Annotated in this window: 59 protein-coding genes (2 of these 59 cut by a window edge); 40 read left to right on the top strand and 19 right to left on the bottom strand. The window is 69.8% G+C overall.

Annotated features, from left to right (window positions below; genetic code table 11):
* A protein-coding gene (locus tag H4W81_RS45310) for a hypothetical protein (protein WP_192780431.1) crosses the window boundary here: on the bottom strand, positions 1-782 show its 5' portion. Its footprint begins 388 nt before the window's first position; the window shows 782 of its 1,170 coding nt (coding positions 1-782); its start codon is at positions 780-782; the stop codon falls past the left edge of the window.
* A gap of 300 nt (positions 783-1,082) precedes the next feature.
* Between H4W81_RS45310 and rpsP the strand changes: the two genes are divergently transcribed.
* The 9 genes from rpsP (at position 1,083) to H4W81_RS45355 (ending at position 6,151) form a co-directional block, all read left to right on the top strand.
* Positions 1,083-1,532, top strand: coding sequence for a 30S ribosomal protein S16 (gene rpsP, locus H4W81_RS45315; protein WP_192780432.1), 450 nt, complete (start codon positions 1,083-1,085; stop codon positions 1,530-1,532).
* Position 1,533: 1 nt separating this feature from the next.
* Positions 1,534-1,779: an RNA-binding protein gene (locus H4W81_RS45320; protein ID WP_192780433.1), complete on the top strand. Its 246-nt coding sequence runs from the start codon at positions 1,534-1,536 to the stop codon at positions 1,777-1,779.
* Positions 1,780-1,851: 72 nt separating this feature from the next.
* A complete protein-coding gene (gene rimM, locus H4W81_RS45325; protein WP_192780434.1) occupies positions 1,852-2,346 on the top strand; it encodes a ribosome maturation factor RimM in 495 nt (164 codons plus the stop codon).
* Positions 2,343-3,116 (top strand): tRNA (guanosine(37)-N1)-methyltransferase TrmD, encoded by a 774-nt coding sequence (gene trmD, locus H4W81_RS45330; RefSeq protein ID WP_192780435.1) that lies wholly within the window; start codon positions 2,343-2,345, stop codon positions 3,114-3,116. The genes rimM and trmD overlap by 4 nt, the downstream gene beginning before the upstream one ends.
* A gap of 127 nt (positions 3,117-3,243) precedes the next feature.
* The gene (gene rplS, locus H4W81_RS45335) at positions 3,244-3,609 is read left to right on the top strand and encodes a 50S ribosomal protein L19 (RefSeq protein ID WP_192780436.1); all 366 of its coding nucleotides are present in this window, start codon (positions 3,244-3,246) and stop codon (positions 3,607-3,609) included.
* A 210-nt stretch (positions 3,610-3,819) separates the two neighbouring features.
* On the top strand, positions 3,820-4,536 hold the full coding sequence (lepB, locus tag H4W81_RS45340) for a signal peptidase I (RefSeq protein WP_397128868.1): 717 nt from the start codon (positions 3,820-3,822) through the stop codon (positions 4,534-4,536).
* Between the two features lie 10 nt (positions 4,537-4,546).
* Positions 4,547-5,116: a signal peptidase I gene (lepB, locus tag H4W81_RS45345; RefSeq protein WP_192780438.1), complete on the top strand. Its 570-nt coding sequence runs from the start codon at positions 4,547-4,549 to the stop codon at positions 5,114-5,116.
* 30 nt (positions 5,117-5,146) lie between these two features.
* A complete protein-coding gene (locus tag H4W81_RS45350; protein ID WP_192780439.1) occupies positions 5,147-5,809 on the top strand; it encodes a ribonuclease HII in 663 nt (220 codons plus the stop codon).
* An 18-nt stretch (positions 5,810-5,827) separates the two neighbouring features.
* Entirely contained in the window at positions 5,828-6,151 is a 324-nt protein-coding gene (locus H4W81_RS45355) for a DUF2469 domain-containing protein (RefSeq protein ID WP_067184127.1), read from the top strand.
* 3 nt (positions 6,152-6,154) lie between these two features.
* Here H4W81_RS45355 and H4W81_RS49700 read toward each other — a convergent pair whose 3' ends face one another.
* Positions 6,155-6,310 carry a hypothetical protein gene (locus tag H4W81_RS49700; protein ID WP_318782476.1) on the bottom strand — a complete coding sequence of 52 codons (156 nt, stop codon included), beginning with the start codon at positions 6,308-6,310 and terminating at the stop codon, positions 6,155-6,157.
* Between the two features lie 27 nt (positions 6,311-6,337).
* On the opposite strand from H4W81_RS49700, the gene H4W81_RS49705 reads away from it, so the two are divergent.
* The 5 genes from H4W81_RS49705 (at position 6,338) to H4W81_RS45380 (ending at position 11,826) form a co-directional block, all read left to right on the top strand.
* Positions 6,338-6,553, top strand: coding sequence for a hypothetical protein (locus tag H4W81_RS49705; RefSeq protein ID WP_318782477.1), 216 nt, complete (start codon positions 6,338-6,340; stop codon positions 6,551-6,553).
* Positions 6,554-6,725: 172 nt separating this feature from the next.
* The gene (locus tag H4W81_RS45365) at positions 6,726-7,079 is read left to right on the top strand and encodes a YraN family protein (protein ID WP_192780440.1); all 354 of its coding nucleotides are present in this window, start codon (positions 6,726-6,728) and stop codon (positions 7,077-7,079) included.
* Positions 7,080-8,735 (top strand): YifB family Mg chelatase-like AAA ATPase, encoded by a 1,656-nt coding sequence (locus tag H4W81_RS45370; RefSeq protein WP_192780441.1) that lies wholly within the window; start codon positions 7,080-7,082, stop codon positions 8,733-8,735.
* A 959-nt stretch (positions 8,736-9,694) separates the two neighbouring features.
* Positions 9,695-10,798, top strand: a complete 1,104-nt coding sequence (dprA, locus tag H4W81_RS45375; RefSeq protein WP_225959097.1) for a DNA-processing protein DprA — start codon at positions 9,695-9,697, stop codon at positions 10,796-10,798.
* Positions 10,799-10,941: 143 nt separating this feature from the next.
* Positions 10,942-11,826: a tyrosine recombinase XerC gene (locus tag H4W81_RS45380; RefSeq protein ID WP_192780443.1), complete on the top strand. Its 885-nt coding sequence runs from the start codon at positions 10,942-10,944 to the stop codon at positions 11,824-11,826.
* A gap of 88 nt (positions 11,827-11,914) precedes the next feature.
* Here the strand turns inward: H4W81_RS45380 and H4W81_RS45385 are convergent, their stop codons facing one another.
* The 3 genes from H4W81_RS45385 to H4W81_RS45395 form a co-directional block, all read right to left on the bottom strand.
* A complete protein-coding gene (locus tag H4W81_RS45385) occupies positions 11,915-12,136 on the bottom strand; it encodes a helix-turn-helix domain-containing protein (protein WP_192780444.1) in 222 nt (73 codons plus the stop codon).
* Positions 12,136-12,633 carry a DUF2975 domain-containing protein gene (locus H4W81_RS45390; RefSeq protein WP_192780445.1) on the bottom strand — a complete coding sequence of 166 codons (498 nt, stop codon included), beginning with the start codon at positions 12,631-12,633 and terminating at the stop codon, positions 12,136-12,138. The genes H4W81_RS45385 and H4W81_RS45390 overlap by 1 nt, the downstream gene beginning before the upstream one ends.
* Before the next feature lie 201 nt (positions 12,634-12,834).
* The gene (locus tag H4W81_RS45395) at positions 12,835-13,455 is read right to left on the bottom strand and encodes a murein hydrolase activator EnvC family protein (protein ID WP_192780446.1); all 621 of its coding nucleotides are present in this window, start codon (positions 13,453-13,455) and stop codon (positions 12,835-12,837) included.
* A 308-nt stretch (positions 13,456-13,763) separates the two neighbouring features.
* Here H4W81_RS45395 and H4W81_RS45400 point away from each other — a divergent pair, with 308 nt between their 5' ends.
* Positions 13,764-14,237 carry a GNAT family N-acetyltransferase gene (locus tag H4W81_RS45400; protein ID WP_192780447.1) on the top strand — a complete coding sequence of 158 codons (474 nt, stop codon included), beginning with the start codon at positions 13,764-13,766 and terminating at the stop codon, positions 14,235-14,237.
* Between the two features lie 2 nt (positions 14,238-14,239).
* Complete coding sequence (locus H4W81_RS45405; RefSeq protein WP_318782478.1) at positions 14,240-15,682, top strand: CoA transferase; 1,443 nt, start codon at positions 14,240-14,242, stop codon at positions 15,680-15,682.
* Positions 15,683-15,869: 187 nt separating this feature from the next.
* Here the strand turns inward: H4W81_RS45405 and H4W81_RS45410 are convergent, their stop codons facing one another.
* Positions 15,870-17,210, bottom strand: a complete 1,341-nt coding sequence (locus H4W81_RS45410; RefSeq protein WP_192780448.1) for an MFS transporter — start codon at positions 17,208-17,210, stop codon at positions 15,870-15,872.
* 36 nt (positions 17,211-17,246) lie between these two features.
* Between H4W81_RS45410 and H4W81_RS45415 the strand changes: the two genes are divergently transcribed.
* The 6 genes from H4W81_RS45415 to H4W81_RS45440 all read left to right on the top strand — a co-directional run bounded on the left by H4W81_RS45415 (position 17,247) and on the right by H4W81_RS45440 (position 22,461).
* Positions 17,247-17,858, top strand: a complete 612-nt coding sequence (locus H4W81_RS45415; protein WP_318782479.1) for a helix-turn-helix domain-containing protein — start codon at positions 17,247-17,249, stop codon at positions 17,856-17,858.
* 232 nt (positions 17,859-18,090) lie between these two features.
* The gene (rpsB, locus tag H4W81_RS45420) at positions 18,091-19,029 is read left to right on the top strand and encodes a 30S ribosomal protein S2 (RefSeq protein WP_192780449.1); all 939 of its coding nucleotides are present in this window, start codon (positions 18,091-18,093) and stop codon (positions 19,027-19,029) included.
* A gap of 129 nt (positions 19,030-19,158) precedes the next feature.
* Positions 19,159-19,992 carry a translation elongation factor Ts gene (tsf, locus tag H4W81_RS45425; protein WP_192780450.1) on the top strand — a complete coding sequence of 278 codons (834 nt, stop codon included), beginning with the start codon at positions 19,159-19,161 and terminating at the stop codon, positions 19,990-19,992.
* A 132-nt stretch (positions 19,993-20,124) separates the two neighbouring features.
* Positions 20,125-20,823 carry a UMP kinase gene (gene pyrH, locus H4W81_RS45430; RefSeq protein WP_225960903.1) on the top strand — a complete coding sequence of 233 codons (699 nt, stop codon included), beginning with the start codon at positions 20,125-20,127 and terminating at the stop codon, positions 20,821-20,823.
* 95 nt (positions 20,824-20,918) lie between these two features.
* Positions 20,919-21,476, top strand: coding sequence for a ribosome recycling factor (gene frr, locus H4W81_RS45435; protein ID WP_192780451.1), 558 nt, complete (start codon positions 20,919-20,921; stop codon positions 21,474-21,476).
* Positions 21,477-21,639: 163 nt separating this feature from the next.
* Positions 21,640-22,461, top strand: a complete 822-nt coding sequence (locus tag H4W81_RS45440; protein WP_192780452.1) for a phosphatidate cytidylyltransferase — start codon at positions 21,640-21,642, stop codon at positions 22,459-22,461.
* A 15-nt stretch (positions 22,462-22,476) separates the two neighbouring features.
* Here the strand turns inward: H4W81_RS45440 and H4W81_RS45445 are convergent, their stop codons facing one another.
* Entirely contained in the window at positions 22,477-23,397 is a 921-nt protein-coding gene (locus H4W81_RS45445; protein ID WP_318782480.1) for a suppressor of fused domain protein, read from the bottom strand.
* Between the two features lie 112 nt (positions 23,398-23,509).
* Between H4W81_RS45445 and rlmN the strand changes: the two genes are divergently transcribed.
* A complete protein-coding gene (gene rlmN, locus H4W81_RS45450; protein WP_192780454.1) occupies positions 23,510-24,619 on the top strand; it encodes a dual-specificity RNA methyltransferase RlmN in 1,110 nt (369 codons plus the stop codon).
* A 122-nt stretch (positions 24,620-24,741) separates the two neighbouring features.
* Here rlmN and H4W81_RS45455 read toward each other — a convergent pair whose 3' ends face one another.
* Genes H4W81_RS45455 through H4W81_RS45465 form a run of 3 tightly spaced genes read right to left on the bottom strand, consistent with a single transcriptional unit; the run spans position 24,742 to position 27,631 of the window.
* The gene (locus tag H4W81_RS45455; RefSeq protein WP_192780455.1) at positions 24,742-25,413 is read right to left on the bottom strand and encodes a hypothetical protein; all 672 of its coding nucleotides are present in this window, start codon (positions 25,411-25,413) and stop codon (positions 24,742-24,744) included.
* Complete coding sequence (locus tag H4W81_RS45460; protein WP_192780456.1) at positions 25,410-26,132, bottom strand: ABC transporter ATP-binding protein; 723 nt, start codon at positions 26,130-26,132, stop codon at positions 25,410-25,412. Before H4W81_RS45460 ends, H4W81_RS45455 begins: the two co-directional genes overlap by 4 nt.
* A 50-nt stretch (positions 26,133-26,182) precedes the next feature.
* A complete protein-coding gene (locus H4W81_RS45465) occupies positions 26,183-27,631 on the bottom strand; it encodes a PucR family transcriptional regulator (protein ID WP_318782481.1) in 1,449 nt (482 codons plus the stop codon).
* A 72-nt stretch (positions 27,632-27,703) separates the two neighbouring features.
* On the opposite strand from H4W81_RS45465, the gene speB reads away from it, so the two are divergent.
* A complete protein-coding gene (gene speB, locus H4W81_RS45470; RefSeq protein WP_192780457.1) occupies positions 27,704-28,645 on the top strand; it encodes an agmatinase in 942 nt (313 codons plus the stop codon).
* Positions 28,642-30,135, top strand: a complete 1,494-nt coding sequence (locus H4W81_RS45475) for a purine-cytosine permease family protein (protein WP_192780458.1) — start codon at positions 28,642-28,644, stop codon at positions 30,133-30,135. The genes speB and H4W81_RS45475 overlap by 4 nt, the downstream gene beginning before the upstream one ends.
* 15 nt (positions 30,136-30,150) lie before the next feature.
* On the opposite strand, the gene H4W81_RS45480 is transcribed toward H4W81_RS45475, so the two are convergent.
* Positions 30,151-31,161 (bottom strand): AI-2E family transporter, encoded by a 1,011-nt coding sequence (locus H4W81_RS45480; RefSeq protein WP_192780459.1) that lies wholly within the window; start codon positions 31,159-31,161, stop codon positions 30,151-30,153.
* A 157-nt stretch (positions 31,162-31,318) separates the two neighbouring features.
* Between H4W81_RS45480 and H4W81_RS45485 the strand changes: the two genes are divergently transcribed.
* Genes H4W81_RS45485 through H4W81_RS49710 form a run of 6 tightly spaced genes read left to right on the top strand, consistent with a single transcriptional unit; the run spans position 31,319 to position 39,277 of the window.
* Positions 31,319-32,695 (top strand): extracellular solute-binding protein, encoded by a 1,377-nt coding sequence (locus H4W81_RS45485; RefSeq protein WP_318782482.1) that lies wholly within the window; start codon positions 31,319-31,321, stop codon positions 32,693-32,695.
* A complete protein-coding gene (locus H4W81_RS45490) occupies positions 32,670-33,575 on the top strand; it encodes a carbohydrate ABC transporter permease (RefSeq protein ID WP_192780460.1) in 906 nt (301 codons plus the stop codon). The genes H4W81_RS45485 and H4W81_RS45490 overlap by 26 nt, the downstream gene beginning before the upstream one ends.
* Entirely contained in the window at positions 33,572-34,390 is an 819-nt protein-coding gene (locus H4W81_RS45495; RefSeq protein WP_192780461.1) for a carbohydrate ABC transporter permease, read from the top strand. The genes H4W81_RS45490 and H4W81_RS45495 overlap by 4 nt, the downstream gene beginning before the upstream one ends.
* The gene (locus H4W81_RS45500) at positions 34,390-35,454 is read left to right on the top strand and encodes an ABC transporter ATP-binding protein (protein WP_192780462.1); all 1,065 of its coding nucleotides are present in this window, start codon (positions 34,390-34,392) and stop codon (positions 35,452-35,454) included. Before H4W81_RS45495 ends, H4W81_RS45500 begins: the two co-directional genes overlap by 1 nt.
* Entirely contained in the window at positions 35,451-36,620 is a 1,170-nt protein-coding gene (locus tag H4W81_RS45505) for a CehA/McbA family metallohydrolase (protein WP_192780463.1), read from the top strand. The genes H4W81_RS45500 and H4W81_RS45505 overlap by 4 nt, the downstream gene beginning before the upstream one ends.
* Positions 36,611-39,277: a glycoside hydrolase family 38 N-terminal domain-containing protein gene (locus H4W81_RS49710; RefSeq protein ID WP_318782483.1), complete on the top strand. Its 2,667-nt coding sequence runs from the start codon at positions 36,611-36,613 to the stop codon at positions 39,275-39,277. The genes H4W81_RS45505 and H4W81_RS49710 overlap by 10 nt, the downstream gene beginning before the upstream one ends.
* A gap of 225 nt (positions 39,278-39,502) precedes the next feature.
* Here H4W81_RS49710 and H4W81_RS45515 read toward each other — a convergent pair whose 3' ends face one another.
* Complete coding sequence (locus H4W81_RS45515) at positions 39,503-39,907, bottom strand: MarR family winged helix-turn-helix transcriptional regulator (protein WP_192781448.1); 405 nt, start codon at positions 39,905-39,907, stop codon at positions 39,503-39,505.
* Positions 39,908-39,971: 64 nt separating this feature from the next.
* Between H4W81_RS45515 and H4W81_RS45520 the strand changes: the two genes are divergently transcribed.
* From H4W81_RS45520 to H4W81_RS49715, 5 genes are all read left to right on the top strand, one after another.
* Positions 39,972-40,391 carry a MarR family winged helix-turn-helix transcriptional regulator gene (locus H4W81_RS45520; RefSeq protein ID WP_192780464.1) on the top strand — a complete coding sequence of 140 codons (420 nt, stop codon included), beginning with the start codon at positions 39,972-39,974 and terminating at the stop codon, positions 40,389-40,391.
* A gap of 278 nt (positions 40,392-40,669) precedes the next feature.
* Entirely contained in the window at positions 40,670-41,584 is a 915-nt protein-coding gene (locus tag H4W81_RS45525; RefSeq protein ID WP_192780465.1) for a hypothetical protein, read from the top strand.
* 13 nt (positions 41,585-41,597) lie between these two features.
* Positions 41,598-41,897: a hypothetical protein gene (locus H4W81_RS45530; protein ID WP_192780466.1), complete on the top strand. Its 300-nt coding sequence runs from the start codon at positions 41,598-41,600 to the stop codon at positions 41,895-41,897.
* 47 nt (positions 41,898-41,944) lie between these two features.
* Positions 41,945-42,163 (top strand): hypothetical protein, encoded by a 219-nt coding sequence (locus H4W81_RS45535; protein WP_192780467.1) that lies wholly within the window; start codon positions 41,945-41,947, stop codon positions 42,161-42,163.
* A 117-nt stretch (positions 42,164-42,280) separates the two neighbouring features.
* Positions 42,281-44,053, top strand: coding sequence for a S8 family serine peptidase (locus tag H4W81_RS49715; RefSeq protein ID WP_192780468.1), 1,773 nt, complete (start codon positions 42,281-42,283; stop codon positions 44,051-44,053).
* Between the two features lie 154 nt (positions 44,054-44,207).
* Here the strand turns inward: H4W81_RS49715 and H4W81_RS45545 are convergent, their stop codons facing one another.
* The 6 genes from H4W81_RS45545 to H4W81_RS45570 all read right to left on the bottom strand — a co-directional run bounded on the left by H4W81_RS45545 (position 44,208) and on the right by H4W81_RS45570 (position 51,313).
* Positions 44,208-45,602: an NAD(P)/FAD-dependent oxidoreductase gene (locus tag H4W81_RS45545; protein WP_192780469.1), complete on the bottom strand. Its 1,395-nt coding sequence runs from the start codon at positions 45,600-45,602 to the stop codon at positions 44,208-44,210.
* Positions 45,603-45,909: 307 nt separating this feature from the next.
* Positions 45,910-46,695: an ABC transporter permease gene (locus tag H4W81_RS45550; protein WP_192780470.1), complete on the bottom strand. Its 786-nt coding sequence runs from the start codon at positions 46,693-46,695 to the stop codon at positions 45,910-45,912.
* The gene (locus tag H4W81_RS45555) at positions 46,692-47,543 is read right to left on the bottom strand and encodes an ABC transporter permease (RefSeq protein WP_192780471.1); all 852 of its coding nucleotides are present in this window, start codon (positions 47,541-47,543) and stop codon (positions 46,692-46,694) included. The genes H4W81_RS45550 and H4W81_RS45555 overlap by 4 nt, the downstream gene beginning before the upstream one ends.
* A gap of 4 nt (positions 47,544-47,547) precedes the next feature.
* Positions 47,548-48,777 carry a polyamine ABC transporter substrate-binding protein gene (locus H4W81_RS45560; RefSeq protein WP_192780472.1) on the bottom strand — a complete coding sequence of 410 codons (1,230 nt, stop codon included), beginning with the start codon at positions 48,775-48,777 and terminating at the stop codon, positions 47,548-47,550.
* Between the two features lie 10 nt (positions 48,778-48,787).
* On the bottom strand, positions 48,788-49,852 hold the full coding sequence (locus H4W81_RS45565; RefSeq protein ID WP_192780473.1) for an ABC transporter ATP-binding protein: 1,065 nt from the start codon (positions 49,850-49,852) through the stop codon (positions 48,788-48,790).
* A gap of 27 nt (positions 49,853-49,879) precedes the next feature.
* Complete coding sequence (locus H4W81_RS45570; RefSeq protein ID WP_192780474.1) at positions 49,880-51,313, bottom strand: gamma-aminobutyraldehyde dehydrogenase; 1,434 nt, start codon at positions 51,311-51,313, stop codon at positions 49,880-49,882.
* Positions 51,314-51,496: 183 nt separating this feature from the next.
* Between H4W81_RS45570 and H4W81_RS45575 the strand changes: the two genes are divergently transcribed.
* The 4 genes from H4W81_RS45575 to H4W81_RS45590 all read left to right on the top strand — a co-directional run bounded on the left by H4W81_RS45575 (position 51,497) and on the right by H4W81_RS45590 (position 55,611).
* Positions 51,497-51,991, top strand: coding sequence for an Lrp/AsnC family transcriptional regulator (locus tag H4W81_RS45575; RefSeq protein ID WP_192780475.1), 495 nt, complete (start codon positions 51,497-51,499; stop codon positions 51,989-51,991).
* 185 nt (positions 51,992-52,176) lie between these two features.
* A complete protein-coding gene (locus H4W81_RS45580; RefSeq protein ID WP_192780476.1) occupies positions 52,177-53,031 on the top strand; it encodes an alpha/beta hydrolase in 855 nt (284 codons plus the stop codon).
* 73 nt (positions 53,032-53,104) lie between these two features.
* A complete protein-coding gene (locus tag H4W81_RS45585; RefSeq protein ID WP_192780477.1) occupies positions 53,105-54,013 on the top strand; it encodes a serine hydrolase in 909 nt (302 codons plus the stop codon).
* Between the two features lie 380 nt (positions 54,014-54,393).
* A complete protein-coding gene (locus tag H4W81_RS45590) occupies positions 54,394-55,611 on the top strand; it encodes an MFS transporter (RefSeq protein WP_192780478.1) in 1,218 nt (405 codons plus the stop codon).
* Between the two features lie 32 nt (positions 55,612-55,643).
* Here H4W81_RS45590 and H4W81_RS45595 read toward each other — a convergent pair whose 3' ends face one another.
* Positions 55,644-55,732: the final stretch of an MFS transporter gene (locus H4W81_RS45595; RefSeq protein WP_192780479.1), read on the bottom strand. The gene runs 1,399 nt beyond the window's last position; only the last 89 of its 1,488 coding nucleotides appear in the window; its start codon lies off the right edge, out of view — the gene reads right to left on this strand; its stop codon occupies positions 55,644-55,646.

Here is a 55,732-nt window from a genome sequence, read left to right on the forward strand (position 1 = left end):
TTGGTCGGCTTCGGCCTCTCCGTCGGCCGCCACGTCGGCTCCGTCGTCGGCTCCGGCATCGGCCGGTACATCGGCTCGGATGTGGGCCGCTGCAGCCGCTCCGCCCCCGCGCAGGCCACCTCCACCCGGCCGAGCGTCGTCCTGGCCAGCGGGCCGTCGTAGACCACGGTGCCCTGGGCGTCACGCAGCCTGGCGTTGACGACGATCGTCATGGCCGCGTGCGCCGTGCTGGCGCCCATGACGGTGGAGTCCGTCCGCGTCACGGTCAGCGTGCCGGTCGTCACGCCTCGGTAGCCGAGCTGGGCTCCCGTGGCCGGCACCGTCGTGGTGCCGGGCCCGACCGGCCTGCCGAGCACGGTGACGGTGCCCGGCGCGGCCAGCACGGAGGCGCGCGCCGGGGACGGCGGGCCGCACGTGACGCTGGTCTGGATCTTCCCCGTGACCAGCAGCGGCTGCGTCGCCTGATCGTTGAGCCTGAGGGTGCGGACGGCGACGTTCGCCTTGGCCACGCCCGAGAGGGGACTGCTGGACGTGCTCGCCTCGAGCTGGTTGCTCGCCAGCGTCGCATAGCGCCGCACGCCCTGCGGGTCGCCCCAGCCAGTGTTGTCGGCGCCCGCGGTGTCCGAGGTGACACCCAAGGTGCCGGTGAAGGCGGACTGCCCCAGCGCGGGCACCGCCGTGATCGTCAGCTCCATGCCGTTGCCGCGGGCGGAGTGGCCCACGGAGGCGGTGGCGGTCAGCGCGAAGAGGGCCCCCACCAGGCCCGTCGCCAGGCCTGTCATGAGGATGCTCCTCGAGGCCAACCTGCTATTTCGTGTGATGCTCACGCGCTCATTGACCAGGAACGCGGGGTATGGACCGTAGAGGGACACGCCGCGATTACTGACACTTTGCGGTGACCTGCCGTACCAGGTCGAAGGCAGTCCCGCGGGTCTGGCACAATGACATGTTGGAACACCGTGACCAGGTGGGTGCCCTCTCACCTCCCGCCGGCCACGCCTGTCCCTCGAACCGGTGCCGCGCCGTGCCCCACTCGGCGAGGCGAGGTTCACCCACGCTCTAATGCAGGAGAGACCACACCAGTGGCAGTCAAGATCAAGCTCAAGCGGCTCGGCATGATCCGCAACCCGCAGTACCGCATCGTCGTCGCCGACAGCCGCACCAAGCGTGACGGCAGGGCGATCGAGGAGATCGGTCTGTACCACCCGAAGGAGAACCCCTCCTTCATCAAGATCGACGCTGAGCGCGCCGCGTACTGGCTGGGTGTCGGCGCGCAGCCGACCGAGCCGGTCCTCAAGCTGCTCAAGCTCACCGGCGACTGGCAGAAGTTCAAGGGCGAGGCCGCCCCTGAGCCGATGAAGGTCGCCGAGCCCAAGGCTGACCGTCACGCCATCTACGAGGCCGCGGCCAAGGAGGCGCTGTCCGGTGGCGACACCGGCTCGACCGCCACCACGCCGAAGAAGGCCAAGAAGAAGGAAGAGAGCGCGGAGCCCGCCGCTGAGGCTGCCGCCGAGACTCCGGCCGAGGCCTGACATGCTCGAGGAGGCCCTTGAGCACCTCGTCAAGGGCATCGTCGAGAATCCCGACGATGTCCGGGTCCGCGCACGCCGCATTCGCAGCGGGCGCGTCCTCGAGGTCCGGGTCCACCCCGAGGACCTCGGCAAGGTCATCGGTCGCGGCGGCCGCACGGCCAAGGCGTTGCGCACAGTGATCAACGCCTTGTCCGACGGCAAGTACGTGCGGGTCGATCTGCTCGACCTGCACGAGGCCGTCCGCTAGAACGCGGTTCCATAGGGCGCCCCCATCGGCTCGGTCCGGTGGGGGCTGCTTTTCGTATCAGTGGAGGATGAGGTGCAGCTAGTCGTCGGCAGGATCGGCCGTCCGCACGGGGTGCGCGGCGAGGTGACCGTCGAGGTCAGGACCGACGAGCCCGCGCTGCGCTTCGCCGCGGGGGCGACGCTCGACACCGCGCGCGGCCCCCTGACGATCGAGGGCCACCGCTGGAACAAGGGCGTGCTGCTGGTGCGCTTCGAGGGCGTGCTGTCCAGGGAGGCCGCCGAGGAACTGCGCGACACGCTGCTGCTCATCGACTCCGACGACCTGCCCCTTTCCGACGACCCCGACGAGTTCCACGACCATCAGCTGATCGGGCTGACCGTCGTGACCGTCGAGGGGGAGCGGGTGGGCGAGGTCACCGACGTGCTCCACCACGGCCAGGACCTGCTGGTCGTCGGGCGCGCGGGCGGGGACGACGCGCTCATCCCGTTCGTGAAGGCGCTGGTCCCCGAGGTCGACGTGGCAGGCGGCATGCTGGTGGTCGATCCCCCCGAGGGCCTGCTGTCATGAGACTCGACATCATCTCGATCTTCCCCGAGTACTTCTCGCCGCTCGACGTGTCGCTGATCGGCAAGGCGCGCCGGCGCGGCACTCTCGACGTGCGGATCCACCAGCTGCGCGACTGGGCGCACGACGTGCACAAGACCGTCGACGACACCCCGTACGGCGGCGGCCCCGGCATGGTCATGAAGCCCGAGATCTGGGGCGCGGCGATCGACGAGGTAACCGAGGGCGGGACGCCCCGCATGATCGTCACCACCCCCAGCGGGCGCCCCTTCACCCAGGCCATGGCCCAGGAGCTGGCCCAGGAGCCGTGGCTGCTGTTCTGCTGCGGCCGCTACGAGGGCATCGACTCCCGTGTCATGGCCGAGTACGGCAAGCGCATGCGCGTCGACGAGGTCAGCATCGGCGACTACGTCCTGGCCGGTGGCGAGGTGGCGGTCCTGGTGATGGTCGAGGCGATCGGCCGCCTGCTGCCCGGTGTGCTCGGCAACGTCCACTCGGCCGTCGACGACTCGTTCGCGCCGGGGGCGATGCAGAACCTGCTGGAGGGGCCCGTCTACACCAAGCCGCCGGTCTGGCGAGGCCGGGAGGTGCCCGAGGTGTTGCTGTCCGGACACCACGGCAAGGTGGCGAGGTGGCGCAGGGACGAGGCGCTGCGCCGTACCATGAAGAACCGGCCCGACCTGCTCGAGGCGCTCGACGCCGCGACGCTTGACAAGCGCGACAGGGAGCTGCTGCTCTCGTTTCGCGCTGAGCCGGAAGATATGGCAGACTGAATCGCTGGTGTGCCCGTCGTAGGCCACCTGATTCATCCAAACCAGCAGGCGTGTCCCCCTCGTCGCGGCGTCAAGGCGCTGCCGGGTGGACCTCCGCATGCTCGCTAAACGTTGAGGATACGCTCTCATGCACACGAAGATCCAGGAGCTCGAGAAGGCCACCCTTCGCAGCGACGTCCCGGCCTTCCGCCCCGGTGACACGCTCGAGGTGCACGTCCGAGTCGTCGAAGGCAACCGCTCCCGCGTCCAGGTCTTCAAGGGCTTCGTGCTCCGCCGCCAGGGCAGTGGCGCCCGCGAGACCTTCACGGTCCGCAAGGTCAGCTACGGTGTCGGCGTCGAGCGCACCTTCCCGGTGCACAGCCCGATCATCGAGAAGATCGCGCTGCTGACCCGCGGTGACGTCCGTCGCGCCAAGCTCTACTACATGCGCGACCTGCGCGGCAAGGCCGCCCGCATCCGCGAGAAGCGCGAGGCGCTGCCCGCCGGCAAGTAAGGCTTCCCACCGACGACCCCGTGACCCACAGGTCATGGGGTCGTTTGGCTTTGCAGCGACATTTCCTTTATGTGGAGCGACGCTGGGACACGTGTAGCCTCCCTCGGGCAGGGCCTTCATCTAGGCTCGTCAGCGATGAGAAGCGAGAGCCGGGACCAGGTGGACGCAGTTGCCTCCAAGAGGAAAGGGTCGTTCTGGAAAGAGCTTCCCGTGCTCGTGGTCGTGGCCCTGCTGCTCGCTCTGGTCGTGAAGACGTTCGTGCTCCAGGCGTTCTACATCCCGTCGGAGTCGATGGAGAACACCCTGCTGACCAACGACAGGGTCCTGGTGAACAAGCTCGTCTACCACACGCGTGACGTCGAGCGCGGCGACGTGGTCGTCTTCTCCGGCACCGACTCGTGGGACGGGCGCGACACCCCCGAGGAGCCCGCCAACCCCGTCGCCGCCTTCTTCCGCTGGGTGGGCACCGCCTTCGGCGTCGTGCCCGGCCAGAAGGACTACATCAAGCGCGTCATCGGAGTCGGCGGCGACACGGTCACGTGCTGCGACGCCAAGGGACGCGTCACGGTCAACGGGACAGCGCTGGACGAATCGTCTTACCTCTATCCTGGCAACGTGCCCTCCCAGACCTTCTTCGCGGCCAAGGTGCCCCAGGGGCGGCTCTGGGTGATGGGCGACCATCGGCAGGTGTCGCTCGACTCCCGCGAGCACACCGCCGACCCCGGCGGCGGCACGATCCCTGTCGACCAGGTCGTCGGCCGCGCCTTCCTCATCGTCTGGCCCTTCTCCCGGGCCACGACCCTGTCCATCCCCGAGACGTTCGCGCAGCCCGCCGCCGCTCTGGCAGGGGCGGCTCCGGCCATGGCCGGGTTCGCCGGTGCCCTGCCGCTGGTGTGGCTGCGTCGACGCTGGCTTGCGAGGCGGTAGCCGTACCCCCATGGCAGTTGAAGAGAGCAAGAAGCGAAAAGGCGGGCTCAAGGAGACGTTCTTCCTGATCGCCCTGGGCGTGGGTGTGGCGCTGCTGCTGCAGGCCTTCGTCGTCAGATCCTTCTCGATCCCCTCGGAGTCGATGGAGAACACGCTCCGCATCGGCGACAGGGTGAGCGTCAACAAGCTCCACGGCGCCAGCGAGCGCGGCGACATCGTGGTGTTCAGGGGCTGGAACAACGAGGACACCATCAAGCGGGTCATCGCCGTCGGCGGCGACAAGGTCGCCTGCTGCGACGCCAAGAAACGCGTCACGGTCAACGGCATCCCGCTGGACGAGGACTACCTCTTCCCTGACGACTACCCGTCGGGGGAGGAGTTCTCCTACACCGTGCCGAAGGGAAGGCTCTGGCTCATGGGCGACCACCGCTCCGCCTCGGTCGACTCCAGGAGCCACGTGCGCGAGGCGAGCAACTGGATCTCCGAGGACCAGGTGATCGGCAGGGCCTGGGCGATCTACTGGCCGCTCTCCCACGCCACGATCCTGTCGCGTCCGGAGATCTTCGACAAGGTGCGGTGAGTCGCGGATGAGGCGTACGCTGCCTGTGTCATGTTTCGACCACGTCCTAGCGTCGTCCGGCGCGATTCCGGGCTCTACGCCTACGAGCGGGCGCTGGCGCGCAGGGGGCTGACCCCGATCGCCGGAGTCGACGAAGCGGGCAGAGGCGCCTGCGCCGGCCCCTTGGTCGTGGCCGCGGTCGTGCTCAGGCGCGAGATCCAGGGGCTGGCCGACTCCAAACTGCTGACGGCCACCGCCAGGTCCTCGCTCTTCGAGCAGATCATGGCCGCGGCAGAGGTCGGCCTGGTCGTCATTCCGCCCGCCGAGATCGACGCCAGAGGGCTGCACAAGAGCAACATCGCGGGAATGCGGCGGGCCGTGGCGCGGTTGCCGTTCGTTCCGGAGTACATCCTCACCGACGGCTTCCCGGTGCCCGGGCTGCCGGCGCCGTCACTGGCCGTGTGGAAGGGGGACCAGATCGCCGCCTGCGTCGCGGCGGCGTCCATCGTGGCGAAGGTGACGCGGGACAGGATGATGACGGAGCTGTCCTCGGTCTTTCCCGAGTACGGCTTCGACGAGCACAAGGGGTATGTGACTCCGGCCCACCGGCGGGCGCTGCGCTCGCACGGGCCGTGCCCGCACCATCGCTTCTCCTTCGTGACGGTGTCACGGACCTTCGTGGGGGACAATGGGGTTGGGGCAGGAGTTGCCTGATCAGGCTGGAGGACCGGGATGAGCGCAGAGGATCTCGAGAAGTACGAAACCGAGATGGAGCTGCAGCTTTACCGCGAATACCGTGACGTGGTCGGGCTGTTCACGTACGTCGTCGAGACGGAGCGGCGCTTCTATCTGACGAACTCGGTGGATCTCGACGTCCGGACGGCGGAGAACGGGGATGTGTTCTTCGACGTGAAGATGCAGGACGCGTGGGTGTGGGATATGTACCGGCCTGCACGGTTTGTGAAGAACGTCCGCGTGGTGACGTTCAAGGATGTGAACGTGGAGGAGCTGGCCAAGCCTGATCTGGAGATGCCCAAGGAGGGGTTCTCGGGCTGACTCTCAGACCTGGACGACGCGGACGCCGGCCTCGCCGAGCCTGGTGACCAGGTCGGGCGGCGCGGTCGAGTCCGTGACCAGCACGTTGATCTGGGCAAGCGGGGAGATCCGGGCGAACGCGCGCTTGCCGAGCTTGGAGCCGTCGGCCACGACGATCACCTGACGCGCCTTGACCTGCTGGGCAGCGTGACGGGTGCGCCGGCCGAGCACAACCGCGTGCACGGCTTCCAGCGCCGCTCCAAGGGCTACAGCGCGGGCCTCTGGACGCACAACTCCGACGGCATGGTCATCCAGTTCAACGAGGTCAGCGGCCATCCACGGCACCGCCGTACCGGCCGGCGCGACCGGCACGGTCACCGGCGATCCGCTGCTGACCGGCGACCACCGGCTGTCGAGGAGTAACCCAGACGACAAGGCCGCCACCGACGGGACCGTCTTCGCCGGTCATTCCCCTGGCCTGCAGACGTCCGGTCATCCACAACATCCAGCCCGTCATCCCCGTTATCCACAGAACCCCGCTCGGCCCCGACCGCCCACCCCCTCTCCGGAAAACTCACGCCCCGGAGGTGGTCCCATGGCATCGAAAGACGAGCTGGGCAAACAAGGCGAGCAACTCGCCATCGACTACCTGCGTGCCCAAGGCATGCAGATCCTCGACAGAAACTGGCGCTGCCGCCAAGGCGAGATCGACGTGGTAGCCGAGCACGACAAGAAGCTGATCGTCGTAGAGGTCAAGACCAGATCAGGCCGTACCCACGGCACCGCCCTGGAGGCCGTTCGCCCCGCCAAACTGGCCCGCCTGCGCATGCTCGCCGCCACATGGCTCGCCGCACAGCCCCGAAGCTTCGACTCCGTCCGAGTCGACGTCATCGCCCTCGAACAGGTCGGTGCCGACTTCGCCCTGCGCCACGTCAAGGGGGCGATCTAGATGGCGGTGGCCCGCACCCGCAGCGTCACCCTCATCGGCGTCGCGGGACGCAGCATCGAGGTCGAGGCCGACGTGGGCAGCGGCCTGGCCGGCATCCACCTGATCGGGCTACCCGACACCGCGCTGAGCGAAGCGCGCGACAGGGTGCGCTCCGCGATGGTCAACAGCCACTACCCGTGGCCCGACGCCCGCATCACCGTGAGCCTCTTCCCCGCCAGCCTGCCCAAACGCGGCAGCCAGTTCGACCTGGCCATCGCCATCGCGATCATGGGCGCGGCGGGCGCCGTCCCCGCTGATCGGATCGCCGAGCCGTTCTTCCTCGGCGAGCTCGGGCTCGACGGGCGGCTCAGAGCCGTACGCGGGGTGCTGCCCTCGGTGCTCGGCGCCATCAAGAGCGGCGGCTCGACGGTGGTCGTCCCCGCCGCCAACGCCGCCGAGGCCGCGCTGGTGCCCGACGTCACCGTGGTGCCCATCGCCGACCTGCGCCAGCTCGTGGAGTGGCTGCGTCGCGGTGACGCGCCCCCTCGCCTGCGGCTCGTGCCCGACCCGCAGCCCGGCTCTGAGCCAACTTCGGACGGCGAGGCGCTCGCTCAAGACACCGGTGCCGCGGCACAGGACACCCCGCCGACCCGAAGGCTCTCCGTCGTCGGCTCCGGTGCCGAGACCGCTCCAGGGCTCACCTTCGAGGCGGACCGTCCTCCCGTCGACCTGTCCGACGTGGTCGGCCAGCCACTCGGACGGCGGGCGCTCGAAGTCTCGGCGGCGGGCGGCCACAACCTCTGGATGCTCGGCCCACCGGGCACCGGCAAGACCCTCCTGGCCGAACGCCTGCCGACCCTGCTGCCCGACCTCGACGTCGACCAGGCGCTCGAGGTGACGGCCATCCACTCCATCGCCGGCGTCCTGCCGTCCAGCAGCCCCATGATGAGCCGGCCACCGTTCGTGAGCCCGCACCACACGGCGAGCGTCGCCTCGATCGTCGGCGGTGGCAGCAACATCGTCCGCCCTGGCGCCGTGTCCCTGGCCCACCACGGAGCCCTGTTCCTCGACGAGGCGCCCGAATTCCCCCGTCACGTGCTGGACTCTCTCCGCCAGCCGCTGGAGGCCGGCAGGGTGACCGTGTCGCGCGCCGTCGGCACGATCACCTTCCCCGCGAAGTTCATGCTCGTCCTCGCCGCGAACCCCTGCCCCTGTGCCCAGCCCGCCGGTTCGGGCGAGCGCTGTCAGTGCTCCCCTGCGGCCAGGCGCCGCTATCTGGGCAGGCTCTCGGGCCCTCTGCTCGATCGCATCGACATGAAGGTGACCATCGCCCGATCGAGCAGGCGCGAGCTCATGGCCGACCGCCGGTTCGTCGAGACCAGCAAGGTCGTCGCCGAACGCGTGCGGATGGCCCGTGAGCGTTCCGCCAAACGGCTGGCCGCGACGCCCTGGCGGACGAACGCCGAGATCCCCTCCGCCGCCCTGCACGCCGACTACCGTCCTTCGGATGCGGCGATGAAACCCATGACCGCCTGCCTCGACGCCGGCAGCCTCAGCGCCCGAGGGCTCGACAGGGTGGTCCGCGTCGCCTGGACCATCGCCGACCTCGAAGGCAAGGACCGCCCAGATGTCGCGGAAACCTCCGCCGCCCTAGCCCTCTGGCTAGGCGTCGCCTGACGCGTCCAACTCCACTTTGACGAGTCCGGTCCACGACCACGACACCCGCCCCTCTCCCTCACTTCGCAAGGACGATGGGTGGCCGGATGACCGGGGACCCACCTCGTCAGGCAACTCATCGACCGGGCCCTGCGGGAGGGGAAGGCGAGCTTGGCCGCGATAAGCCGGGCACCGTCGCCATCGAACTCCTGGACGGACAGAGACGCCTCGCCTGGCCGTACCGCGCAGCACCACCAAAACGCGCCTGAGGCAGCCATGCCTCGCTCCGGGAGGACCGGGCGCCTCGGTTCAGGAGAACCGGGCGAAACCTACGCCGGATGCAAGGGCAGACGGCACGTGAAGGCACGAAAAGAGGTCATCCACCGATGTCCTCCTGAGAGAGACGGGAGCGTGAAGGCGTGAGCGCCTGTCCTGGTCCGACCCCCGACGGCACCGAGCCGCCACCCCTGCAACACCACCATCCGACCGAACCCGTCCAGGCCCCTCCCACCCCACAACGACCCGCTTGGGCGCCATCCACCTCAGAACCGCCTGCGACAGGATCGCCCGGTTCGGGATCATCCGCGCCGGGGTCTCCGGGGTCGGGAGATTCCAGCCCTAACGAATCGTCGGCAAACGAAGCCGAGCCGCATTCCGCGGATGACGCCTCAGCGCAGAAGAGCACACTGACGCACGACGAGCCTGCGCCGGGCCCACCTCCGGAAGCTCCTGCAACCCGTGGCGATGGCCAGAGCGGTTCGAAGCGCCAGGAGAACGCGGGCACACGTGTCCCACCGCAGTCGGCGGTCCACTCGCCGGGCCCCGCACCCGTCCCAGGCCAGGAAGTCAGCGAAGGTGGCCGAAAGCCCGAGGATCACCAGGCCGTCCCTCCACCAACGGCGGCAGCCGCGTCCAACGAAGATCATGAGCTGCTCGCGCGGGCCGCGCTCATGCGCGCCGCCGACGTAGGGGACGTCATCATGGGACGTCTCGTACGGCAGTACGGCACCGCGGCCACGGTCGAGATGATCTTCCGCGGTTCCCTTCCCGAGGACTTCGTCGAGCGGGAGACCGTACGCAGAGGAGATCCGGAGCACGCCGCCGCCCTCGACCGTCGGTTGCGCGCCTGGCAGGCCCGTCTGCAGGCCGCCACCCCCGCCGCCGACCTCGAGGTCGGCCACCAGACGGGTGCTCGGCTGGTCGTGCCCGAATCGCCCGAGTGGCCCACCCAACTGGACGCGCTCGGTCACAGCCGCCCACTCGGTCTGTGGGTGCACGGCAGTGCTGACCTGCGCTACTCCTGCCTGCGTTCGGTGGCCGTGGTGGGCGCTCGCTCCGCCACCGCGTACGGCGTGCACGTCGCGGCCGAGTTCGGCATCGGGCTCAGTGAGGCCAACTGGACAGTGGTCTCCGGAGGCGCGTACGGCATCGACGGAGCGGCCCATCGTGGAGCGCTGGCGGGCCCGTCCGCGACCATCGCCGTCCTCGCGTGCGGCACCGACGTCTGCTACCCGACCGCGCACCATGAGCTGTTCGCCGCGATTCGCCGTCAGGGCGCTGTCATCAGCGAGTGTCCGCCAGGCGTTCACCCGACTCGGGCGCGGTTCCTCATCAGGAACCGCCTGATCGCGGCGTTGTCGAGAGGCACCCTCGTGGTGGAGGCGGCCGTCCGCAGTGGGGCGCTCAACACCGCGAGCCACGCCACCAACCTCGGCCGCCATCTCGCGGCGGTGCCGGGCCCGATCACCTCGGAGATGTCACTCGGCTGCCACAAACTCCTGCGCGAACGGAATGCGGTCTGCGTGACGTCCCCGCCCGAGATGATCGAACTCGTCGGCATGATCGGTGACGACCTGGCGGTACCGGAACGAGGCCCCGTGGTGCCACGCGACGCGCTGAACGACGAGACCCGCAGCGTCCTGGACGCCGTCCCGAGCCGCGGCGGCGTCGGCCCCGCGTCGATCGCGGTAGCGGCCGGGGTGGATCTGAAGACGGCCTTGAGCTGCTTGGGCGGGCTCGCCGCCGCAGGTTACGTCGAACGCGTCCCCAAGGGCTGGCGCCTCAGAAGAGGCCACCCGAACTGACCAGATCGCCACGCCGCCCGCGAAAGGAGAGCGGTGCGCTCTGTTACTCGCGAGCGATGACAGTTCGCCGTGTCGCCTATGGGCGGTGATGATTGCTGGAAAGGTGAGATCACGGGAGGGTGGCTCTCGGAAGGAGGCTGTGAATGCCGGACGTCGACGAGGTGCTGGCCGCGTTCGAGAAGCACCTTCAGTTCGAGCGTGACCTGTCGCCCCATACGGTGCGTGCCTACCTCTCCGACATGGCCGCGCTGCTGACCCATCTGGGCGAAGAGCTGCCCGGGCTCGACATCGCGGCACTCCGAGGGTGGCTGGCCGGGCAGCACGCGGCGGGGCTGTCGAGGGCGACCCTGGCACGCCGTACGGCATGCGTCAGGACCTTCACGGCCTTCGCGCATCGTCGCGGCTGGTTGGCGGACGATCCCGGGCTGCTCCTCGGTAGCGCGAAGGCGGAGCGGCCATTGCCTGCCGTACTCGATCAGCAGCAGGCACAGGCGGTCCTCGACACACCGCAGGCGAGCGAGCCCAAGGAGCTTCGCGATCAGGCGATCATGGAGCTGCTGTACGCGACCGGGGTTCGGGTGAGCGAGCTGTGCGCGCTGGACGTGGACGACGTCGACAGGGATCGGCACGTCGTCCGCGTGCTGGGTAAGGGGCGCAAGGAGCGGTCCGTGCCGTTCGGCCTGCCGGCGTTGCGGGCGGTGGATCGCTGGTGCGTGCATGGACGTCCCCGCTGGATCAAGGAGGGATCCGGGCCCGCGCTGTTCCTCGGGGTGCGGGGAGGGCGGATCGACGCGGGGACGGTACGGAGGGTCGTGCACGCGCGACTGAAACAGGTCGACGGGGCACCTGACATGGGGCCGCACGGACTACGACACAGCGCGGCGACGCACCTGCTGGAGGGTGGGGCGGATCTGCGGAGCGTGCAGGAGATGCTGGGACACGCGTCGCTGAACACCACGCAGATCTACACGCACGTGTCGATCGAGCGGTTGAGAGCCGCCTACCGTCAGGCGCATCCACGCGCGTGACGGCTTGGTCCTGCAGCGTGTCGATCGAGCGGTTGGAACCTGAGATCTGCGACGGGTCGGCCGGGGTCAGCGTCGCCGGCGGCTGATGTCACCCGTTCGCGGCGTCCTCGGTCTCCCAGCGCAGCAGGTCTCCCGGCTGGCACTCGAGCGCCTCGCAGAGCGCGGCGAGCGTCGTGAAGCGCACCGCCTTGGCACGGCCGTTCTTGAGCACCGCCAGGTTGGCGGGCGTGATCCCGACGCGGTCCGCGAGCTCGCCCACGGACATCTTCCGCTTGGCCAGCATCACGTCGATGTCGACGGCGATCGGCATCAGATCACCTCGTCCAGCTCGGCCTTCATCTGCGCCGCCTCGACGTCGCGCGCGACGGCCTGGGCGAGCAGCGTCCTCAGTACGAGCACGACGAGCGCGACCCCCAGGACTGCCACGGAGGCCCCGCAGATCAGGAGGACGATGCCAGGAGCGACGGCTTCGCCCGGCACGAGGACGACCGCGAGCGCGAACGTCAGCAGGGCGGCCGCCACGAAGGCGCCGATCACGATGTGCACGTACCGGAAGGCGGCGTGGGAGAACACGGTTCCGCGTCGCACCATCGTCACCAGCCGCCATACGCAGACCAGGACGACCTGGGCCGTCACGATGCCCAGGACCGTGATCACGAGGAACGCGGTGCGCTGGTACGCGAATTCCGTCCCCATTTCCTCGAGGTCGATGGCCAGCAGCGGCACCATCACCGTCTGCACGAACACCGAGCCGGCCAGCAGCGCCACGAGCACGACGCGCAGCGCAAGCACTGTCAGCTTTCCCATCGTCTCTCCTTCGATCGAGTCACGATGGAAATCTATCGAGATTCGATAGGCTTGGCAAGAGGTCAGATCAGCCTCACACCCGCGTCGTTCCTGCTCAGGGCGAGGCCCGTTTGAAGACGGGCCCTTGATGGCGGGCCAGGGTGCCGTCAGGAGGCTATGGCGGGTGTGCGGGCTTGCCGGAGGGCGGCAGGCGTGGGGTGTTCAAGGCAGTGGGGGAGGCGGGAGGGGGATGGGCGGCAGGTGCCAGTGCGGGAGGAGGCGGATCGGCGCCCAGGCGAGGAGGAGTAGGGGGTCGAGGTAGCGGGGGCCGCGCAGGAGTCCCCAGTGGAGGCAGGGTTCCCGACAGTGACCCGGGACGGCTTCGAGGACGCCCAGGGGGTCGCCTGCGGAAACGGTCTGGCCGCGCCGTACCGACGCCTGGACGGGGAGGTAGGTGGTGCGCAGGCCGCCTGGGTGCAGGAGGGAGACCACCCCTCGCCCCGCCAGCTGGGCGGCGTAGGTGACGGTGCCTGGGCCGGGGGCGAGAACCGTGGTGGAGGGGGAGGCGGCCAGGTCCACGCCGCGGTGGCCTGAACGCCAGGGTTCGGGGGGCGGGTTGAACGTGCGCAGGATTCTGGGCTGACCCGGCAGGGGCCAGCGCCAGACGGGTGGATCGGCGGCCGCGGGTGGGGGTGCGAGGAGGAGCAGCGCCAAGGTGATGGCGAGGAGCGTGGCGCAGCGACGGCCTGACAGACGTGGGTGGGAGCGGGCTCGGGGAGGCCGCGCCCCTGCGCGACGGGTGCTGACCACGAGAGCGGTGCTGGTGGGGGGAGGGCAGGCCATGCGGGTAACGGTGGCAGGGATACGGCCAGGGGCGGCGGGCGAACGCGGTTCTGTGGATGAAGGAGCCTCGGTGATCGGCCTGTGGATGAAGGAGCCCGGGACGAACGAGTCTCGTAGGTTGGTCTGTGGGTGGACGCCTCGGCGGTTGGCCGGTGGCGGGCTGAACTTCGGCGGGCCGGACGCCGGGTGGGGTGTGTGGCCTGCGGGCTGGCCTCGGCGTTAGGAGCCAAGGGGTTCGGGGCGGCGAGGGGTGTGAGTGTGCTCGGGTGGCTGAGAGCGGGGGGCATCGCGGTGCCATGCTGGTGGTCATGGAGATCGAAGGGCCGCGATTGGTGTTGCGCGATGCCGTACCCCCCGATGAGCCCGCTCTGCGCCGGATCCTCGCCGCCCCCGAGGTGGCCAGGTGGTGGGGTGAGGTCGACGACCTGGACGGCATGCTCGCCGTCACCCTCGACGGCCAGGTGATCGGCGCGATCCAGTACGACGAGGAGGAGGACCCGCAGTACCGCAGCGCGAGCATCGACATCTTCCTGGATCCCGCGCATCACGGGCGTGGCTACGGCACCGAGGCGGTGCGGACGTTGGCCGGTTGGTTGATCGAGGTACGGGGGCACCGCAGGCTCACGATCGACCCCGCGGCGCACAACACGGCGGCGATCAGGGCCTACGAGAAGGTGGGCTTCAAGCGGGTGGGCGTGATGCGCGCCTACGAACGGGACCCGGAGACCGGCGTCTTCCACGACGGGCTGCTGATGGATCTGCTGGCGGAGGAGCTGATCTGAAAGTGATCGCCGCGTTGATCCATGAGCTGGGGATGTCGGCAGGCGTGACGCTGCCCGAGGTGCGGGTCACGGACGATGGCTCGCGGCTGCCCTCGGTGTACCAGGTCGAGGTGGCGGCGGCCGTTTCGGTGGGGGCGGCGACGGCCGCGGCGGCGGCGATGCTGGGGACGGATGCCGCGGTGGATGTCCGGGAGGCGTTGGCGGCTTTCCGTGATGAGCGGTATTTCAGGATCGATGGCGAGCCAGGGGAGTTGTGGGCCGAGCTGTCGGGTGATTACCGGACCGCTGACGGGTGGGTGCGGCTGCACTGCAACTTCGATCATCACCGTGTCGCGGCGCTACGGGCGCTGGGGTTGTCGCGGGGCGCGGATCGGGAGGCCGTACGGCGGGCATGCGAGAGCCGTACCGCGCTGGAGATCGAGCGGAGGGTGACGCAGGAGAACGGGTGCGCGGCGGCGCTGCGGACCCAAGGGGAGTGGCGCGCCGACCCGAGGGCGCGCGCCGTCGCCCGGACGCCGCTGGTCGAGGTGACACGTCTGCCTGCATCGCCCGGAGGGAGCGGAGACGGGCAGCCGTTCGCGGAGGGCGTGTCGCATCCAGGTGAGCGGGCCGGCGGGGGCGATGGGCTGGGACTGGGTGGGGCGCGGGTTGAAGCGGGGGCGTCTCGGAGGGGTGAAGGGTCGCGTGGATCCAGTCCGGGTGGGTGGGAGGTCAAGGGGGCGCTGGAAGGGGTGCGGGTGCTCGATCTCACCAGGGTGATCGCCGGGCCCGTGGCGACCCGGACGATGGCGGCCTATGGGGCGGATGTGCTCAAGGTCGGCGCGCCTGACGTGCCCGAAGTGCCAGGGCTGGTGATCAGTACGGCCTTCGGGAAGCGCTCGTGCCACCTCGACCTCCGTTCGGACGGGGGACGGCGGGCATTGGCGGAGCTGGTCGAGGGCGCCGACGTGGTGGTGAGGGCGGTCAGGCCCGGCGCCCTGCGGGTCGTGGACGAGCTCGTGGACTGTACGCCGGGCCTGGTGAGCGTGGAGATCACCGCCTACGGTCCGGCGGGAGGCCGGGGGTTCGACAGTCTGGTCCAGATGGCGACGGGGATCGCGTGGGGAGATCCGCCGCGTCCGCTCCCCGCCCAGGTGCTGGACCACGCGACGGGCTACCTGGCGGCCTTCGGGGCGATCGCGGCGTTGCTGAGGCGGCGCGTGGAGGGTGGATCCTGGCGGGTACGGCTGAGCCTCGCCAGGACCGCGCAATGGCTGGACGAGTTGGGCAAGGGCGAGCCTGTCGACCGGTTCGACATCGCGGGGTCGCTGGGGGAGATGGACAGTGGCTTCGGACGGCTGACCTACGTGCTGCCGCCGGGCCGGATCGGCGGTCGGCGACCCGAGTGGACGAGCCCGCCGCCGCCCCAGGGCGCCGACTTTCCCACGTGGCGCCCCCGCGACTAGGACGCCAAAGCCGATGCGGGGGGAGGGATTCTCCGGGGGAGTGGCGCTCCCCTTGCCGTCGCCTGCGCGTGAGGATCTGGGGAGCAGGGGGCCGGGGTGACCGCGGAGGGGTGCTCCGGTTGCCGTCCCTGGAGTATGAGGAGCTGCGAAGGCAGTGCCGGTGAGGAGGGAAGGACGCGCCCGTTGTTTAGACGGTGCGGATCTTGGTGAACGCCAGTTCGCGCAGCGCCGTCCCCATCACCGGGTCTCCGTCCGCCTCCGCGACCCACCGCCGCCGGCGCGGTCGCAGCGGAGAGTTCCAGATCCAGAAGATCGCGAGGGACGTCCCCGCCGCGCACACCAGGATGACCGCCCGCAGCCCCACCACCTCGGCCAGCAGCCCGCCGGCCAGCCCGCCCAGCGCCAGGACCCCCTGGATGGCGCAGGTCATCGTGGCGTTGACCCGGCCCATCACCTCGGCGGGCGCCTCACGCATGGTGACGACGTTCATGCAGGTGGCGAAGGAGATGACGGTGGCGCCGATGAGCAGTCCGGTGGTGGCCATGACGGGGATCACCACCCAGAGCGGTCCGCCCACCAGGCCGACCGCGAGCATGTCGACCGGGAAGAGCAGGATCGTGTAGACCATCACCCTGTCCTCGCCGAACCGCCGGGCGAGCCTGGTCGTCGCCCACGCGCCGATCAGCCCGCCGACGCCGGAGACCGCCGTGAGCGCGCCGATCGCGCCCTGCGGGATGCGCAGGACCTGCACCATGTAGAGGATGGCGATGGCGATGTAGGCCATCGCGAAGAAGTTCAGCGTCACGCCCGCGCCGAGGACGGCGCGCAGCACGGGCCGGGTGAGGCTGACGCGCAGCCCCTCGACGACGTCGCGCCACATGCCGCGGGACGGGCTCGGCGCGTGGTCGTCGGGGGTGCGGATGGAGCGCAGCATCAGCGCCGAGGCCAGGAACGACAGCGCCTCCATCAGCACGGCCAGCGGCGCCGTGAGCGCCTGGACCAGCAGCCCCGCCAGTCCGGGGCCCGCGATGGAGGCGACCGAGTAGGAGGCGTGGAATCCGGCCATCGCCTCGGTCCGCCGGTCGGCGGGGACGACCACGGCCAGGTGGGGGAAGTTCGCCGCCTTGAAGACGACGCCCGCCGTACCGATGACCAGGGCGACGGCGACCAGGAGCGGAACGCTCAGGAACCCGGAGAGCCAGGCGAGGGGCACCAGCAGCGCCGCGGCGGCGGAGACCAGCTCGCAGGCGATCATCAGCGGGCGGTGCCGGGTGAGCCGGTCGGCCAGGGCGCCTGCGTGCAGGCCGAACAGCAGGGCGGGCACGAAGGCCACCGCGGTCAGGACGCCCATCTGCGCCGGCGAGGCGGCCAGCAGGGTGACGGCGGCCAGGGGGACGGCCAGCTTGGAGACCTCGGAACCGGTGATGGAGACCGTCCGGGCGGTCCAGAGGAGGCGGTAGTCGCGCTGCCTGCGAAGCGGGACCGAGTCCTGAAGGGTTGCTTCATAACTGTGAAAGTAACCCTTCATAAACTGTGAAGGCAACCCTTCAGGTATGTTTTTCCCGTGAGCGAAGACAGCCACCAGCCGCTGAGCGATCCCAAGGCGATGCGGGCCGTGGCCCACCCGGCCAGGCTCGCGATGATCAACTTTCTCGGACGGCAGCGCACCGCGACCGCCACCGAGCTGGCCGAGGTCGTCGGAGTCACGCCCAGCGCCGCCAGCTACCACCTGCGGATGCTCGCGAAGTACGGCTTCGTGGAGGACGCGCCGCCGCGGGGCGACGGAAGGGAGCGGGTCTGGCAGGCGGTGCGGGAGGGCATGTCCATCGACCGCAAGCCCCAGGACGCGCCCCTGGTCAGAGAGGCTAAGGAGCACCTGGTCGACATGATCCTCGCCGACAGCCAGCGAGAGATCAGGCGGGGGATGGCCGCGCTCGACACCGAGCCGGAGGAGTGGCGCGACGTCTCGAACTGGCGGCGCGCCTACCTGGTGCTCACCGCCGCCGAGACGGCCGAGCTGCGCGAGCGGATGGAGGAGCTGATCCAGCCCTACCTCGCGCTGCGCAGGACCGACCCGCCCGAGGGCGCTCGCCAGGTCGTGGCGAACATCTCGCTCTTCCCGCTCGTCGATCCGCCGCGCCCGGGCCTGCCGACCGAGGATCACGACGCGCGCTGACGTGCGACGGATCCCGGCATGTCAGGCGCTCGTGCCGGGCGAGACGGTCAGGCCTGGCGTCCTCTGGAGGTATGCTTTTCGATGGCCTGTCAGTGACAGGCCGACTTCGCATGCCCCGTCGCGAAACCGTTCCCTCGGTCCGGGCGCAAGTCCGGCAGGAGCGGGTGCGGGGCATCAGGGCGGCAGGCCGTACGGCTGTCGCGGCACAACCGAGAAACTGGAGGACCAGCACATGGCCCCCGTCGTCACCATGCGACAGCTCCTCGAGAGCGGTGTTCACTTCGGCCACCAGACCCGCCGGTGGAACCCGAAGATGAAGCGCTTCATCTTCACCGAGCGCAACGGCATCTACATCATCGACCTGCAGAAGTCGCTGTCGTTCATCGACCGCGCCTACGACTTCGTCAAGGAGACGGTCGCCCACGGCGGCACCATCCTGTTCATCGGCACGAAGAAGCAGGCTCAGGAGGCCATCGCCGAGCAGGCCGGCCGCGTCGGCATGCCGTATGTCAACCAGCGCTGGCTGGGTGGCATGCTCACCAACTTCTCCACCGTGCACAAGAGGCTCCAGCGTCTGAAGGAGCTCGAGGAGCTCGACTTCGACAACGTGGCCGCCTCGGGGCTCACCAAGAAGGAGCTCCTCATGCGCCGCCGCGAGAAGGAGAAGCTCGAGCGCACGCTCGGCGGCATCCGTGACATGGGCCGCGTGCCCAGCGCGGTGTGGATCGTCGACACCAAGAAGGAGCACATCGCGATCTCCGAGGCCAAGAAGCTCGGCATCCCGGTCGTCGCGATCCTCGACACCAACTGCGACCCCGACGAGGTCGACTACCCGATCCCGGGTAACGACGACGCCATCCGCGCGGTCGGCCTGCTGACCCGCGTCGTCGCCGACGGCGTCGCCGCCGGTCTCATGGCCCGCTCCGGCGCCGCTCGCGGCGACGAGAAGCCCGCCGCCGCCGAGCCGCTGGCCGAGTGGGAGCGCGAGCTCATCGAGCAGGGCGCGGGCGAGCAGAAGGTCGAGGAGGCCGACGTCGCCGCCGAGGCCGTCGCCGAGGACAACGCTGAGGTCGCCGCCGAGGTCGAGGCCGCTCCCGCCGAGGTCGAGGCCGGCGTCGAGGGCGAGACCGTGACCGAGGCCAAGGCCGAGGGCGAGACCGAGCAGGCCTGAGGCTTGCGCAGGTACGGCTCGCGCTCCGCTCGATGAGCGCGCGCGAGCCGTACCCACGCCGGTCGCACCGGCACTGAGGCTTGTCGGGCGCACACCCGATCCACGACCACATCCCACGAGGAAAAGCACATGGCTTCCGTGAACATGGCCGATGTCAAGCGGCTTCGCGAGCTGACCGCCGCCGGCATGATGGACTGCAAGAAGGCTCTGGAGGAGTCCGAGGGCGACTTCGACCGCGCCGTCGAGATCCTGCGCCTCAAGGGCGCCAAGGACGTCGGCAAGCGTGAGGCGCGCACCGCCTCCAACGGCCTGGTCGCCGTCAAGCAGGAGGGCGACTCCGCCGCCGCGCTGCTCGAGCTCAACTGCGAGACCGACTTCGTGGCCAAGGGCGAGCGCTTCCAGGAGCTGGCCGCGCAGGTCGTCGAGCACGTCCTGGCCACCAAGCCCGCTGACGTCGACACCCTGCTCGCCTCCACCCTCGACGGCAAGTCCGTCAAGGAGCACCTCGACGAGGCCAACGCCGCGCTGGGCGAGAAGATCGAGATCCGCCGCTTCGCGGTCCTCGAGGGCGGCTACATCGGCTCCTACATGCACAAGACCGACCCGCAGCTCCCGCCGGCGGTCGGCGTCCTGGTGCAGCTCGACAAGCCCAACGCCGACGTCGCCAAGGACATCGCGCAGCACGCCGCCGCGATGGCGCCGAAGTACCTCAACGCCGAGGCCGTCCCCGCCGAGGTCATCGAGAAGGAGCGCGCGCTCTTCGAGGAGATGACCCGCGACGAGGGCAAGCCCGAGGCCGCGATCGCCAAGATCGTCGAGGGCCGGGTCAACGGCTGGTACAAGGACTTCACCCTGCTGCAGCAGGCCTTCGTCAAGGACAACAAGAAGTCGATCGCCAAGTACGCCGAGGAGAACGGCGTCGAGGTGCTCGCCTTCGTCCGATTCAAGGTCGGCCAGGCTTAGTCTCGTGGTGGGAGGCGCGAGTCGCCTCCCACCGAGATGACAGCTTTACTGGAAACACCACCCGAGGAGGCCGCCGCCGTGCAGGAGAACAAGGAGCCCGTCACGCCGGCGGCTTCGTCGTACAAGAGGGTCATGCTCAAGCTGTCGGGCGAGGCGTTCGCCGGCGGCGAGCCGATGGGCATCGACCCAGGCGTGGTCGGGCACGTGGCCGACTCGATCGCCGAGGCCGTGCGTGAGGGCGTGCAGGTCGCGGTCGTCGTGGGCGGCGGCAACATGTTCCGCGGCGCCGCCCTGTCCGAGGGCGGCCTCGACCGCGGCAGAGGCGACTACATGGGCATGCTGGGCACCGTGATCAACTGCCTGGCGCTCCAGGACTTCCTTGAGAAGCGCGGCATCGAGACTCGCGTGCAGACCGCCATCACCATGCAGCAGGTCGCCGAGCCGTTCCTGCCGCGTCGTGCCATCAGGCACCTGGAGAAGGGGCGCGTGGTCATCTTCGGCGCGGGCCTCGGCATCCCCTACTTCTCCACCGACACCTGCGCCGCCCAGCGCGCGCTGGAAGTCGGCGCGGAGGCGCTGCTCAAGGGCACTCAGGTGGACGGGGTCTACGACTCCGACCCGCGCAAGAACCCCGACGCGGTCCGTTTCGACCACCTCGACTACGCGGAGGTTCTCGTACGCGACCTCGCCGTCATGGACCAGACCGCGATCAGCCTGTGCAAGGAGAACGACCTGCCCATCGTGGTCTTCGACCTGATGGGTGAGGGGAACATCCTGCGCGCGGTCCGCGGTGAGAAGATCGGCACGCTGGTGAGTCCGGCAGGGAAATAGGGAGCGAACCTGACGCAGCGAGCGGAGTGGTCCCGACGGAGGAGGGGCCGCGAAGCGAGTGAGGAAGGTGAGCGACCAATAGACAGGGAGCCGCTGTGATCGACGAAACTCTCCTCGAAGCTGAGGAAAAGATGGACAAGGCCGTCTCGGTCGCGAAGGAGGACTTCGCGAGCATCCGGACGGGTCGCGTCACCCCGTCGATGTTCAACAAGATCAATGCCGAGTACTACGGTTCGCCGACCCCGATCCAGCAGCTGGCCTCGTTCCATGTTCCCGAGGCCCGCATGATCCTCATCCAGCCTTACGACAAGGGCTCGATGGCGGCGATCGAGAAGGCGATCCGCGACTCCGACCTCGGTGTCAATCCCGGCAACGACGGTTCGGTGATCCGCGTGAACTTCCCCGAGCTCTCGGAGGAGCGTCGCAAGGAGTACGTGAAGGTCGCGCGCAACAAGGGCGAGCAGGCCAAGGTCTCCATCCGCAACATCCGCCGCTCCGCCAAGGAGACCCTCGACAAGATGGTCAAGGACGGAGACACGGGGGAGGACGAGGTCCGTCGCGCCGAGAAGGAGCTCGACGACCTCACCCAGAAGCACGTCGCCAAGATCGACGAGCTGCTCAAGCAGAAGGAAGCGGAGCTGCTCGAGGTCTGAGCGCTCGCTTCCCACGGCCCTCGCGTGCATGCGGGGGCCGTGGCTTACTAACAGGAAACGCGCTGGTGCCCGGTCAGGACCGGAGCGGCCGCGTTCGACGCGTTTCCCATTAGATCAAGCATCAGACGGCTCGTGGCGGTCTGACCGCTGAGTTGGAGAGCCTGTGGAAGAACGTACGGCGGGCAGCCGTGCCGGCAGGAACCTGCCCGCCGCGATCGCGGTCGGCGCAGGGCTGGGCGCGCTGGTCATCATCTCCCTCCTGACGATCAAGGAGCTCTTCCTCCCGGTCGTCGCGGTCGCCGTGGGTGTCGGGGCGGCCGAGGTGGTCCAGGCGCTGGCCACCAGGGGCATCAGGGTGCCGTTGATCCCCGTGCTGGTGGCGACGGCCGTGATGCAGGGCGGCGCCTACTGGGGCGGCGCGAGCTGGCTGGTCGGCACGTTCGTCGTCTTCGTCTTCGCGCTGCTGCTGTGGCGGATGTTCGACGGCGGGCAGGACGGCTACGTCCGCGACGCCACGGCCTCGGTCTTCGCGCTGGCCTACCCGCCGCTGCTGGCCGGCTTCGTGCCGCTGCTGCTGGCCGAGCCCGACGGCCACCACCGGGTGCTGATCTTCATCGCGGTCACGGTCAGCAGCGACATCGGCGGATACTTCGCCGGGGTCCTGTTCGGCAGGCACAAGATGTCGATCATCAGCCCGAAGAAGACCTGGGAGGGCTTCGCCGGGTCGGTGATCGCGTGCACGGCCGTCGGTGCCTGGCTGGTGGTCTGGCTGATGGACGGCCAGATCTGGCAGGGCGCGCTGATCGGCGTGCTGGTGGCGATCATGGCGACGCTGGGCGACCTGGTCGAGTCGATGATCAAGCGTGACCTCGGCATCAAGGACATGGGCACGCTGCTGCCCGGCCACGGCGGGCTCATGGACCGCCTCGACTCGCTGGTGGCGACGCTGATCCCGGTGTGGCTCCTGCTGTCCCTGTTCTTCTAGACCCCGCCAGGCCGATCACGCCTCGCTGTTCCACGGTTCGAGCCAGAGCCATCGGACGGCCTCGCCGCCGAACCCGAAGCCCGACATGTCCGGCTTGTCGGAGGCGTCGGCCAGCATGATCACACCGTCGTACCGCTCGCCCAGCGGGAAGGTCGACGGCTCGTGGTACCACTTGGCCGTGTGCCCGTGCCCCAGCCAGGTCACCGAGTGCCACGGGTACTGGGCCAGCCACACCAGCAGCAGCGCCGCCTCACGTGGGTCGCCGTGGGTGGCCACGGCCAGCTCGATCCTCGCGTAGGCGCGCGGCCGGTCGATCCACTGCTCCACCGTGGGCATCCGCTGGCAGCTCATGCCGACCGTCGACAGGATCGCGAAGTCACGCTCGCCGTACGGCGGGCGTTCGGTGATGCCGACCGTCGGCAGTCGCTCGCCGCTAGTGTCCCAGTAGCGGCCCGCGGGGCCGACCGCGCGGTCGAGGTGTCCCATGACGAACTGCTGGAAGGAGGCCCATGACCCTTCGCTGTTGCGCCACTGCCAGTAGGCCCGCGCGTGGGTGAGCCTGGGCTGCAGCCCGTCGAGCGCCTCCGACAGCGCCCAGGCGAACGGCGTCTCGCCGATCGCGTCGCGCGCGTAGCCGGGCATGCCCCTGCTCATGTCGGCCCAGCCCGGAATGACCGCGAGAAGCTCGTCGTTCTCATACAGGGCGACGCCGTCGCCCTCCTCGAACCACAGCGTGGTCAACTGGCCCAGCGCGTGCCGTCCCTCGGGATGGTGGGTGTTGGGCCTGGGCATGAGTGGCGGCGCACCGGCGTTCAGCCTGGCCAGGTCGACCACCTCGGGGGCGCTCGTGTGGTTGGCCAGCCAGACGGCTCCGTGCACCTCGCCGCCCGGGGAGCACAGGTAAGCTACCGACGACGCTTCGTCGCGTTCGACCACCAGAGTGCGGCTCCCGTAAGGGTTCCCATCGGTGAGGACGACCTCGGTTTGCCCCTCGCCAGACGACCGGTATATCGCCATACATCTGGACTTTAGATCAAAGAGAGGGCTCATGACCGCCGAGAAGACCGAGCGCCCGTTGCTGCAGTTCGCCGCACCGCGGCGGGCCAAGCCCGCGAGGCACCTGGCGGACCTCACGATGCCCGAACGCCGTGCCGCCATCGCCGAGCTGGGCGAGAAGCCCTTCCGCGCAGATCAGCTCTCCCGCCACTATTTCTCGCATCTGACCACCGACGTCGCGGCGATGACCGACCTGCCCGCCGCGGCCCGCGAGAAGCTGTCGGTGCTGCTTCCCCCGCTGCTGACCTCCGTGCGCGAGATGAGCACCGACGCGGGCACCACGCGCAAGACGCTGTGGCGCCTGTTCGACGGCGCGCTGGTGGAGTCGGTGCTGATGCGCTACCCCGACAGGGCCACCATGTGCGTGTCCTCCCAGGCGGGCTGCGGCATGAACTGCCCGTTCTGCGCCACGGGCCAGGCGGGCCTGACCCGCAACATGTCCACGGCCGAGATCGTCGAGCAGGTGGTGTCGGGGGCGCGGGCGCTGGCGGCGGGCGAGGTGCCCGGCGGTCCCGGCCGGGTCAGCAACGTGGTCTTCATGGGCATGGGCGAGCCGCTCGCCAACTACAAGGCGGTGATCGGCGCGGTCCGCCGCCTGACCGATCCGGCCCCCGAGGGGCTCGGCATCTCCGCGCGCGGCGTCACCGTCTCCACGGTCGGCCTGGTCCCGGCCATCGGCAAGCTCGCCGACGAGGGCCTGCCCGTCACGCTGGCGCTGTCGCTGCACGCCCCTGACGACGAGCTGCGCGACACCCTGGTGCCGATCAACACCCGGTGGAAGGTGCGCGAGGTGCTCGACGCGGCCTGGGCGTACGCGGCCAAGACCAAGCGCAGGGTGTCGATCGAGTACGCGCTGATCAAGGACATCAACGACCAGGAGTGGCGCGCCGACCTGCTCGGCAAGCTGGTGAAGAACAAGCTGGTGCACGTCAACCTAATCCCGCTCAACCCGACGCCGGGATCGAAGTGGACCGCCTCCAGGCCCGAGGACGAGCGGGCGTTCGTGCGGCGGCTGGAACTGCACGGGGTGCCGGTGACCGTCCGCGACACCCGCGGGCGCGAGATCGACGGCGCCTGCGGCCAGCTGGCCGCGGCCGAATAACCCACCCGCCCGTACGGCACAGCACACAGAAGGCCACCGGGGTCACCGGTGGCCGTCTGTCGTTCACGCCACTCCAGCCGGACTCCGGCCCCGCGCCGTCACGTCGCCCCCATGGACCGGTTTCACGGTCTGGCGCGGCGCAGTCTGACGTATGCGGCCAGGCCGAGCAGCGGCCACAGCAGCGAGGGAACCGCCAGCCCCGGCAGGCCGGCGGTCAGCGGCCCGTCGGCGGCCGCTCGCATCCAGCCGCCCAGCGGCACCGTCAGCCAGGCGAAGGGCGAGAGACTGACCAGCAGCATCGCCAGGAACCCCAGCACCAGCATCATGATCGACAGGGCGGGGGAGGGCAGGATCGGGCGGCTGGTCAGCGCACCGAGCGCGGTGCCGGCCAGCGCCGACAGCGCGTGCAGCGCGACCGCCGCGGTCAGCTGCCCCGGCGCGGGGATCTCCGAGACGCCGAGCAGCAGCCCCCACACCACGGCCAGGGCCGCGAACGCCGAGGTCACCACCAGCGCGGCGAGCAGGCCGGCCGCCACCTCCCGCGACGGCGTGCCCGCCGCCGTCGCGCAGATCGCGCGCTGCTCGTCGGGCTCGGTGTCGAGCAGGCTCCGTGCCGCCCAGGCCAGGAACGGCACCAGCAGCACGGCGGTGTCGGTCAGGGCGGCCACCTCCTGACCGAGCGGCGCCCTGACGCCGTAGAACAGCGCGAGCAGCACCGCCACGGGCAGCAGGGCCCGCACGACGCGGTGCGACCTGGTGAAGGCGGCGAGCCTGAAGAGGGTCAGGGCGATCATGTGCGATCCAGCTCTCCGGCCAGGTAGCCGTCCGTCCGCATCCTGGCCACGAACGCGGGGACCTCGTCGGCGGGCACCGTCACGGCGACGACCGCCGTGGGCGCGGCCGTCACGGGCAGGGTGCTCGCCGTGCTCTCCTTCACCTCGCCGTCGAGGACGGTCCAGCGGCGCACCGAGGGGAGGCCGCGCAGGCCGCCCTGGTGGTCGCTGACCACGACCATGCCGCCGCGTCCCGCGATCTCGGTCACGATCGCGGGCAGCTCGGCCCTGGCGTCTGCGTCGAGGCCCGCGAACGGCTCGTCCAGCACGAGCAGCCCCGGCTCGGCCATCAGCGCCTGGGCCAGGCCGACCTTGTGCGCGCTGCCCTTGGACAGGTCGCGCAGCCGCTCGGGCATGAGGTGCGCGATGCCGAGCCGGTCGATCCACGGTTCGACGGCGGCCCGCCTGATCCTGGCCTGGTGGGCGAGGTAGGCGGCGACGGTGAAGGGCTGTTCGGCGGGGAAGCGGTCGGGCGCGAAGCCGACCACGGCGGGGCGGCCGGAGATCGTGCCGGTGGTCGGCCTGGTGAGCCCGGCCAGCAGGCGCAGGAGGGTGGACTTGCCTGCGCCGTTCGCGCCGACGACCTCGGCGACGTCGCCGGGGGCGAGCGTCATCGCGACGTCGCGCAGCACCGCGGGAGCGCGCTTCCGGTAGCTGTAGCTCACGTTCACCAGCCGCATGGCCCCCCATCCTGCATGGTGGGGCCCGGCCCGCGCTACGGGGTCGGTGATCAGTCCTGCAGCCCGAGCTGGTGGGCGGCCCGGATGGCGAGCCAGACCTCGGCGAAGGCGGCGCTGGACGACAGGTCGCGCCCGGTGAGCTCGGCGAAGCGCCGCAGCCGGTAGGCCAGCGTGTTCGGGTGGACGTGCAGGGCCGCGGCGGCGTCCTCGGTGCGCCTGTCGCGCTCCATCCAGGTGCGCGCCGAGGCCAGCAGCTGCGATCCGTGCGCGGAGTCGTAGGCGAGCACCGCGCCGAGCACGTGGTCCACGAGCGCCGTCAGGACCCCGGGGTCGTCCTGCAACCACCGGCCCGTCGTGTCGTCGCCGTAGTGGACCAGCGCCCTTCCCGACTCGGCGGCCCTGGCGGCGGCCCACACCGCCTCTCGCTGCGCCACCCGCAACGGCTCGCCGGAGGAGAAGGGCCTGGAGGCGCCCGCCGCGACCCCCTGGATCGCGGCGACGGCCTGGGCGAGGTCGGGGGAGCCGAGGACGTAGTGGTCGTCGCCACGGCGCAGCATCAGGTACGGCCGGCCGTCCAGCGCGCGGCGCAGCGCGTCTTCGTCGGCCTGGCGGACGGCGAGCAGCGCGATCGGCGACTCGAGCCCCATCCTGTCGAGCCGCCGCCGGGCCGCGGCCGGGTCGAGCACGTCCTGCAGCAGCTCCGACAGAGTCTCGGCGCCCTCACGGCGCAGCGTCTCGCGTTGGTGCCTGACCATGGCCACCTGCAGCGCGGCCACGGTCGCGATGTGCTGGACGACCGCGAGCCCCGCGGGCCGCGCCCCCTCGCGTTCGAAAGCCACCAGGAAGCCGGCGGGGCCCCCCGGCGCGGGCACCGGCAGCACGAACCCGCCGGGGATGGTCGGCGGGGCCTCGGGACCGACGGGCAGCACGTCGACCGACGGCACCGGCACGCCGGGAAGCAGCGGACGCCCCTGCGGCGTGCAGAGGAAGACCTCGTACCCGCTGAGCCGTTCGAGCCTCCTGAACAGGGTCGCGTGGTCGAGGTCCTCGGCCGCCAGCCAGCGCAGCGCGCCGAAGACCTGCAGCTGCGCGCCGAGCCGCTGCCGCGCGTCCTCCTGGACGGCCGCCGCCACCTCCTGCGCGATCGCGATGAACGGCACGGCCAGCGGCACCTCGAGCACCGGCATGCCGCGCTCCTCCGCCGCCTCGAAGAAGGCCCTGCGCAGCGGGGGCACGTGCAGCTGCGCCGAGACGGCCAGCGCCGACACGCCCGCGTCGTCCAGCCGCTCCAGGTAGGCCCGCTGTCTGGCGGCCGAGTGCGGCACGCCGATGCCCGTGGTCATGATGACCTCGGCGCCGAGCAGCCAGGGCGTCGGGTCGTCCAGCTCGCTGACGTGAGCCCACGAGACCGACCGCGACAGGCCCGCCTGCCCGGCCAGCAGGCGCAGCTGGAGGGCGGGCGAGCGGAGCAGATCCTCCACGGATATCTTTGTGGCCACCCACAAAGCGTACGTACAGCTTCGTGACCTGCACAATTGTCGCCTCCATAGCGACGACGCAGACTCGTGCACATGACACAGCAGCCCAGGGGACCCGTCGACTCCTCCAGGATTCCGCGCTTCGCGGGGTTCGCCACCTTCGCCCGCCTGCCGAGGCTCGACGAGGTCGAGCACGCGGACGTCGCCGTGGTGGGCGTGCCGTTCGACAGCGGCGTGTCGTACCGGCCCGGCGCGAGGTTCGGGCCCGCCGCGGTCAGGGAGGCCTCCCGGCTGCTCCGGCCGTACCACCCCGGCCTGGACGTCTCGCCCTTCGAGCGGCTGCAGGTCGCCGACGCGGGCGACATCGCCTGCAACCCCTTCAACATCGGCGAGGCGGTCGAGACCCTCCAGGACGCCGCCGCCGCCTTCGACAGCAGGCTGGTCACCATCGGCGGCGACCACACGATCGCGCTGCCGCTGCTGCGCGCCGTCGCCGCCAAGCACGGGCCCGTGGCGCTGCTGCACTTCGACGCGCACCTCGACACCTGGGACACCTACTTCGGCGCCGAGTACACCCATGGCACGCCCTTCCGCAGGGCGGTGGAGGAGGGCATCCTCGACACCGAGGCGCTCAGCCACGTCGGCATCCGCGGCCCCCTGTACGGCAGGCGCGACCTCGAGGAGGACCGCAGGCTCGGCTTCGGCATCCTGACCTCCCGCGACGTCATGCGCATGGGCGTGGACGAGGTGGTCGACGCGCTGCGCCAGCGGATCGGCGACCGCCCGCTCTACATCTCCGTCGACATCGACGTGCTCGACCCCGCCCACGCGCCCGGCACCGGCACCCCCGAGGCCGGCGGGCTGACCAGCCGTGAGCTGCTGGAGATCCTGCGCGGCATGGCGGGGGCGAACCTGGTGGGCGCCGACGTCGTCGAGGTCGCCCCCGCCTACGACCACGCGGAGATCACCTCCATCGCCGCCTCGCACGTGGCCTACGACCTGGTCAGCCTGCTCGCACTCAAGGACAAGCCGTGAAGATCGAGACCTACGGCGTCGAGCGCATTCCCGACGCCGACCGCACCGCCCGGCCGATCGACCTGTTCAGGCTCGCCTTCGGCGGCGCGAACACCTTCGCCACCTGCGTGCTCGGCGCCTTCCCGATCCTGTTCGGGCTGTCGTTCTGGCAGGGGGTGACCGCGACCGTCCTCGGCCTGGTGGTGGGCGCGCTGATCCTGGCGCCGCTGTCGCTGTTCGGCCCGCTCAACGGCACCAACAACGCCGTCTCCTCCTCGGCGCACCTGGGAGTCCACGGCAGGATCGTCGGCTCGTTCCTGTCGTTGCTCACCGCGATCGCCTTCTTCTCGATCTCGGTGTGGTCCTCCGGCGACGCTCTGGTCGGCGGCGCGCACCGGCTGGTGGGCCTGGCCGAGAGCGACTTCACCTACGGCGTGGCCTACGCGCTGTTCGCCGGTCTGGTGCTGGTGGTCTGCATCTACGGCTTCCGCTTCATGCTCTTCGTCAACAAGATCGCGGTGCTGGCCGCGTCGCTGCTGTTCGTGCTGGGCGTCTTCGCCTTCGCCGGCGACTTCGACCCGTCCTACGCGGGCACGCTCCCGGCAGGCGACCCGCTGTTCTGGCCGTCGTTCATCGGCGCGGCGCTGATCGTGCTGTCCAACCCGGTCTCCTTCGGCGCGTTCCTCGGCGACTGGTCGCGCTACATCCCCGCCGAGACGCCGCGCTCCCGGGTGCTGGCCGCCGCGTTCCTGTCGCAGATCGCCACCTTCCTGCCGTTCCTGTTCGGCCTGACCACCGCCTCGATCATCGCCGCCAAGGCCGCGAAGTACGTCGATCCCGCCGCGCCCAACTACGTGGGCGGCCTGCTGGCCATCTCGCCCGGCTGGTACTTCGTCCCGGTCTGTCTCATCGCGCTGATCGGCGGCATGTCCACCGGCACCACCGCGCTGTACGGCACCGGCCTCGACTTCTCCAGCGTCTTCCCGCGCTTCTCCAGGGTCCAGGCCACGATCTTCATCGGCACGCTGTCGATCGTCTTCATCTTCGTCGGCCGCTTCGCCGCCAACCTGACGCAGAGCATCTCCACCTTCGCCACGCTGATCATCACCTGCACGGCGCCGTGGATGGTCATCATGATGCTCGGCTACCTCACCAGGCGGGGCTGGTACGACGCGGAGGCGCTGCAGGTCTTCAACCGCCGCCAGCGCGGGGGACGCTACTGGTTCACCCACGGCTGGAACTGGCGGGGCATGACCGCCTGGCTCGCCTCCGCGGTCGTGGCCATCCTCTTCGTCAACCTGCCGGGCCAGTTCGTCGGCCCGCTGGGCGACCTCGCGGGCGGCGTGGACGTCTCGCTCCCTGTGGGGCTGGCGATCGCGGCCGTGCTCTACCTCGTCCTCCTGGCCGCCTTCCCCGAGCCCCGGGAGGTGTACGGCCCCGCGGGACCTCGCCTGGTCGGCGCCGCCGACACCCCTGTCCCGCCGATCGTCGCCGCGGAGCTCGTCGGCTAGTGGGTCCCCCTCGCGTCAGGGGCGGGGGACGGCGCTCGTGCCCTGACGGTCGCGCAGCAGCGCCACGAGCGCGGACGTCACCGGGGCGGCGAGGAACGCACCGGTGATCCCCGCCAGCACGCTGCCGATCGTGATCGCGATCAGGATCACCGCCCCCGGCAGATCGAGCGCCTTGCCGTAGATCTGCGGGGCCAGCACGTGCCCCTCGATCTGCTGGACCAGCACCGTGACCGCGACCACGACGAGGGCCACCAGCCAGCCCTTGGCCACGAAGGCCACCACCGCGGCCAGCAGACCGGCCAGGAACGCGCCCACCACGGGCAGGAACGCGCCCGCGAAGGTGAGCACCGCCAGCGGGAGCGCGATCGGGACGCCGAGGATCCACAGCGCGATCCCGATGAAGAACCCGTCCACCACGCCGACGATCGCCACGCCGCGGATGTAGCGGCCCACGACGTCGAAGACCACCTCGCCCGTCTCCCTCATGCGCGGCCTGGCCCGCAGCGGCGCGAGGTCGGTGAGCCAGCCGTACAGCCGGTCTCCGCCGTGCACGAAGTAGATCGCCAGGATGACGGCGAGCACCGCGCCCACGATGATCTCGCCGATCGTCCTGGCGCCCGCGAGGGCGCCCGTGGCGATCTGCTCTCCCTGCTCGACGAGCCACGCCCGGGCCTGGGCGAGCAACGACGCCAGCCGCGCGTCGTCGAGGCCGAGGCGGGCGGCCACCCCGTGCAGGTCGTCGAGCGCGGTGCCCACGCTGGCGTGCAGCTGGGACAGCCCGTTGATCGTCGGCGGCACGAGCACCGAGAAGAACGCCACCAGGAGCGCCAGGCCGCTCACGCACACGATCGCCGTGGACAGGCCCCTGCCCATCCCGCGTCCGCGCAGCCACTTGGCGGGCGGCAGCAGCAGCGTGGTCAGGAAGACGCCGAGGATGACCGAGATGGCCACCGTGCGCACCAGCGAGAGGCAGTAGAGGCCCACGGCGATGAGCGCGATCACCCCGAGCGCCCGCCACGGATTCATGCCCAATGGCCTTCCCGCTGGGGCGACGCGCGGCGACCGGGGAACCACAAAGGCATGACCAAAACTAGTCAGGTTTCACGAATGTTGCCAGGTCTTTACGTCGTGAAGTTGTCATGACATATTGGCCCATGCTTTTCGGACACTCTCGGAGGGTTGCGTGAAAAGATCCATTGGCGCTGTCGCGGTCCTGGCCGTGACCGGAATGGCGCTCACCGCATGCGGGCAGTCGTCCTCCGACGCTGACACCATCGAGCTGACGATCACACAGAACGCCATCGCCGGGGGCAAGAACGCGGCGGCGGCCGACCACATCGCCAACTGGGTCATCCCCAAGTTCGAGGCGGCACAGAAGGCCAAGGGCAAGACCGTCAAGGTCAAGTTCGTGCCGAGCGGCGTCGACGACGAGCAGTACAAGACCAAACTCTCGCTCGACCTCAAGTCCAAGAAGGGCGCCGACGTCATCGACATCGACGGCATCTGGGCGGGCGAGTTCGCCGAGGCCGGATACATCAAGCCGCTGTCGGAGGTCGCGGGCGCCGAGACCGACAGCTGGGAGGGCTGGTCGCAGATCCCCGAGGCCGTGCAGGGGCTGGCCACCTACAACGGCAAGAAGTACGCGCTGCCGATCGGCACCGACGGCCGCGTCCTCTACTTCAACAAGACGCTCTTCCAGAAGGCGGGCCTGCCCGCCGACTGGCAGCCGAAGAGCTGGCAGGAGATCATCGACGCGGGCAACAAGCTGAAGACGGCAGGCGTGCCCACGCCGATCCAGATCAACGCCGGCACCGCCATGGGCGAGGCCACCTCGATGCAGGGCGTGCTGCCGCTGCTCGCAGGCGCGGGCGGCGAGATCTACAAGGACGGGAAGTGGACCGGCGCCGCCCAGCCGCTCAAGGACGCCCTCGGCCTCTACCAGCAGATCTACGGCGGCAGCGGCCTCGGTGACCCCAAGCTCCAGCAGGAGGCCAAGGGCCGCGACAAGTCCTTCGCCGAGTTCGCGGACGGCAAGATCGGCATCCTGATGGAGGGCGACTACTTCTGGCGCGGCGTCGTCAACCCCACGGACGGCGTGGCCAAGATGGCCGACCGCGACCAGGTCGTCGGCTTCGCGATGATCCCCGCCATCCAGCCCGGCAAGGGCATCCGCGGCCAGGACTTCGTCAGCATGTCGGGCGGCGCCCTGCGCACGGTCAACCCCAACAGCAAGCACCCGAAGGAGGCCTTCGAACTGGCCGCCTTCACCCTCTCGCCCGAGGCGCTGAAGGAGGAGACCAAGCAGAACGTCCGCATCACCCCGCGCACGGACGTCAACAAGGAGATCCTCACCGGCGACCCGCTGCTGATGTTCATCTCGGAGAAGGTGCTCCCGCTGACGGCCTACCGGCCGCCGCTCGCCGTCTACCCGCAGGTCTCGGCCGCGCTGCAGGAGGCCACCGCCCAGGTGGTCAGCGGCAAGGCGCCCGACCAGGCGGCCGCGGACTACCAGGCGAAGCTCGAAGGACTCGTCGGTGGCGCGGGCAACGTCGCGTCCTAGGGCCCGCTACAGCGCGGACGCGGCGGGTCTGGGCGCGCCCAGGGCCGCCGCGTTCATCGCCCCCGCGATGGCGCTCATCGCGGTGTTCCTGGTGTTCCCCGCGCTGTGGGTCATCTACCTGGGCCTGACCAACTACCGACTGACCGGCGCGGCCGCGGCCGAGCCACAGTTCGTCGGACTCGACAACTTCGTCAAGGCCGTCGCCGACGGCGGCTTCTGGAACTCCGCCTGGCTGACCGTCCAGTTCGTGCTCGGCTCCGCGGTCATCGGGCAGGTCGTGCTCGGCTTCACCATCGCCTGGCTGCTGCGCGACCGGCAGGGGCCGCTCAAGCGCGTGGTCGAGGGCCTGGTCATCCTGGCCTGGATCCTGCCCGGCGCGGTCGTCTCGTTCCTGTGGATCGCGCTGCTCGACCGCGACGGCGGCACGCTCAATGCGCTGCTCGGCATCCCCGGCTTCCCCTGGCTGCTCGACCACCCGATGCTGTCGATCATCATCTTCAACACCTGGCGCGGCACCGCGTTCTCGATGATGCTGTACGGCGCGGCCCTCGGGAACGTGCCGCCCTCGCACCTCGAAAGCGCCCGCCTGGCCGGGGCCTCGGGCTGGCAGCAGCTGCGCGACGTGGTCTTCCCGCACATCAGGGGCCACATCCTGACCAACCTGCTGCTGATCAGCCTCTGGACCTTCAACGACTTCACCCCGTTCCTGCTCACCGCGGGCGGGCCCGACCACAAGTCGGAGGTGCTGGCGGTCCACGTCTACAACGTGGCGCTGAGGGGCGGCGAGCTCGGGTTCGGCGCGGCGGTCTCCACGATCATCCTGCTGATCAACCTCGTGGTGGCCGTGTTCTACCTCCGGCTGCTCAGGAGGCGGTCATGACCCGTCACATCGTCGGCAGGATCGGGTTCTACACCCTGATCGCGGTGCTGATGGCCTTCTTCACCGTGCCACTGCTGTGGCTGGCCGCGGCGCCGTTCACCTCGGACCCGACGTACGAGGTGTCGCTGCCCGACTTCACGTTCACCAACTTCCAGGCGATCCTCGAACACCCCTACGCGCTCGGCTCGCTCTACAACTCGCTGCTGCTGGCGGTGGGCACCGCCGTCCTGGTGGTGCTGCTGGCCGCGCTGGCCGCCTACGCGCTCAGCCGGGTGCGCATCCCCGGCCGCGACGCGCTGCTCTACGCCCTGCTGCTGCTCTCCTCGATCATCACCGGCACGGCCGCGATGGTGCCGCTCTTCCAGCTGGCCGTCGAGCTCAACCTCATCGACTCGCAGCTCGGGCTCATCCTCATCCTCACCGGCGGCCTGCTGCCCGCGGCGATCTTCATGCTCAAGGACTTCATGGACTCCACGCCCAAGTCCTACGAGGAGTCGGCGCGCGTCTTCGGCGCCTCCCCGCTGCAGATCGTCGGCCACGTCGTGGTGCCGCTGGTGCGGCCCGGGCTCGCCACGATCGGGGTCTGGGCGATCGCCAACGTCTGGGGCAACTTCCTGATGCCCTACCTGCTGCTGAGCGACATCGAGAAGCAGCCGGGCGCGGTGATCATGTTCACCCTCTACACCGAGGGCGGCCAGGCGAACCTGCCCCTGCTGTCCACCTTCGGCCTGCTCTACTCGGTCCCTGTGGTCCTCATGTACCTGTTCGTCAGCAAGAAGTACGGCTTCCGCTTCCACGGAGGGATCAAGCGCTGATGGCCGCTATCGAACTCAGAGGCCTGACCAAGGTCTACCCCGGCGGCGTGAAGGCGCTCGACTCGCTGGACCTGGAGATTCCCGACGGCGAGTTCTTCGCCCTGCTCGGCCCCTCGGGCTGCGGCAAGACCACGCTCCTGCGCACGATCGCGGGACTGGAGACCGCCACGGGCGGCGCGATCGTCATCGGCGCCCGCGACGTCACGAGCGTCCAGCCCGGCGGCCGTGACGTGGCGATGGTCTTCCAGGACTACGCGCTCTTCCCGCACATGGACGTCACCGACAACATCGCCTACCCGCTGCGCATCAAGAAGGTCGGCAGGGCCGCCCGCGCCGAGAAGGCCGCGGAGGTGGGCGAGCGGCTCGGCCTGGCGCACCTCATGGACCGCCGTCCAGGCCAGCTCTCGGGCGGCCAGCAGCAGCGCGTCGCGCTGGCCCGCGTCATGGCCACCCAGGCGCAGGCGTTCCTGTTCGACGAGCCGCTGTCCAACCTGGACGCAAGGCTCAGGCTCGAGGCCCGCACCTTCCTGAAGAAGCTCCAGCGCGAGCTGGGCGTCACCACCGTCTTCGTCACCCACGACCAGGCCGAGGCCCTGGCCATGGCCGACCGGATGGCGGTCATGGAGAACGGGCTCATCAGGCAGATCGGCACCCCCGCCGAGGTCTTCCAGCGTCCCGCCAACACCTTCGTGGCCGCCTTCATCGGCTCCACTCCGATGAATCTGCTTGACGGGCAGGTCAGGGGCGAGAGGCTGGAGGTGGCAGGGTGCAAGCTGCCGGTGCCGTCCTCCGTCGAGGGGCGGCTGAACGACGGGGAGCAGATCGTGTACGGCGTGCGTCCCGAGTACATGACGTACTCGGCCGAGCCCGTCGAGGGCGCCTTCGGCGGCAGGGTGTCGATCCTGGAGAACCTCGGCGCCGCCCACCTGGTGACGCTGGAGGTCAACGACGTCCTCGTGCAGGTGGTCGTGCCGGAGGGCAGCGAGCCGCCGGTCGGTGCGGAAGGATTCGCGGTGCCCAGGGACGGCAGGGCGCTGGTCTATCGGGATGGGAACGTCGTATGACCCTGATCCAGGGCCGCTGGAGCCTGGGCGACCGGCTGGAGCAGATCCTGAGGGAGGTGCCCTTCGAGGTGCCGCGCGGGGCCGCGGGGCTGACCGTGCGACTGCGCTACGACCGGTCGAAGGGGGTGCTCGACCTGGGCGCCGCCTCGCCGTACGGCTTCCGCGGCTGGTCAGGCGGGGCGCGCGACGAGTACACGATCACCCGTGACTGGGCCACACCCGGCTACCTTCCGGGCGAGCCGGAGGAGGGGACCTGGCAGGTGTGGCTGCGGCTGCACAGGGTGCCGCCCGAGGGCCTCGAGTTCGCCCTCGAGGTGACCGTTCACCCGCGCGCGCCCGCCCAGCCCGCCGAGGAGCCCCCGCTGGCGGCCGCCAGACCGCCCCGTCGCGACATTCCAGACATCGAGGGCATGCGGTGGTACGCGGGCGACTTCCACGCCCACACCGTCCACAGCGACGGCGCGCTGACCATCCAGGAACTGGCGGCGCTGGCCACCGGCAGGGGGCTCGACTTCCTGGCGGTCACCGACCACAACACCGTCAGCCACCACCAGCACCTGCCGAAGGTCCGGGAGATCACGCTGATCCCCGGGCAGGAGGTGACCACCGACAGGGGGCACGCCAACGTCTTCGGCGACGTGGGCTGGGTGGACTTCAGGAAGCCCGCCGACACGTGGGCCGAGCGCGGGCTCATGTCGGTCAACCATCCGCTCGGCGGCGACTGCGCCTGGCTGCACCCGATGGCCGAGCGGCCGCGCGTCGCGGAGGTCTGGCACTCCGGCTGGTGGGACCGGCGCTGGGGCGCGCCCTTGGCCTGGGCCCAGGCCTGGCGCGACGACGTCATCGTGATCGGCGGCAGCGACTTCCACCGGCACGGCGCCGACGGCCTGCCGGGCGAGCCCACCACGTGGGTGCTGGCCGAGCATCCCGGCGAGATCCTCGAAGGGGTCCGCGCGGGCCGTACCGCGGTGTCGGCGGGGCCCGGCGCGCCGCTGCTGCTCAGGCTGGGCGACGAGCTGCTCGCCCTCGACGCCGGCGGGCTCGTGCTGGTACGCCCGGGAGGCGCGCGGCAGGTGGTCCGCGGCGACCGGGCGCTGCTGCCGGCCGGGGCGGGGCCCTTCAGGTTGGAAACCCACGAGAACGAGGTGATGGCGCTGTGCGCGTAGTCGTGGTTCCCCACACGCACTGGGACAGAGAGTGGTACGAGCCGTTCCAGCGCTTCAGGCTGCGGCTGGTCGCGCTGATGGACGAGGTGCTCGACACCATGGAGCGCGAGCCCGCCTACCACTTCACCCTCGACGGGCAGCTGGCGTGCGTCGACGACTACCTGGAGGTGCGCCCCGAGGCGCGCGACAGGATCGCGGCGCTGGTGCGGGAGGGCCGCCTGGCGATCGGGCCGTGGCAGATCCTGCTGGACGAGTTCCTGTGCTCGGGCGAGAACATCGTCCGCAACCTGGAGCTGGGGATGAGCCGCGCGGACAAGCTGGGTGGGGCCATGCCGGTCGGCTACCTGCCCGACATGTTCGGCCACACCGCCCAGATGCCGCAGATCCTCCGCCTCGCCGGGCTTGAGCACGCGTGCGTGTACCGGGGCGTGCCGTCCTCCGTGCGCACCGACGCCTTCGCCTGGGTCGCGCCCGACGGCACCGCCGTGCGCACGCAGTACCTGCCCGCCGGCGGGTACGGCAACGGCGCGCACCTCTTCGAGGCCCCTGGCGAGCTGGAGGCGCGGGCCGAGCAGTTCGTCGCGACCATGACGCGGTGGCAGGGGGAGAGCGCGCCGCTGCTGGCGATGTACGGCACCGACCACTCGGCTCCGGTGGCCGGACTGCCGGAGATGGTGTCGTCGCTGGGCGCCCGCATGGACACGCTGTCGGGGTACATCACCTCGCTGGACGGCCCCGCGGTCGGGGAACTGCCCAGGGTGGAGGGGGAGCTGCGCTCGCACGCGCGCGCCAACATCCTGCCGGGCGTCATCTCGGTGCGCGCCCACGTCAAGCAGGCGATGGGCAGGGCCGAGCGGATGGTCGAGCGCTACGCCGAACCCCTCGCCGCCCTGTGGGGCGACTCGTGGCCCGGCAGGTTCCTCGAAATGGCCTGGTGGCGGCTGGTCGACGCCAGTGGGCACGACTCGGTCACCGGGTGCGGCGTGGACGACACCGCCCAGCAGGTCGCGGCCCGCATCGCCGAGGCCGAGCACCTGGGGCAGGCGGTCCGCGACATGGTCACCTCGAGGCTGGCCGCCGCCGTGCCCTCCGGGGGCGTCCTGGTCGTCAACCCCTCGCCGTTCCCTCGCGCGGGCGTGGTGCTGGTGGAGGTGGCGGGCTCCGACCCGCTGGTGGACGCCTCGGGCGCCCGGGTCCCCGCCCAGACCCTCGAGTACACGCCCACGCTGCTGCTCGACGAGGAGATGGATCCCCGGATGGCGCTGACGTTCGTCCACGGCACCGAGCTGTACGGCCAGCACGTCACCGGCTGGTCGCTCGACGGCGGCGTGCTGACGTTCACGGTGGCGCGCGAGTCGTCGACGCCGTTCGACGTGGCGGAGGTGTCGGCCGCCCTCACGGACGACGTCACCCGCGTGCGCATCGTCGCCGAGCCCCGCCGTACGGTCGCCGCCCTGGTGGAAACCCCTGCCCTCGGCCACACCAGCCTCCGCCCCAACCTCCAAGGAACCTCAGCCACCGGATACGTGAGCGCGCAGACCTGGGACGGGGTGCGGACCCACGCTCGGGTGATGGACAACGGCCTCCTCAAGGTGGAGATCGCCGACGACGGCACCCTCACCCTCACCAGCAGGGACGGCGTGACCGTCACCGGCGCGGGACGCGTCGTCGACGGCGGCGACGTGGGCGACACCTACAACCACGCGCCCCCCGCCACCGACCACCTGATCTCCGAGCCCGACGACGTCGAAATCGGCACCGTCTGCACCGGCCCGCTGGTGGCCGCGTTCGACGTCCGCCGCGTCTACCGCTGGCCCGCCGACGCCCAGGTGGAGGGCACCCCCGAGCTCCCCGCCGCCACCCGCTCGGACAGGACCGAGGAGATCGTCGTCGGCACCCGCGTCGAGCTGCGGGCGGGCGAGCCGTTCGTCAGGCTCCAGGTGGAGTTCGACAACCGCTGCTCCGACCACCGGGTCAGGCTGCACGTCCCGCTGCCCGCCGCGGCCACGTCCTCCTTCGCCGAGGGCCAGTTCGCGGTGGTCGAGCGGGGGCTGACGGCCGAAGGGGGCTGCGGCGAGACCCCGCTGCCCACCTTCCCCGCCTCCTCATGGGTGTCGACAGGGGGAGTGGCGGCGCTGCTGGAGCACGTCACCGAGTACGAACTGGCGGACGGCGAGCTGGCGCTCACGCTGCTGCGCTCGGTCGGCTACCTCTCCCGCAACCGCAACGCGCTCCGCCCCGAGCCGGCGGGACCGCAGCTGCCCACGCCGGCCGCGCAGTCGCGCGGCCTGCGAAGGGTGAGCCTGGCCCTCATGCCCCACACCGGCTCGTGGGCCGCGGTGCCCCCGGCCGCCGAGGTGTTCCGCCACGATCTCCTCGCGGTCCCCGGCACCGGCGACGCGTCCCTTCCGCTGCCGCCTGCCGCGGCGGGGCTGTCGGTGACGGGTGAGGGCGTGGTCATGACGTCGCTGCGCGAGCGCGACGGCTGGAAGGAACTGCGCGTGGTCGCGCTGTCCGACGCCGACACGGTCGCCACGATCGAGGGCGCCTTCACCGAGGCGCGCGCGGCCGATCTCCGGGGCCGCCCCGGAGCCCCCGTCGACGCCTCTCGCCTGCCCCTGCGCGCGTGGGAGATCGCCACGATCCAGCTGCGCTGACCTGGCAGGGGCGCACGGCCGGCTCGTCGTGTCCGCGACGGGCCGGCCGTTCTTTTCCATCGCGATTCATGGCGGACGCTGCGCATTCGGTCGTCTGGGCGCGGCTTCGCGACACAAACCGTTACACGCGGGAAGCGTCGCTCCCTTGACGTGGGCGGCGCTCACGATGGTCGGCGGCCGCATCGTCCACGGCGGCGCCGACCTCGGATGAGCCCCTCGCGCCGCTCAGCGGCGGGCGGCCGCCAGGTTGTCGGCCATCCGCTGGAGCACCTCCATCGTGGCCTGGAACTCCTCGGCGGTCACACCCTCGCTCATCAGCGCCCTGATGCCCGCCACCCTGTCGCCCGCCGCCGCGTGAGCGGTCCTGCCGGCCTCGGTGAGCGCGTGCCGTCCGCCGTCGTCGGCGAGCCACCCCCTGCGGCCCAGCTCGTCGACGACGTCGGCCACGGTCTCCGCGCCGCCGTCCCAGAACGGCCGCAGCGCCTCGTCCAGCTGCTCGTCGTCGCAGGCCGTACGGCTGAGGGTGTTGAGGACCTGCCACTGGCGGCGAGAGAGGCCCGTGTCGGCGAGCAGGCGGTCGAAGGTGTCGTCGATGAGCCGGTCGAGCCGCTTGAGCCGATATCCGATCATCCGGTTCACGGCCATCTCCATGTAGTGAGGAATCTATATGTAATGAGACATGTATCATGGCGGCATGGACGACGTCGAGCGGGTCGAAGCGGCGATGGTGGCCGTCAGGCGAAGGCAGAGCAGGCGGGCGCTGGCCCGGCTGCACGACGACGTCCAGGGGGCGCTCTACGACGTGCTGGACGCCGTCGAGGCGGGCTCGGCCGTCACGGTGTCGTCACTGGCCCAGGCGCTCGGCGTCGACCAGCCGAGGGCGAGCAGGCTGGTGGCGGCCGCCGTGGCCGAGGGGCTGGTCAGGCGCCAGGCCGATCAGGCCGACGGCCGCCGCTCGGTGCTGGTGCTCACGGCGGCCGGTCGCGAGGCCGCCGAACGGGCGCACCGCACCCGTCAGGCGGTCTTCCGTTCGGCGATGGACGGCTGGACCGACGCCGAATGCGCCGAGTTCGCCCGCCTGCTGACCCGCTTCGTCCAGGCGCTCCCCGGCTGACGGGAGGAGGCCGGCGTTGACGGCGGGCGGCGCCACACGCGGAGGACGGCAGGACCGCTCACGCGACGGCAGGTGGCAGTACTTTGGGCACGCCTTTGGTTCTCTTGTCATTCTTCCAGGTCACTGGCTGCTTCTCGCTGCCGCTGCGGGGTGCGGCGGTCTTGATGGGACCATTACACGCGTGACATTTAGCAATCAACCCATTGCGGTATGTAACCAGCTGGAGTCGCGCAGCTACTGATAGAGCTGGCGACTGAATCGGTTTCGGGGGAGAGACCATGACATTCATGCCGGTTACCGCGCCGCAGCAGTACGGCCAGCAGGGAGGTTCGCTCGGCGGCCAGGGCGGAAGCTCCCTGGGTGGTCTGCCATTCCAGGCCCAGCAGCAGGGCCCGCAGCAGGGCCCGCAGCAGGGCCCGCAGCAGTACGGGCAGCAGATTCCGCCGCAACTTCAGCAGCAGTACGGGCAGCAGGGTATGGCGCCGATGGGGCTTGGCGGCACGCTGGGTGGTGCGCTCGGCGGGGCGATCGGGGGCCAGGACGCGGGTTCGTTCGGCGGCCAGGTCGGCTTCCCGGGTGGTCTGCCATTCCAGCCTCAGCAGCAGGGCCCGCAGCAGTACGGCCAGCAGATGCCGCAGGATCTCCAGCAGCAGCAGCAGTACGGCCAGCAGATGCAGGGCGAGCAGATCATGCCGCAGGAGCACGTGCTGAACCCGGTGAGCTTCTGGAGCAAGATCGCCCGCTGCGGCATCCAGTACGGCCTGCCGGTCGTCCGGCAGATCCTCGCGAGCATCCAGGAACCGCAGCAGGTTCCGCAGCAGTACGGCCAGCAGGGCCAGGCCGGCCCGCAGCAGTTGGGCCAGCAGATTCCGCAGTACGGCCAGCAGATTCCGCAGTACGGCCAGCAGGGCCAGGCCGGCCCGCAGCAGTTGGGCCAGCAGATTCCGCAGTACGGCCAGCAGGGCCAGGCCGGCCCGCAGCAGTTGGGCCAGCAGATTCCGCAGTACGGCCAGCAGATTCCGCAGTACGGCCAGCAGGGCCAGGCCGGCCCGCAGCAGTTGGGCCAGCAGATTCCGCAGTACGGCCAGCAGGGCCAGGCCGGCCCGCAGCAGTTGGGCCAGCAGATTCCGCAGTACGGCCAGCAGAGCCAGGCCGGCCCGCAGCAGACGTCGGCGCTTGCCGGCGTCAGGTAGTGAACGAGGCGAAATGGAACCGATGGTCGGGCAGGGGCACTGGTCGGGTATGGCTCTCGGGGGAGTCGCTGTCGCGCCTGGCATGGCGCAGGCAGGTCAGTTGCAGACGCAGTGCGCGATGGCGCTGCGGCAACTGCATGGTTGGCTTCAGGCGGCGGTTCCGCAAGCGCCGCAGCTCGCGGAGTTCATCCCGCTGACGGTCCAGGCGGTGCGCCTGTATCGGTCAGCACAGTACGAGGCATGCTTGGCTCAGATTCAGCAGGTGGTCAACCTGATCGGCAGGGCCGGTCAGCAGAACCTGCCGCCACTGTGATCAAGCCATCGCAGGCGCCCGGACCGGCTGGTGGCCGGTCCGGGCTCATGCCGTACATGATCGGCGGTGCGGAGCCATCGCTGCTCGCGGAGCTGGCGCGGACGCTTCGTGATGATCCCGAGGTGACGGTACGGCGGATCATGGGGGCGGCGGATCGGCCGAGTCTGCTCGCGGTGGACATGACTCCGGCCCGTGCCGAGGCGCTGAAGGCGCTGTATGGACCGCGGTTGACGATCGAGCCGGATTCCCCCGTTGAGCCCTACTAGCACATCAGTGTGATCTCTCAAGAGAGTTGAGACGCAATGAGCGGTAACGGTAATCCCAAGCACGATGATGGGCAGCGGCGGCCCCGCTCGTCCGGCCGGGCCAAGCAACCCCAGGAGGTGCAGTCGCGACCGCGGCGCTACATAGCGGCGGTTCTGCCTCAGCCGTACTTGGCGGCCAAGGGTGTGCTCGCCTCTCCTCTCGAGCCCGCGGCCCTGAACGAGCTGCTCGAGCGAGACCCGCAGGTGCAGGTGCATCGGCAGCTGGAGATGCCGGACCGGGTCGGGACACTGGGTACAGGGGGCGTGTCCTTTCCCCACGTGACGATCGCCGAGATGACCCGCGAGCACGCGACGGTGCTCAGCCAGCAGCTGCCCCAGGTGCACATCGAGCGTGACCGGCTGCTCACCTACACGCAGCTGTCCAGCATGCCGCGCAGGGCCACGCGCCGTCAGATGGTCCTGCCCGTCGGCGTCGAGGCGACCTTCACCTTCCTGGTCACCGACACGGAGGGCAACCCGATCCCTGACGCGACCGTTCTGGTCAACGGGTATCTCTGGCCCGCGCAGACGGTCACCGGGCCGGATGGGCGGGGCAAGGTCACGCTGACCGGGGAAACGCCGGAGTCGATCGCCAGTGTGCAGGTCAAACCCACCGGCGGGTTCTGGAGTCTGCTGATAGACCGGCCGGCCCTGAAGACGGACCTGGACAACCTGATCGTGGTCAGGAAGCTGTCGGACAGCTTCGCGGACTTCCCCGACCAGCAGAGGTTCGGGTGGGGACAGCAGGCCATGCAGCTGCACCGGCTACCTCCCACGTTCCGCGGGGCGGGGGTGAAGATCGCGGTTATCGACTCGGGCGTGGACGCGGAGCACACCGACCTGGCCGGCGAGGTGACCGAAGGGTGCGACCTGTCCGGCCGCAAGGCCGGCGGGTGGAAGGTGGACACCGTCCATCACGGCTCGCACTGCGCAGGAGTCATCACCGGCGCCGACAACGACGAGGGCATTGTCGGCTTCGCCGTGGAGGCGCAGGTCCACGCCTGCAAGATCTTCCCCGGCGGCCGGCTCAGCGATCTCATCGAGGCGCTTGACTACTGCATCGACAAGGAGATCGACGTCGTCAACCTGAGCCTCGGCACCAAGGAGTTCTCCCCGCTGGTCGCGGCCAAGATCGAAGAGGCCCGAAACGCGGGTGTCGCGTGCGTCGTCGCGGCAGGCAACGACGGCGGCGCGGTCAACTTCCCCGGCAACATGCCCATCGTGCTGACTGTGGCCGCGATCGGCAAGGCTGACGCGTTCCCCGACGACAGCACGCACGCTGACCAGATCCGTGAACCGCGAACCATCGACGGGTACTTCTCCCCCGAGTTCACCTGTTTCGGTCCCGAGATCGATGTCTGCGCGCCGGGCGTGGCGATCCTGTCGTCGGTACCGCCGGACAGCTACGCGGCGTGGGACGGCACATCCATGGCCGCACCCCATGTCACCGGTCTGGCCGCGCTCGTTCTCGCCCACCACGGCGACTTCCGGGACGGATTCGGCACCCGGGACGCCCGCCGCGTCGACCGCCTGTTCCAGATCATCAAGTCCAGCTGTACGCCGCTGAACCTCGGCGATCCGCACCGCACAGGAGCGGGGCTGCCCGATGCGATGCGCGCTCTGGCACCGGCGCTGACCGGCGTCACCCCGCAGTCGCTCCTGGACCAGCTCGCCGGCGAGATGATCTGGGCCGGACTGCTCCCGGTCGCACCGGCTCCCGCCCCTGTCCCCATGCAGGGGATCGGCCCCCAGTGGCAGCCCGCGACGAGCGGCCAGGCCGCGCTCGCGCAGCTCAGCGGAGAAATGTACGCGGCCGGCCTCATCGCTCCCGGCTCGTCCGGCTGGCAGTAAGGTCACGCTCCTTCCACCGCAAGATGTGCCGACGCCTGCCGTGCGCCCTTGTTACGCACGGTGCGCCGCGCCGAACTGCCCGGCACCGGGATCGGGTGCCGGGCAGTTCGGGCTTCCACGCCGGCCGCCGCCGTGGAGGACTGGAGGCGACCGGTCAAGAGTCGAAGCCGAGGCCCATCCGGTCGAGCGTGCGCAGCCAGAGGTTACGCCTGCCCTGGTGCTGGTCGGCCTGGGCGATCGACCACCGGGTGAACTGGATCACCCCCGACCGCACGGGCTCGGGCGGGAACGGGATCGGCTTCTCGCGCACCATCGCCAGCTCGGTCCGCTCGGTGCGCTCGCCCGAGAGCAGGTCGAGCATCACGTTGGCGCCGAACCTCGTCGCGCCGACCCCCATGCCGGTGTAGCCGACGGCGTAGGCGAGGCGGCCGCCGTGCGCCTGTCCGTAGAAGGCGCTGAAGCGGCTGCAGGTGTCGATGACGCCGCCCCACCTGTGCGTGAAGCTCAGCTCCGACAGCTGGGGGAAGGTGTCGTAGAAGTGTCCCGCCAGCTTGACGAAGGTCTCGTCGCGCTGGTCGTACTCCTCCTTGACCTTGCCTCCGTTGTAGTAGACGGCGTCGTAGCCGCCCCACAGGATGCGGTTGTCGTCGGTCAGCCGGTAGTAGTGGAACTGGTTGCCGGAGTCGCCGACGCCCTGCCTGTTGTGCCACCCGACGGAGGCCAGCTGCGCCTCCGACATCGGCTCGGTCATCAGCGCGTAGTCGTAGACCGGCACCAGGAAGTGCTTGAGACGCTTCAGCAGCGGCGGGAAGACGCCGGTGCCGAGTGCGACCTTGCCCGCCCTGGCCACGCCGTACGGCGTGCGCAGGTCGATCGTGACGCCGTTGTCGTCCAGCGACCTGACGGGGCTGCGCTCGTAGATGCGCACCCCGACCTTGAGGCAGGCCTCGCGCAGCCCCCACGCCAGGCGGGCGGGGTCGACCATCGCGCAGCCACTGCGCTCCCACAGTCCGCCGAGGTAGGTGGGCGAGTCGACCTCGGCCCGCACCTGCTCCTGGTCCAGCGGGACGTAGTCGAGCCCGAGGTCCTGGATCAGGTCGAGGTGTTCGGCCAGGTCGTCGAGCTGCCACGGCTCGGTGGCGACGTGCAGCTCGCCGGTGCGCTCGAAGGAGCAGTCGACGCCGTAACGCCGCAGCGTCTGCTCGATCTCGTCGAGGTTCTCGACGCCCATGCGCTCGAGGCGGTCGATGTCCTGCGGCCACCTGTCGAGGCCGTTGGCGAGGCCGTGCGTCAGCGTCGCCATGCAGAACCCGCCGTTGCGGCCGGTGGCCGCCCAGCCGATCCTGCGTCCCTCCAGCAGGACGACGTCCTGCCCTGGGTCTCTCTCCTTGGCCATCAGGGCGGTCCACAGCCCCGAGAAGCCGCCGCCCACCACGACGAGATCGGCTCGCGTGTTGCCGATGAGCCTTTTGAGCGGCTCGGGCCTGGCCGGAGTGTCCAGCCAGTACGGCTTGCGCTCCGCGTCAGCAAGAGCCTTCAGCGGATCCACACATCTCACATCCCTACGTGAGTGTCATCTCTGAATGAATTGATTGCCCGATCAGTCAGTTGACCGCGCGCGGGTTCCCCCCGCCTGAATCCGATCTCGCCTCCCTGTTCCTTGCCAAGGTCTCGCAGGATCCCTCCGGCCACGGATACCACCGAAAGCCCAGGGACCCCGCATTACTAATGAGAAACGTGCGGGGAACCGCCGAAAGACAGTTGGACCAGGTCAGACGTTTGGATGCGGTCCATTACGCACGTTTCTCATTAGTATGCCGAAATCCCCCGCCGAAGCGGGGGATCACGGTCGCTTTCTAGGTGCGGCGTCTCGCGGTGACCGAGTTGATCACCGCGATCGCGACGCCCACCGCGAAGATGAGTGTTCCCAGGATATTCACCTGGGGTGGGACACCGATGCGGGTGGCCCCCCAGATCCACAGCGGGAACGTCTGCATCGCGCCGCTGGTGAACTGGGTGATGACGAAGTCGTCGATGGACAGGGCGAAGGCCAGCAGCGCCCCCGCCACGACCCCGGGGAGGATCATCGGGAAGGTGATCCGCCAGAAGGTCGTCCACGTGGAGGCTCCCAGGTCGCGGGCGGCCTCCTCGAGCGAAGGGTCGAGCCCGACCACGCGGGCCCGCACCGTGATCGCCACGAACGACAGACAGAACAGCACGTGGGCGATGAGCGCGGTCGTGAAGCCCATGTCCACACCCGTGCTCACGAACAGCGACAGCAGCGAGGCGCCCATGACCAGTTCGGGCGAGGAGATCGCGGCGAACATGATCAGGTTCGTCGCGCCCTGACCCTTGAACCTGTAGCGGCCGAGCGCGAGGCCCATCAGCGTGCCGAGCACGGTTGTGATCACCACGCAGATCACCGCGAGCTGGATCGAGTTGATCATCGCGTCGGTCAGGTCCGGATACTCGTCGAGCCGTCCCCACCACTTGAACGTGAAGCCCTGCCAGGAGACGTTCGACTTGCTCTGGGTGTCGTTGAAGCCGAACGCGATCATGACGGCGATGGGCAGGAACAGCCAGGCGATGATCAACCAGACGTAGCCGAACAGCAGCCGGTCGGCGAGTTTGCGCTTCCTCATCGGGCCGCCGCCTCCAGCACGTTCTCGGTGCCCAGCGCCTTGGCGTAAGCGAAGATGCCCACGAGCATCGCGGCCATCAGCGTGAACGACAGCGCGGCGGCGGACGGGTAGTCGTTGTTGACCAGGTACTTCGTCTGGATGATGTTGCCGATCATCGTGTTCTGCGGCCCTCCGAGGATGCCCGCGTTCACGTAGTCGGCCGTCATCGGGACGAACGTCATCAGCACCCCGGCGAACACGCCGGGCAGCGACAACGGCAGCACGACCTTGCGGAAGGCCGCGCTCCTGGTCGCGTAGAGATCCTGCGCCGCCTCGACGCTGCGCGGGTCCACCCGTTCCAGCGCCACGTAGATCGGCAGGATCATGAACGGCAGGTAGTTGTAGACCAGGCCGCCGACCACCGCGACCGACGTCTGCAGCACGTGGAAGTCCTCGGGCAGCAGGCCGGACGCCTTCAGCGGCGCCAGCACGATGCCCTCGTCGGCCAGCAGGAACTTCCACGACACCGTGCGCAGCACGAAGGAGACGAAGAAGGGCAGCAGGACGAGCAGCAGATAGGTGGACTTCCGCGAGCCGCCCTTGAACGCGATCCAGTAGGCGATCGGATAGGCGAGCGCGATCGCGATGATCGTGCCCGCCAGGCCGTAGCCGACCGAGCGCAGGAACTGGGTCTGGAACAGCACCAGGGTGTCGGCGTAGTTGGCGAAGTTGAAGGTCTGGGTGAACCCGTCGACCACGTTCCCCTCCTGGGTGGACACCGAGGCCATGAAGACCATCGGCACCACCAGGAAGATCGCCAGCCACAGCCCACCTGGCAGGATCAGCAGGTAGGGGGTGAGCCGCTTCATGTCGCTAGCCCTGGGTGATGGGCTGGAAGATGCTCTCGAAGAGCTGGTCGGTCTTGCTGTCCAGCATCAGGTAGCCACGCATCTTGGCCAGGTCGGCGTCGGACGGGTAGATCAGCGGGCTGTTCGCCAGCTGCTCCAGGAACTCCTTGTCCTCCCCCTCGGCCTTGGCCGCGTCGGCGAGCACGAGCTCCTTGGTCGCCGGGACGGGAGTGATGTAGTTGATGTACTCCACGAGCATCGTGGCGATCTTCGGCTGGTAGACGTAGTCCATCAGGGCCAGCGCGTCGACCGGGTTGCGCGCGGTCTTCGGGATGCACATGTTGTCCGACCAGATCGTCGCGCCCTCCTTCGGGACGACGAACTTGAGGTTCTTGCCCTCGGTGATCTGCTGGAACACGTCGCCCGACCAGGCCATGGTGATCCAGATGTCGCCGCGGACCAGCGCGTCGATGTAGTCGTTCTCGTAGTACTTGCGCACGAGCCCGGCGTCACGCTGCTCCTGCAGCTTGGCGGCGGCCCTGCGCCAGTCGGCTTCCTTCGACTTCTCGGGGTCGATGCCGAGCGCGAACATCCCGAAGTTGGCGATCTCCTGGGCGTCGATCATCATGCCGACCTTGCCCTTGTACTTCGGGTTCCAGAGGTCGTTCATGCTGGTGACCTCGTCGACGAACTCCGGGTTGTAGGCGATGCCGGTGACGCCGAGCGTCCACGGGATGGTGAAGGTGTTGTTCGGGTCCCACGCCGGGTTCTTGACCTTCTCCGCCGCGTTGGCGGCGAAGTTGGGCAGCTTGGAGTGGTCGAGCGGGGCCAGGTAGCCGAGGCTGATCGCCCGCTGGAGCTGGTTGCCGTTGGTCATGACCATCAGGTCGAAGCCGATGTCCGTGCCGGCGGCCAGCTGCGGCTGGATCTTGCCGAACCAGGAGCCGTTGTCCTGGATGGCCTCGGTGTAGCTGACCTTGATGCCCTTGTCCTGCTCGAACATCTTCAGCGAGGGGTACTCCTTGCCCTCCTTGTCGATGTAGAGCGGCCAGTTGGCGAAGCGGAGCGTGCCGTTCTGCTTCTTGCCGGCCCAGAAGTCGGCGACGGCGTCCTTCTTCGGGGCTTCGGCCTTCTTGCCCTCGACGCCGCAGGCGGCGAGAGCGAGGGCGGCGGCCGACATTCCGGCCAGCTTGAGTGCGTCGCGGCGACTGGTGGTCATGCCGCGGATGAAGGCGGGGTTCGTGCGGATGTCCATGAGCGGGTTATCAACTTCCAATCGCGTATGAGTGCTGCGGCTGCCAGGACAGCCAGACGGCGTCGCCGCGCTCGGCCGTGACCATCGCGTCATGCGCGTTCTGCTGGAACACCATCACCTCGGCGCCGTCGGACAGCCGTACGGCGTAGCTGTTGTAGGTGCCCAGGTAGACGACCTCGGCGACGGTGCCCGGCACCGCGCTGACGTTCTGCGTGGGTTCGTCGACATCGAGCGTGATCTTCTCGGGGCGGACGGTCACGGTGACCTCGCCGTCCTGCCCTTCGGGCACCAGCACGCGCCCTCCCGCCACCTTCAGGACCCCGCCGGCCAGGGTGCCGGTCAGCAGGTTGGAGGTGCCGATGAACCCCGCGACGAACGCGCTCGCGGGCCGCTCGTAGATCTCACGGGGCCCGGCGAGCTGCTCGACCCTGCCGTCGTTCATGACGGCGATGCGGTCGCTCATGGTGAGCGCCTCGCTCTGGTCGTGCGTCACGTAGACGAAGGTGATACCCACTTCGCGCTGGATGCGCTTGAGTTCGATCTGCATGGCCTGGCGCAGCTTCAGGTCGAGCGCGCCGAGCGGCTCGTCGAGCAGCAGCGCCCTCGGGTTGTTGACCAGTGCCCTGGCCAGCGCCACGCGCTGCTGCTGACCGCCGGACATCTCGCGCGGCCTGCGCTTCTCCCGACCGGTCAGGTCGACGATGTCCAGCATCTCCCCGACGCGGCGCTTGATGTCCGCGTCGGGGGTCTTCTTCTGCTTCAGCCCGAAGGCCACGTTGTCCCACACGTTCATGTGCGGGAACAGCGCGTAGGACTGGAACACCATGTTCACGTCGCGCTTGTTCGGCGGGACGTTGGTGACGTCCTGGCCGTGGAGCTTCACCGTGCCTCGCGTCGGGTCCTCGAACCCGGCGATCATGCGCATGGTGGTGGTCTTGCCACAGCCGGAGGGGCCGAGGAGGGAGAAGAACTCCCCCTCCTCGATGGAGAGCGAGACGCCCTTGACCGCCTGGACGACCTCGCCATGCGAGACGTACTCCTTGATCACTTCGTCAAGGTCGATAGCGCTGGTCATACCAGGAAATGTCCCTCTTTGTTGGGGCTATTCGCCGATGTAGTGCATGACGTGCTTGACGCGGGTGTAGTCGTGCAGGCCGAAGACCGACAGGTCCTTGCCGTAGCCCGAGTGCTTGAAACCGCCGTGCGGCATTTCGGAGACGAACGGAATGTGAGTGTTGACCCAGACCACGCCGAAGTCGAGCTTGTTGGACATCCGCATGGCCCTGCCGTGGTCGGAGGTCCACACCGAGCCGGACAGGCCGTACTGCACGCCGTTGGCCTTGGCCAGGGCGTCGGCCTCGTCGGTGAAGGTCTGGACGGTGATGACCGGGCCGAAGACCTCGTTCTGCACCATCTCGTCGTCCTGCTGGAGGCCGTCGACGATGGTCGGAGCGAAGAAGTAGCCCCTGTCACCGACGCGGTGACCGCCGGTGAGGACCTTGGCGTGCGCGGGGAGCCGCTCGAAGAACCCGGAGACCTTGGCCAACTGGTTCTCGTTGTTGAGCGGTCCGTACAGCGCGTCCTCGTTGGACAGGTCGCCGGTGACGGTGTTGGCCGCCGCCTCGGTGAGAGCGGTGACGAACTCGTCGTGGACGCTCTCGTGGACCAGCACGCGGCAGGCCGCGGTGCAGTCCTGGCCGGCGTTGTAGAGACCGGCGGTGGCGATCGACTCGGCGGCGCCCTTGAGGTCCTTGACGTCGTCGAAGACCACGACCGGGGCCTTGCCGCCCAGCTCGAGGTGGACGCGCTTCAGGTCGTCGGCGGCGCTCCTGGCGACGGCCATGCCCGCGCCGACGGAGCCGGTGATGGCGACCATCGAGGCGGTCGGGTGGCTGACGACGAGCGCGCCGGTCTCACGGTCACCGGTGACGACGTTGAACACGCCGGCCGGGAGCACGCTGCCGAGGATCTCGGCGAGCTTGACCGTGGAGGCCGGAGTGGTGTCGGACGGCTTGAGCACGATGGTGTTGCCCGCGGCCAGCGCGGGGGCGATCTTCCAGACCGCCATCATCATCGGGTAGTTCCACGGGGTCACCTGGCCGATGACGCCCACGGGCTCGTGACGGATGACGCTGGTGTGCTCGGCGAGGAACTCGCCGGCCGTGGGACCCTCGAGCGTGCGCGCCGCTCCCGCGAAGAAGCGAAAGTGGTCGGCGGCCACGGGGGTCTCGTCCTCGGCCATGCGGGCTCGGGGCTTGCCGGTGTTGAGGCACTCGGCCTCGTTGATCTCGTCGGCCCGCGCCTCGATCGCGTCAGCGACCTTCAGCAGCAGGCCGGCGCGCTCGCCCGGCGTGGTCTGCCCCCACGATTCGAACGCGGCGGCCGCGGCGGCGTAAGCCGCGTCGACATCTTCCTGCCCGGAGATCGGGGCCTGGAGGTAGGCCTCGCCCGTGCAGGGGTCGATGATGTCGGAGAATCGGCCGCTCTTGGCGTCCACGAACTCACCGTTGATGAAGTTCTGCAGACGGGTGGTCAACGTTGACCTCCTGGTGAGGTGGCTGAGTTGTCGCGACTCTGACAGAGGGCCAGCATGACGACAAGGGATTTCGTTGTGAATATATCAAATTGCTACGAATTCGCTTGACTGAGACCCTAGAACTGACAACATGTCGCATCAGGACCGCACCAGCAATGTGCGGCGAGGAGGGATTGCCCCCAAATGACGACCCCGCCCAAGGTACGCAGGGACTCAGACGTCCGGCCTACCCAGGTCGTGCTCGACGACCTCTCCAAGCGGATCATCGAGGAGCTCCAGGAGGACGGCCGCAAGCCGTACGCGGCGATCGGCAAGGCAGTCGGCCTGTCGGAGGCCGCGGTGCGCCAGCGCGTGCAGCGGCTGCAGACCGACGGGGTCATGCAGATCGTCGCCGTCACCGATCCGCTGACGCTCGGCTTCCCCCGCCAGGCGATGATCGGCATCAACTGCGAGGGAGACCTGGACAGGATCGCGGACGAGCTGGCGTCGATCGAGGAGATCGACTACGTGGTGCTGACGGCAGGTTCCTTCGACGTGATCGTCGAGGTGGTCTGCGAGGGCGACCGCCACCTGCTGGAGATCCTCGGCAAGATCCGCGCCATCCCGGCGGTCCGCGCGACCGAGTCCTTCGTCTACCTGAAACTCCGCAAGCAGACGTACTCCTGGGGAACCCGCTAGGCCTGGAGCCCGAACGCCGAAGGGGTGTTGCCATGAGGCGCGCCTGTGCTGGTACTCAGTGCCCGCAGCCATGAGCACGCTGATGGGGGCCACGGCTTCCTGGAGGGCTTGACCCCGCGCTCCTGCCTGCGCTCGCGCACTAGATCCATGACTGCTTGGGTGGTCGTAGCGAAATACTGGATCGCATGAGAGTCGAGTTCGAGGTCGACGGCAGCACGCTCGTCGGCGACCTGAGGATCCCCGGCGGCGAGGGGCCGCGTCCCGCGCTGGTGTTCACCGGGCCCTTCACCGGGGTCCGCGACCAGGTGACCGGGCTGTACGCCGAGCGGCTGACCGGCAAGGGCTACGTCACGCTGGCCTTCGATCATCGCAACTGGGGCGAGTCGGGCGGCCGGCCCCGCTCGCACGAGGATCCACAGGGCAAGCTGAACGATCTCCGGGCCGCCGTCTCCCTGCTTCGCGGCCGGCCCGAGGTGGATCCCGAGCGGATCGGCGCGGTCGGCATCTGCCTGGGCGGCGGCTACGCGCTCAAGTTCGCCGCATTCGACCCCAGGGTGAAGGCGTTCGCGGGCATCGCGGGGGCCTACAACCACCCGTACGGCAGGCACTACGAGTCCGTCCTCGCCGACCTCACCCAGGTGCTGGAGCGACAGGACCGGGGAGGTCCGGTCGAGTACCTGCCCGCCGTGGCCGAGGAGGGCGAGGCCGCGATGCCCGGCGACGAGCCCTACGCCTACTACGGGGCCACCGCCTCGCCGTCCTGGAAGAACCAGGTGACCAGGGCAAGCATCCGCGAGCTGGTCACCATGGACAACATGATGGGCGCCGACTTCCTGTCGCCCACGCCCGGCCTGATCGTGCACGGGGTGATCGACAGGTTCTGCTCGCCGGAGGGGGCCGAAGAGGCCTACAAGCGGATGGGCCGGCCCAAGAAGCTCGTCTGGCTGGACGCCAGGAGGCACATCGACCTCTACGACGCCGAGCCGTACGTCACGCAGGCCGTGGAGGCGACCGCCGAGTTCATGGACGAGCACGTGTAACCGTCGATCTTCAGGGAAAAGACCGGACCTACCCCCGTATTGAGCACGGGGGTGGGATGTGCGGTGCGCGGCCTTGGCGGCTCTCACAGTCATGGTCGCGAGCTGCGGCCTGGCCCAGGAGCCCACGCCCAAGCTGGCGCGGGTCCGGCTGGTCCTGCCGGGGATCTGCACGGAGACCTACACCGACAAGGCCGCCGCCGCCAGGGCCCGCGCCGCGCTCAAGGCCGAAGCCCGGCGCTTCCTCGCCAGACAGCCGGGCAGGGTCGTCTACCTGGCCCGTGACCTGCGCACCGGCGCCACCGTGGGACACGGCGAGCACCAGCACGACATGATCACGGCGAGCGGCTCCAAGGTCGACATCCTCACCGCTCTGCTGGGTCGCCGCCACCGCCTGTCCGAAGCGGAGAACGACCTGGCCACGCGCATGATCAGGGAGAGCGACAACCGCGCGGCGGACGCGCTGTGGTGGCGGGTGGGCGGCGGCGCCGGCATGAGCCGCCTCTACCACCGCCTCGGCCTGCGGGAGACGACGCCGGGGGCCGGCAAGTACTGGGGCGGCACCAGCACCAGCCCCGCCGACCGGGTCAAGCTGATGGACCTGCTGGTTCGTGGTGGAGCGGGCCTGCGCGACGACGACAGGGCGCGGGTGCTGGCGCTGATGGAGCGGGTCCAGCCCGACCAGAGGTGGGGGATCAGCGCGGCGGCCAGGCCCGGTGACAGGGTGGCGCTCAAGAACGGCTGGACGCCGCGGCCCTTCGTCAGGAACACCTGGGCGGTGACCAGCTACGGGCGGATCCACGGGCCAGGGCGAGATCTGCTGCTGGCCGTACAGACCGATCAGCAGCCCAGCCACGGCACCGGGATCAGGGCCATCGAGGGCCTGGCCAGGCTGGTCGGTTCGCGGATCGGCGCGCTGGACCCGACGCGGACGCGCCGCTGCGTCAAGGAGCGCGAACTGCTGCGCGGCCCTAGACGGTCCTGACGAACGCGCCCGCCTCCGCGATCGCGGCCATGCCCTCCCTGGCCAGGTCGGCGAAGACCTGCACCCCAGCCCGGCGACCCTGGCGGTCCTGGTGCCGCGCGGCGGGCGCAGGACCACGGCCAGGAGGTCGATGACTGAGGCGAACCTCACAAGGCTGAGCGGAGTCCAGGCCAGCAGCGGGTAGACGAGCAGCCGGGCCAGCCACGGCATCAGGCGCGAGCCCAGACTGCCGCCTGGACGTTCTTCCATCGCCATGCATCGATTAAAATAGATTTTTGGTTCTATTGGCAGACCGCACGGCGGCCGCAGCGCGGTATCTACCCCGGTCGACAGAAGCCCATCATGATGCCCATCACGATGGTGCTCCCGGGGGTTCCCGCTTGAAGTCCTACCTGAACGTCCTCGCCACGCCCGGCGCGTGGCGCTTCCTGGCGCCCGCGCTCGTGGCCCGCCTGCCGTACGCGATGCTGCAGATGGGCATCCTGCTGCTGGTGCAGTGGTCCACCGGCTCGTACGGCGCGGCAGGCGTGGCCTCGGCCGCCGCCGCCATCTCACAGGCCGTCATCGGCCCGCAGACCGGCCGCCTGGCCGACAGGTACGGCCAGGCGCGCGTGCTGCTGCCGCAGGTCGCGGTGCACGCGCTCGCCCTCGGCGGGCTGCTGGCGCTGGCCGCCGCGCACGCCCCCGTGGCGCTGCTCGTGCTCACCGCCGCGCTGGCGGGAGCATCGCTGCCGCAGGTCGGCGCGATGGTCAGGGCCCGCTGGTCGCACACGCTCGGCGGCTCGGGCAAGCTCGGCACCGCCTTCGCCGTCGAGTCGATCACCGACGAGCTCACCTTCACTCTGGCGCCCGTGCTGCTGGTGACGCTCTCGACGGTCTTCTCGCCCGTCGTGGCCCTGGTGGTCGCGCTCACGCTCATCGTCACGGGCACCGTCGGCTTCGCGGTCACCCGGGTGGGCGCCCCGGAACCGATGCCGGTCAAGGTGCGCTCCAGCAAGGGGGTGCTGCGCCTGCGCGGGGTCGCGCTGCTCGCGCTGGGCTTCCTCGCGATGGGCTCGGTCTTCGGCAGCATGCAGGTCGGCATCACCTCCTACACCGCCCAGCTCGGCGTCCCCGCCGTCGCCGGGCCCATCTACGCCACCTTCTCGGGCGCCAGCGTGGTGGGCGGGCTGCTCTACGGCGCGGTCCGCTGGCGCGTCTCGGCACCGGCCCGTCTCGCCTGGGGCCTCGCCCTGCTCGCCGCGGCCACCAGCGCGCTGATGTTCGCGGGCTCGATCCCCCTCCTGTACGGCGCGGCCGGACTGGCGGGCCTCGTCATCGCGCCCGTCATCATCACCGGGTACACCATCATCGAGCGGCTGACGCCCGCCGAGGTGCGGACGGAGGCCTTCACCTGGCTGACCGGCGGGATCGGGCTCGGGCTGGCCACCGGCGCCTCGATCGCAGGACAGCTCGTCGACCACTTCGGCCCCTCGGTCGCCTTCGTGGTGCCGCCCCTGATGACCGGGCTGGCCGCCGTGCTGATCGTCACCCGCCTGCGCAGCCTGCGCCCGCTTCCCGAACCCGCCGCCGGTCAGCAGGCCGTGGGCCGTCGCTGAAGTCCGCCGGGTGGCTCAGCGGCGAGAACCGGTCAGGCGTGGGCGAGGACGTCCTCGGGGATGACCTTGGGCACGCCGCGCAGCGTTTGGAAGGCGACCCCGGCCAGCACCACCAGCAGCC

The sequence above is a fragment of the Nonomuraea africana genome, assembly GCF_014873535.1.
GTDB classification, from domain to species: Bacteria; Actinomycetota; Actinomycetes; order Streptosporangiales; family Streptosporangiaceae; genus Nonomuraea; species Nonomuraea africana.

Bases quoted from the DNA above. Each gene is read 5' to 3' on its own strand.
- H4W81_RS45580 (WP_192780476.1), top strand. From the start codon at position 52,177: ATGAGAGTCGAGTTCGAGGTCGACGGCAGCACGCTCGTCGGCGACCTG.
- H4W81_RS45355 (WP_067184127.1), top strand. From the start codon at position 5,828: ATGAGCGCAGAGGATCTCGAGAAGTACGAAACCGAGATGGAGCTGCAG.
- H4W81_RS45370 (WP_192780441.1), top strand. From the start codon at position 7,080: ATGGCGGTGGCCCGCACCCGCAGCGTCACCCTCATCGGCGTCGCGGGA.
- H4W81_RS45555 (WP_192780471.1), bottom strand. From the start codon at position 47,543: ATGAAGCGGCTCACCCCCTACCTGCTGATCCTGCCAGGTGGGCTGTGG.
- H4W81_RS45410 (WP_192780448.1), bottom strand. From the start codon at position 17,210: ATGAAGGGTTACTTTCACAGTTATGAAGCAACCCTTCAGGACTCGGTC.
- H4W81_RS45480 (WP_192780459.1), bottom strand. From the start codon at position 31,161: ATGAATCCGTGGCGGGCGCTCGGGGTGATCGCGCTCATCGCCGTGGGC.
- H4W81_RS45320 (WP_192780433.1), top strand. From the start codon at position 1,534: ATGCTCGAGGAGGCCCTTGAGCACCTCGTCAAGGGCATCGTCGAGAAT.
- pyrH (WP_225960903.1), top strand. From the start codon at position 20,125: ATGCTCAAGCTGTCGGGCGAGGCGTTCGCCGGCGGCGAGCCGATGGGC.
- H4W81_RS45390 (WP_192780445.1), bottom strand. From the start codon at position 12,633: ATGGGAAAGCTGACAGTGCTTGCGCTGCGCGTCGTGCTCGTGGCGCTG.
- H4W81_RS45560 (WP_192780472.1), bottom strand. From the start codon at position 48,777: ATGGACATCCGCACGAACCCCGCCTTCATCCGCGGCATGACCACCAGT.
- rlmN (WP_192780454.1), top strand. From the start codon at position 23,510: ATGACCGCCGAGAAGACCGAGCGCCCGTTGCTGCAGTTCGCCGCACCG.
- H4W81_RS45400 (WP_192780447.1), top strand. From the start codon at position 13,764: ATGGAGATCGAAGGGCCGCGATTGGTGTTGCGCGATGCCGTACCCCCC.
- H4W81_RS45520 (WP_192780464.1), top strand. From the start codon at position 39,972: ATGGACGACGTCGAGCGGGTCGAAGCGGCGATGGTGGCCGTCAGGCGA.
- H4W81_RS45365 (WP_192780440.1), top strand. From the start codon at position 6,726: ATGGCATCGAAAGACGAGCTGGGCAAACAAGGCGAGCAACTCGCCATC.
- speB (WP_192780457.1), top strand. From the start codon at position 27,704: ATGACACAGCAGCCCAGGGGACCCGTCGACTCCTCCAGGATTCCGCGC.
- H4W81_RS45500 (WP_192780462.1), top strand. From the start codon at position 34,390: ATGGCCGCTATCGAACTCAGAGGCCTGACCAAGGTCTACCCCGGCGGC.
- H4W81_RS45550 (WP_192780470.1), bottom strand. From the start codon at position 46,695: ATGAGGAAGCGCAAACTCGCCGACCGGCTGCTGTTCGGCTACGTCTGG.
- H4W81_RS45385 (WP_192780444.1), bottom strand. From the start codon at position 12,136: ATGCCGATCGCCGTCGACATCGACGTGATGCTGGCCAAGCGGAAGATG.
- H4W81_RS45525 (WP_192780465.1), top strand. From the start codon at position 40,670: ATGACATTCATGCCGGTTACCGCGCCGCAGCAGTACGGCCAGCAGGGA.
- lepB (WP_192780438.1), top strand. From the start codon at position 4,547: ATGGCAGTTGAAGAGAGCAAGAAGCGAAAAGGCGGGCTCAAGGAGACG.
- H4W81_RS45575 (WP_192780475.1), top strand. From the start codon at position 51,497: ATGACGACCCCGCCCAAGGTACGCAGGGACTCAGACGTCCGGCCTACC.
- H4W81_RS45495 (WP_192780461.1), top strand. From the start codon at position 33,572: ATGACCCGTCACATCGTCGGCAGGATCGGGTTCTACACCCTGATCGCG.
- H4W81_RS45395 (WP_192780446.1), bottom strand. From the start codon at position 13,455: ATGGCCTGCCCTCCCCCCACCAGCACCGCTCTCGTGGTCAGCACCCGT.
- tsf (WP_192780450.1), top strand. From the start codon at position 19,159: ATGGCTTCCGTGAACATGGCCGATGTCAAGCGGCTTCGCGAGCTGACC.
- H4W81_RS45455 (WP_192780455.1), bottom strand. From the start codon at position 25,413: ATGATCGCCCTGACCCTCTTCAGGCTCGCCGCCTTCACCAGGTCGCAC.
- dprA (WP_225959097.1), top strand. From the start codon at position 9,695: ATGGGACGTCTCGTACGGCAGTACGGCACCGCGGCCACGGTCGAGATG.
- H4W81_RS45380 (WP_192780443.1), top strand. From the start codon at position 10,942: ATGCCGGACGTCGACGAGGTGCTGGCCGCGTTCGAGAAGCACCTTCAG.
- rpsB (WP_192780449.1), top strand. From the start codon at position 18,091: ATGGCCCCCGTCGTCACCATGCGACAGCTCCTCGAGAGCGGTGTTCAC.
- H4W81_RS45350 (WP_192780439.1), top strand. From the start codon at position 5,147: ATGTTTCGACCACGTCCTAGCGTCGTCCGGCGCGATTCCGGGCTCTAC.
- H4W81_RS45460 (WP_192780456.1), bottom strand. From the start codon at position 26,132: ATGCGGCTGGTGAACGTGAGCTACAGCTACCGGAAGCGCGCTCCCGCG.
- H4W81_RS45565 (WP_192780473.1), bottom strand. From the start codon at position 49,852: ATGACCAGCGCTATCGACCTTGACGAAGTGATCAAGGAGTACGTCTCG.
- trmD (WP_192780435.1), top strand. From the start codon at position 2,343: ATGAGACTCGACATCATCTCGATCTTCCCCGAGTACTTCTCGCCGCTC.
- rplS (WP_192780436.1), top strand. From the start codon at position 3,244: ATGCACACGAAGATCCAGGAGCTCGAGAAGGCCACCCTTCGCAGCGAC.
- H4W81_RS45515 (WP_192781448.1), bottom strand. From the start codon at position 39,907: ATGATCGGATATCGGCTCAAGCGGCTCGACCGGCTCATCGACGACACC.
- H4W81_RS45505 (WP_192780463.1), top strand. From the start codon at position 35,451: ATGACCCTGATCCAGGGCCGCTGGAGCCTGGGCGACCGGCTGGAGCAG.
- H4W81_RS45535 (WP_192780467.1), top strand. From the start codon at position 41,945: ATGCCGTACATGATCGGCGGTGCGGAGCCATCGCTGCTCGCGGAGCTG.
- H4W81_RS45530 (WP_192780466.1), top strand. From the start codon at position 41,598: ATGGAACCGATGGTCGGGCAGGGGCACTGGTCGGGTATGGCTCTCGGG.